48 protein-coding genes and 4 pseudogenes (2 of these 52 running past the window's edge) are annotated in these 56899 nt (G+C 71.9%); 27 read left to right on the top strand and 25 right to left on the bottom strand.

The annotated features are described in order from the left end of the window. Together ABZ567_RS16400 and ABZ567_RS16405 are read left to right on the top strand one after the other, a co-directional pair. On the top strand, window positions 1–194 hold the 3' portion of the coding sequence (locus ABZ567_RS16400) for a YihY/virulence factor BrkB family protein (protein ID WP_360789665.1). It extends 784 nt beyond the left edge of the window; 194 of the gene's 978 nt are visible here — the last part of the coding sequence; its start codon lies off the left edge, out of view; its stop codon occupies window positions 192–194. Window positions 195–542: 348 nt separating this feature from the next. Further along, on the top strand, window positions 543–1109 hold the full coding sequence (locus ABZ567_RS16405; protein WP_360789667.1) for a VanZ family protein: 567 nt from the start codon (window positions 543–545) through the stop codon (window positions 1107–1109). A gap of 255 nt (window positions 1110–1364) precedes the next feature. Here the strand turns inward: ABZ567_RS16405 and ABZ567_RS16410 are convergent, their stop codons facing one another. Continuing rightward, window positions 1365–1778, bottom strand: a complete 414-nt coding sequence (locus ABZ567_RS16410; RefSeq protein ID WP_360789670.1) for a VOC family protein — start codon at window positions 1776–1778, stop codon at window positions 1365–1367. 85 nt (window positions 1779–1863) lie between these two features. Here ABZ567_RS16410 and ABZ567_RS16415 point away from each other — a divergent pair. After that, window positions 1864–2099 (top strand): annotated as a pseudogene (locus tag ABZ567_RS16415) (hypothetical protein); the annotation flags it as partial. Between the two features lie 285 nt (window positions 2100–2384). On the opposite strand, the gene ABZ567_RS16420 reads toward ABZ567_RS16415, so the two are convergent. Then, entirely contained in the window at window positions 2385–6878 is a 4494-nt protein-coding gene (locus ABZ567_RS16420; RefSeq protein ID WP_360789672.1) for a hypothetical protein, read from the bottom strand. A gap of 326 nt (window positions 6879–7204) precedes the next feature. On the opposite strand from ABZ567_RS16420, the pseudogene ABZ567_RS16425 reads away from it, so the two are divergent. The 4 genes and pseudogenes from ABZ567_RS16425 to ABZ567_RS16440 form a co-directional block, all read left to right on the top strand. After that, window positions 7205–7345: pseudogene (locus ABZ567_RS16425) on the top strand (nucleoside/nucleotide kinase family protein); the annotation flags it as partial. Window positions 7346–7437: 92 nt separating this feature from the next. Further along, the gene (locus tag ABZ567_RS16430; protein ID WP_360789675.1) at window positions 7438–7962 is read left to right on the top strand and encodes a tetratricopeptide repeat protein; all 525 of its coding nucleotides are present in this window, start codon (window positions 7438–7440) and stop codon (window positions 7960–7962) included. 103 nt (window positions 7963–8065) lie between these two features. Then, complete coding sequence (locus ABZ567_RS16435; RefSeq protein WP_360789677.1) at window positions 8066–9025, top strand: hypothetical protein; 960 nt, start codon at window positions 8066–8068, stop codon at window positions 9023–9025. Window positions 9026–9130: 105 nt separating this feature from the next. After that, window positions 9131–10273, top strand: a complete 1143-nt coding sequence (locus tag ABZ567_RS16440; protein ID WP_360789680.1) for an aminopeptidase P family protein — start codon at window positions 9131–9133, stop codon at window positions 10271–10273. Window positions 10274–10291: 18 nt separating this feature from the next. Here the strand turns inward: ABZ567_RS16440 and treZ are convergent, their stop codons facing one another. After that, window positions 10292–12043, bottom strand: a complete 1752-nt coding sequence (gene treZ, locus ABZ567_RS16445) for a malto-oligosyltrehalose trehalohydrolase (RefSeq protein ID WP_360789683.1) — start codon at window positions 12041–12043, stop codon at window positions 10292–10294. A gap of 75 nt (window positions 12044–12118) precedes the next feature. Continuing rightward, a pseudogene (locus tag ABZ567_RS16450) lies at window positions 12119–12223 on the bottom strand (GNAT family N-acetyltransferase); the annotation flags it as partial. 68 nt (window positions 12224–12291) lie between these two features. Between ABZ567_RS16450 and ABZ567_RS16455 the strand changes: the two are divergent. The 3 genes from ABZ567_RS16455 to ABZ567_RS16465 all read left to right on the top strand — a co-directional run bounded on the left by ABZ567_RS16455 (window position 12292) and on the right by ABZ567_RS16465 (window position 14750). Beyond that, entirely contained in the window at window positions 12292–12840 is a 549-nt protein-coding gene (locus ABZ567_RS16455; RefSeq protein WP_360789686.1) for a DUF1707 and FHA domain-containing protein, read from the top strand. A gap of 131 nt (window positions 12841–12971) precedes the next feature. After that, window positions 12972–14150 (top strand): cytochrome P450, encoded by a 1179-nt coding sequence (locus ABZ567_RS16460; RefSeq protein WP_360789689.1) that lies wholly within the window; start codon window positions 12972–12974, stop codon window positions 14148–14150. Window positions 14151–14252: 102 nt separating this feature from the next. Continuing rightward, window positions 14253–14750: a hypothetical protein gene (locus ABZ567_RS16465; protein ID WP_360789692.1), complete on the top strand. Its 498-nt coding sequence runs from the start codon at window positions 14253–14255 to the stop codon at window positions 14748–14750. Window positions 14751–14925: 175 nt separating this feature from the next. Here ABZ567_RS16465 and treY read toward each other — a convergent pair whose 3' ends face one another. Continuing rightward, entirely contained in the window at window positions 14926–17271 is a 2346-nt protein-coding gene (gene treY / locus ABZ567_RS16470) for a malto-oligosyltrehalose synthase (protein WP_360789695.1), read from the bottom strand. A gap of 90 nt (window positions 17272–17361) precedes the next feature. On the opposite strand from treY, the gene ABZ567_RS16475 reads away from it, so the two are divergent. Continuing rightward, window positions 17362–18588 carry an MFS transporter gene (locus ABZ567_RS16475; RefSeq protein WP_360789883.1) on the top strand — a complete coding sequence of 409 codons (1227 nt, stop codon included), beginning with the start codon at window positions 17362–17364 and terminating at the stop codon, window positions 18586–18588. Here the strand turns inward: ABZ567_RS16475 and glgX are convergent. Further along, a complete protein-coding gene (gene glgX, locus ABZ567_RS16480; protein WP_360789698.1) occupies window positions 18557–20677 on the bottom strand; it encodes a glycogen debranching protein GlgX in 2121 nt (706 codons plus the stop codon). The genes ABZ567_RS16475 and glgX overlap by 32 nt on opposite strands. A 139-nt stretch (window positions 20678–20816) precedes the next feature. Here glgX and ABZ567_RS16485 point away from each other — a divergent pair, with 139 nt between their 5' ends. From ABZ567_RS16485 to ABZ567_RS16500, 4 genes are all read left to right on the top strand, one after another. Further along, window positions 20817–21689, top strand: coding sequence for a Tat pathway signal sequence domain protein (locus tag ABZ567_RS16485; RefSeq protein ID WP_360789702.1), 873 nt, complete (start codon window positions 20817–20819; stop codon window positions 21687–21689). 55 nt (window positions 21690–21744) lie between these two features. Further along, window positions 21745–23088: a copper amine oxidase gene (locus tag ABZ567_RS16490; protein ID WP_360789705.1), complete on the top strand. Its 1344-nt coding sequence runs from the start codon at window positions 21745–21747 to the stop codon at window positions 23086–23088. 110 nt (window positions 23089–23198) lie between these two features. Further along, on the top strand, window positions 23199–24482 hold the full coding sequence (locus tag ABZ567_RS16495; protein WP_360789708.1) for an SAV2148 family HEPN domain-containing protein: 1284 nt from the start codon (window positions 23199–23201) through the stop codon (window positions 24480–24482). 87 nt (window positions 24483–24569) lie between these two features. Then, a complete protein-coding gene (locus ABZ567_RS16500; RefSeq protein WP_360789711.1) occupies window positions 24570–25295 on the top strand; it encodes a 3'-5' exonuclease in 726 nt (241 codons plus the stop codon). A gap of 63 nt (window positions 25296–25358) precedes the next feature. On the opposite strand, the gene ABZ567_RS16505 is transcribed toward ABZ567_RS16500, so the two are convergent. Further along, window positions 25359–26216: an aminoglycoside phosphotransferase family protein gene (locus ABZ567_RS16505; RefSeq protein ID WP_360789713.1), complete on the bottom strand. Its 858-nt coding sequence runs from the start codon at window positions 26214–26216 to the stop codon at window positions 25359–25361. Window positions 26217–26394: 178 nt separating this feature from the next. On the opposite strand from ABZ567_RS16505, the gene ABZ567_RS16510 reads away from it, so the two are divergent. From ABZ567_RS16510 to ABZ567_RS16525, 4 genes are all read left to right on the top strand, one after another. Further along, window positions 26395–27330 (top strand): sugar ABC transporter permease, encoded by a 936-nt coding sequence (locus tag ABZ567_RS16510; protein WP_360789716.1) that lies wholly within the window; start codon window positions 26395–26397, stop codon window positions 27328–27330. Continuing rightward, window positions 27327–28169, top strand: coding sequence for a carbohydrate ABC transporter permease (locus ABZ567_RS16515; protein ID WP_360789719.1), 843 nt, complete (start codon window positions 27327–27329; stop codon window positions 28167–28169). The genes ABZ567_RS16510 and ABZ567_RS16515 overlap by 4 nt, the downstream gene beginning before the upstream one ends. Continuing rightward, on the top strand, window positions 28166–29458 hold the full coding sequence (locus ABZ567_RS16520) for an extracellular solute-binding protein (protein ID WP_360789722.1): 1293 nt from the start codon (window positions 28166–28168) through the stop codon (window positions 29456–29458). The genes ABZ567_RS16515 and ABZ567_RS16520 overlap by 4 nt, the downstream gene beginning before the upstream one ends. A 141-nt stretch (window positions 29459–29599) precedes the next feature. Further along, window positions 29600–30154: a DUF1697 domain-containing protein gene (locus tag ABZ567_RS16525; RefSeq protein WP_360789725.1), complete on the top strand. Its 555-nt coding sequence runs from the start codon at window positions 29600–29602 to the stop codon at window positions 30152–30154. 52 nt (window positions 30155–30206) lie between these two features. Here the strand turns inward: ABZ567_RS16525 and ABZ567_RS16530 are convergent, their stop codons facing one another. The 15 genes from ABZ567_RS16530 to ABZ567_RS16600 all read right to left on the bottom strand — a co-directional run bounded on the left by ABZ567_RS16530 (window position 30207) and on the right by ABZ567_RS16600 (window position 44906). After that, window positions 30207–31073 (bottom strand): serine hydrolase, encoded by an 867-nt coding sequence (locus tag ABZ567_RS16530; RefSeq protein WP_360789728.1) that lies wholly within the window; start codon window positions 31071–31073, stop codon window positions 30207–30209. Between the two features lie 151 nt (window positions 31074–31224). After that, a complete protein-coding gene (locus ABZ567_RS16535; RefSeq protein WP_360789731.1) occupies window positions 31225–32016 on the bottom strand; it encodes a sirohydrochlorin chelatase in 792 nt (263 codons plus the stop codon). Between the two features lie 8 nt (window positions 32017–32024). Beyond that, window positions 32025–32927, bottom strand: coding sequence for an ABC transporter permease (locus ABZ567_RS16540; RefSeq protein WP_360789734.1), 903 nt, complete (start codon window positions 32925–32927; stop codon window positions 32025–32027). Next, complete coding sequence (locus ABZ567_RS16545) at window positions 32914–33708, bottom strand: ABC transporter ATP-binding protein (protein ID WP_360789736.1); 795 nt, start codon at window positions 33706–33708, stop codon at window positions 32914–32916. Before ABZ567_RS16545 ends, ABZ567_RS16540 begins: the two co-directional genes overlap by 14 nt. A gap of 58 nt (window positions 33709–33766) precedes the next feature. Then, window positions 33767–34876, bottom strand: coding sequence for an aliphatic sulfonate ABC transporter substrate-binding protein (locus tag ABZ567_RS16550; protein ID WP_360789739.1), 1110 nt, complete (start codon window positions 34874–34876; stop codon window positions 33767–33769). A gap of 193 nt (window positions 34877–35069) precedes the next feature. Next, window positions 35070–36443 (bottom strand): GTP-binding protein, encoded by a 1374-nt coding sequence (locus ABZ567_RS16555; RefSeq protein WP_360789742.1) that lies wholly within the window; start codon window positions 36441–36443, stop codon window positions 35070–35072. Window positions 36444–36445: 2 nt separating this feature from the next. Continuing rightward, entirely contained in the window at window positions 36446–37381 is a 936-nt protein-coding gene (gene cysD / locus ABZ567_RS16560; RefSeq protein WP_360789745.1) for a sulfate adenylyltransferase subunit CysD, read from the bottom strand. Further along, window positions 37378–37944: an adenylyl-sulfate kinase gene (cysC, locus tag ABZ567_RS16565; protein WP_360789748.1), complete on the bottom strand. Its 567-nt coding sequence runs from the start codon at window positions 37942–37944 to the stop codon at window positions 37378–37380. The genes cysD and cysC overlap by 4 nt, the downstream gene beginning before the upstream one ends. Continuing rightward, window positions 37941–38666 carry a phosphoadenylyl-sulfate reductase gene (locus tag ABZ567_RS16570; protein ID WP_360789751.1) on the bottom strand — a complete coding sequence of 242 codons (726 nt, stop codon included), beginning with the start codon at window positions 38664–38666 and terminating at the stop codon, window positions 37941–37943. The genes cysC and ABZ567_RS16570 overlap by 4 nt, the downstream gene beginning before the upstream one ends. Next, on the bottom strand, window positions 38663–38842 hold the full coding sequence (locus tag ABZ567_RS16575) for a hypothetical protein (RefSeq protein ID WP_360789754.1): 180 nt from the start codon (window positions 38840–38842) through the stop codon (window positions 38663–38665). Before ABZ567_RS16575 ends, ABZ567_RS16570 begins: the two co-directional genes overlap by 4 nt. Beyond that, entirely contained in the window at window positions 38839–40536 is a 1698-nt protein-coding gene (locus ABZ567_RS16580) for a nitrite/sulfite reductase (RefSeq protein WP_360789757.1), read from the bottom strand. Before ABZ567_RS16580 ends, ABZ567_RS16575 begins: the two co-directional genes overlap by 4 nt. A 136-nt stretch (window positions 40537–40672) precedes the next feature. Then, window positions 40673–40756 (bottom strand): putative leader peptide, encoded by an 84-nt coding sequence (locus tag ABZ567_RS16585; RefSeq protein ID WP_310591794.1) that lies wholly within the window; start codon window positions 40754–40756, stop codon window positions 40673–40675. A gap of 144 nt (window positions 40757–40900) precedes the next feature. Next, a complete protein-coding gene (locus tag ABZ567_RS16590) occupies window positions 40901–41470 on the bottom strand; it encodes a GNAT family N-acetyltransferase (RefSeq protein WP_360789761.1) in 570 nt (189 codons plus the stop codon). Window positions 41471–41649: 179 nt separating this feature from the next. Beyond that, window positions 41650–42954: a GAF domain-containing protein gene (locus ABZ567_RS16595; protein ID WP_360789764.1), complete on the bottom strand. Its 1305-nt coding sequence runs from the start codon at window positions 42952–42954 to the stop codon at window positions 41650–41652. Window positions 42955–43247: 293 nt separating this feature from the next. Beyond that, window positions 43248–44906, bottom strand: coding sequence for an acyl-CoA dehydrogenase family protein (locus ABZ567_RS16600; RefSeq protein WP_360789767.1), 1659 nt, complete (start codon window positions 44904–44906; stop codon window positions 43248–43250). Between the two features lie 17 nt (window positions 44907–44923). On the opposite strand from ABZ567_RS16600, the gene ABZ567_RS16605 reads away from it, so the two are divergent. Both ABZ567_RS16605 and ABZ567_RS16610 read left to right on the top strand, forming a co-directional pair. Beyond that, window positions 44924–46048, top strand: a complete 1125-nt coding sequence (locus ABZ567_RS16605) for a YihY/virulence factor BrkB family protein (RefSeq protein ID WP_360789771.1) — start codon at window positions 44924–44926, stop codon at window positions 46046–46048. A 26-nt stretch (window positions 46049–46074) separates the two neighbouring features. Continuing rightward, the gene (locus ABZ567_RS16610) at window positions 46075–46821 is read left to right on the top strand and encodes a helix-turn-helix domain-containing protein (protein ID WP_360789773.1); all 747 of its coding nucleotides are present in this window, start codon (window positions 46075–46077) and stop codon (window positions 46819–46821) included. On the opposite strand, the gene ABZ567_RS16615 is transcribed toward ABZ567_RS16610, so the two are convergent. Next, the gene (locus ABZ567_RS16615; RefSeq protein WP_360789886.1) at window positions 46749–47153 is read right to left on the bottom strand and encodes a VOC family protein; all 405 of its coding nucleotides are present in this window, start codon (window positions 47151–47153) and stop codon (window positions 46749–46751) included. The two genes, ABZ567_RS16610 and ABZ567_RS16615, sit on opposite strands and share 73 nt — an antisense overlap. 292 nt (window positions 47154–47445) lie before the next feature. On the opposite strand from ABZ567_RS16615, the gene rsgA reads away from it, so the two are divergent. After that, the gene (gene rsgA, locus ABZ567_RS16620; protein ID WP_360789776.1) at window positions 47446–48555 is read left to right on the top strand and encodes a ribosome small subunit-dependent GTPase A; all 1110 of its coding nucleotides are present in this window, start codon (window positions 47446–47448) and stop codon (window positions 48553–48555) included. Between the two features lie 75 nt (window positions 48556–48630). Continuing rightward, a complete protein-coding gene (locus ABZ567_RS16625) occupies window positions 48631–49980 on the top strand; it encodes an AlkA N-terminal domain-containing protein (RefSeq protein ID WP_360789779.1) in 1350 nt (449 codons plus the stop codon). A 212-nt stretch (window positions 49981–50192) separates the two neighbouring features. Here the strand turns inward: ABZ567_RS16625 and ABZ567_RS16630 are convergent, their stop codons facing one another. Next, window positions 50193–50675, bottom strand: coding sequence for a DUF456 domain-containing protein (locus ABZ567_RS16630; protein ID WP_360789782.1), 483 nt, complete (start codon window positions 50673–50675; stop codon window positions 50193–50195). Between the two features lie 88 nt (window positions 50676–50763). Then, window positions 50764–51745 (bottom strand): annotated as a pseudogene (locus ABZ567_RS16635) (helix-turn-helix domain-containing protein). Between the two features lie 232 nt (window positions 51746–51977). On the opposite strand from ABZ567_RS16635, the gene ABZ567_RS16640 reads away from it, so the two are divergent. The 4 genes from ABZ567_RS16640 to ABZ567_RS16655 all read left to right on the top strand — a co-directional run. Then, window positions 51978–52829, top strand: coding sequence for a hypothetical protein (locus tag ABZ567_RS16640; protein ID WP_360789785.1), 852 nt, complete (start codon window positions 51978–51980; stop codon window positions 52827–52829). 122 nt (window positions 52830–52951) lie between these two features. After that, window positions 52952–54628 carry a protein phosphatase 2C domain-containing protein gene (locus ABZ567_RS16645; protein ID WP_360789788.1) on the top strand — a complete coding sequence of 559 codons (1677 nt, stop codon included), beginning with the start codon at window positions 52952–52954 and terminating at the stop codon, window positions 54626–54628. Window positions 54629–54655: 27 nt separating this feature from the next. Continuing rightward, window positions 54656–56398, top strand: coding sequence for a pyruvate dehydrogenase (locus tag ABZ567_RS16650; RefSeq protein ID WP_360789791.1), 1743 nt, complete (start codon window positions 54656–54658; stop codon window positions 56396–56398). 70 nt (window positions 56399–56468) lie between these two features. Beyond that, window positions 56469–56899, top strand: the 5' portion of a protein-coding gene (locus tag ABZ567_RS16655) for an ATP-binding protein (RefSeq protein WP_360789794.1). It continues 19 nt past the right edge of the window; only the first 431 of its 450 coding nucleotides appear in the window; the start codon lies at window positions 56469–56471; its stop codon lies off the right edge, out of view.

The following is a 56899-nucleotide window of genomic DNA, read 5'->3' on the forward strand; positions in this document are numbered from 1 at the left end:
ACGCTCTGGCCATAACCCTGTGGCTCGCCGCCTCCGCCGGCTTCGCCCTCTATGCCTCGCAGGTCGGCACCTACAATCGGCTGTACGGCTCCCTCGCCGGCATCGTCGTCTTCCTGGTGTGGGTCTGGCTGTCCAACCTCGCCCTGCTCATCGGTGCCCAGTTCAACGCCGAACTGGCCAAGCTCCACCGCTGATAAGAACCCGCGCCTGTCCCACGGCCCAGGGAAGCCCAGGCCGGCTGAGGCTCATCGAAGGCGGCAGCGACCTCGCGCCATCCTGACGCGTGCACGAGCCGGTCGTGATCCCGTCTCCACTGGCTGGGTCGTCGGCCGCCGTCGCCCACAGCAACGGTGGTCGATATCCGCCACGGTCGCTGAGGTACCCGACGACGCGCTGTTGCGCCGCATGCTCGCCGACCGTCTCCAGGGCGAGCCGACCTGTACGGACACGTACGGTCCCTGCGTGAACCGCCACGCAGCGCTCCGCTCCACAACGCGGGTATCGGAACGTCCAAGCAAACCAACCCTGGCTGGGAGCTCGTAATGGCGCGGATAGTCCTGCGTGACAAGACCGCGGAGAATCCTGGGGAGCGGATTCCCGGAAAACCTCCCCTGTCTACGCTCGGCCGGGTGCTGGCCATGATGCTGGCCTTCGCGGGGACGGTCGTATTCGCGGTGGTTCTGGCCCGGCTGACTCTGGAACCCTCGACGGCATCCGTGCCGCTGACGCACAACAACCTGCGTCCTGGTGACTCCATCCGTGCGTACCTCGCGCATCCCATGGCCCCTGACACAGTCAAGCAGCTCGGCGGCAACATCGTGATGGGGATACCGTTCGGTGTGCTGCTGCCGGTCCTGGTACCTCGAACGCGAGGACTGGTCCGCGTAGCGGTGGCCACCGCTTTCGTCATGGTCCTCGTCGAACTCGTCCAAGGCGCCCTCATCGTCGGGCGCGCCTTCGACGTCGATGATGTACTGCTCAACACCACGGGTGCCCTCATCGGTTACCTGCTGATCGGCCGCCGGATGGGGCGCGCAGTGCATCCCCGACGCCACCACTGGTGGCACCGGTTCACCCAGCGCCAGGTGACTGCCAAAGACCCGGCATAGGCGCGCCGCGCCCCCGGGCCCTGACAACCGCGCCTGGCCCAGTGCCCACACACGCTTCCTCTCTGTACCTGCCCACGTCCGGCCGGTCTCCTCGCCGCCCCCGGCAACGGACACCGCGAACCGGATAGCGTGCACGCGGAAAGTGCCTTCCACTCGGACCGGCAGAACCCCTCGACAAGGTTCATCGTCCCAGTTCAGAAGGCACTTTCGCGTTCCCGGCCGGCAACCGGTCCCACGCCGGGTGAAACGGCGAGGCTAGGGCAGTTCGGCCGGCTGGAGGAGGTCCCAGCGGTTGCCGTACAGGTCCTCGAAGACGGCCACCGAGCCGTAGGGCTCGTGGCGCGGGTCCTCGAGGAACTTCACCCCCGCCGACGTCATCCGGGCGTGGTCACGGGCGAAGTCCTCGGTGTGGAGGAAGAAGCCGACCCGGCCGCCCGTCTGGTTGCCGACGGCGGCCTCCTCGGCCTCGTTCTTTGCGCGGGCCAGGAGCAGACCGGCGTTGCCGAGGCCGCCGACCCCGGCCGCGCCACGCGGACGGACGACGACCCAGCGGGTGCCGCCACCCCGGTCGGTGTCCTCGATCAGGTCGAATCCGAGGGCGTCGGTGAAGAAGGCGATGGCCTCGTCGTAGTCACGGACGACGAGAGTCACGAGTGCGATGGACGGCATGGGACAAACGTATTACGGATGAATCTACCCGCGTCAACCGAAGCGCCCGATGTGACAATGCCCGCCATGGAGCCGAAACAAGTCCACGGTCGCGAACATGAGCCTCGGCGGCGGCGCCGACGAGGCGCTGGACGCGGTGGTCAACCTGTACGCGCCCGGCTCGGACATCACCTCCGCCTGGAACGACAGCGATACCTGGCGGCCAACCCGCCCGCGACGCCCGCCGACACCGCCGCCGCGCTGACCGGGGCGGCCACCGCGGATGCCATCAAGAACCCCTCCTCCGGCACCGCGAACAAGCTGCTGAAGGTCGCCCCGTAGCGACACCGTCGGTGAACCGACCGGGAGGTGGCCCTCCGCGCCATGGAGGGCCAGCTCCCTCCGTTCTACGAGCGCCCTGCGGCAGTCGCCCCCGGATGCGATCCGGATCCGCGTGCTCAGCCGGCTGCGGGTGCGGCAGGCGGTCCTGGATCACCGACGGAACTCGCCGCCGGGACCCGCTGCTTCTTCCGCGGACGTCAGCGGCTCCCGAAGACCTTCACGCAGGCCTGGCCGTACCCGCCGGGCGGCGGGTACGGCCAGGTCTGCTGGTGCGCTGTCAAGCGGTCAGTTGCTGCCTCGGGGGAGCTGTTCCGGGTCCGGGAGGGACTTCAGGAACGCTGAGTCGCCGTCGTCTTCGTAGGAGTTGTCCACACCGTTTCCGCCGGTATAGATGCGGTTCTCCATCTCGGCCCAGTCGTTGATGGCGACGCCGCCGGCGGCGAGGTGCCTGAACCGGGTGGGGTCGGCCGCGTCGGATCCGAACTGGTAGACCCGCCCGAAGGTCGAGTAGGGCTGGTAGGGGACGTAGGGGCCGGATGCCGCCGTCTGCTTGGACAGCAGGTTGTTGTAGAAGGCGTTCTGAGGGCCGCTGGATCCGGACCACTTGACCGCCTTGTTGCCGGCGCTCCAGTAGATCGGCCACCAGGTTCCCTTGTCGCTGACGCCTCCCTCGCCCCCGCAGTTGACGGTGCAGCTCTTGGAGGCGTGTGCGAAGGGAACGTGGACGACGTTGTTGTCGAAGAGGTTGCGGCGTTCCCATCCGCCGTGCAGGTTGAGGTCGGAGTCGAAGTCGTTCGCGACGGCGACGTTGCCCGAAGAGGACCACTGGAAGGTGAAGTGGCGCAGGTTGCGGGTGGTGTTGAAGGCGTAGAGGGAATCCCAGACGCGTGAGCCGCGCAGGTAGCCGTTGCCGCCCTTGCCCTTGTTCCAGGAGCCGTCGAAGGTGTTGTTCTCGATCTGGAGGTTCTTGGCGACCTCGGTGACGATGGGATGGGAGCCGGTCATTTCGCCTCGGACCCCTCGGACCCAGGAGTTCGCGGCCCATTTGAAGACGATGCCGTGCATCGAGTACTCAGGGGCGAGGTTGCCGTAGTTGTGGACGGGGCAGGTCGGTGCCTGGACCGTGCAGTTCGGATCGGCCTGGTGGGTTCCGCCGCCGAGCTTGGGCATCCCGTCGAGTTGCTGAGTGAAGGTGAAGTCCTCGAAGCCCACGTCCGTGATCATCCTGAGCGGGGTGACCTTGCTGGGGTAGGGATTGAGGTAGCCGTCACGGACAGGCGGTGAGCCGTCGGAGATCGAGTTGACCGGCACGTCGAACTCCAGAGGCTTGTCGATGGTCACGGTGTGACCGTCGGCGTCGACCGAGGAGATGGTGAAGACCTGCTGGCGCATGTGCAGGTTCGACAGGTACTTCTCCTGCGCGGCCTCGATGTCGATCTGCTGGCTTGCGTAGAAGTTCACGCTGTTCGCGGCGCCCACCCACAGGTAGCCGCCTGGCTTGAACAGGGACATCTGCGCGTCCGACTTCAGTTGGATCGTGCGAGATCCCTCGCGGGCGGCGAAGCCGGCGTCGTCAGCCGTGCCGGCGAGCTCCACGCCCGACTCCCAATGCTGGTTGATCGAGCCCTCGAAAATGTCCCGGCGATTCTCCGGGATCTCCGAGATGTTCCCGCACATCCGCTGGTGCTTGGCCGACACCTCACGCGTCTGCACCCGGAACAGGCCTCGGCCAGGCCAGATCCAGCCGCCGGTGCCGATGATCGACCCGAGCTTGCCCGGACACTCGTAGCGCATCGTGTCCTGGTTCCAGCGGCTTCCCTCGTAGAGGGTGTCATAGCGGGTCGCGGTGTCCGGGCTGAAGACGATGCGGGTGCCGTGCGTCGGGTCCGTGCCCTGCCCTCGGATGACGAGGTAGGAAGCGTCGACGGCGAGCTGCTTGGTGACGTTGACGGTTCCCCCGGGCAGTTCGATCGAGGAGAGCCGGGACTGCGAGGCGTTCGGTGTGCACGTCGTGCGGATGTGGTCGATGGCCTTCTGGATGCCCGCGGTGTCGTCTTGGCCGTCGTCGGCCAGCACGCCGTATCGGCCGCTCAGGTCCTGGGGCGTGAGCCGGCAGCGCGGGTCCTGGGAACGCGCCGAGGGGCCCGGCAGTCGCTCCCCGCCGCGGTATCCCGCCTTGCTCCAGTCCGGCAGGTCACCGATCGGGCCGCGACGGTTGCCCTTGGCCAACAACTGGCTCGTGTCGTCCAGGCTGTCCGGGGAGGCGTCGGCCTTACCGACACAGCGCGACGTGACCGGGGTGGTGCCGAGCGCGCCCAGCATCTTGGTCAGGCAGGCTGCGAGGGCCTGCTGTCCGAAGAAATTCGGGTGCACGGCCTCCTGCTGGTGGCCCTGGGCCGTCCAGGGGATGTCCTTGCCCTGTTCACTGAGGTAGGGAATCCAGCGGACCCACTCGGCGTGGGTCGCGTCCAGCGGAGCAGCCGTGGTGTTGGCCGAGGTGGCCTGCTGCGTCGACGAGGAACACAGCTCGTGGCCGGCGAAGGCGTCCTGAACGTCCAGGAAGGAGGCGCCGGCCTGGCCGGCGGCGTCGGCCAGCATCGTGGTGATCCGGGGGATCAACGAATCGCGTGCCCAGTCGGAGTCCTGATCGAGGAACGGGCAACCGCCCTTCGTGTAGCGCCCGTACTTCGCGAACGGGTTGAGGGAGTCCTCCGGGTACCGGTACTGGGTGCTCTTGGGCAGCGGGTTCGGGTAGGACTGGAGCACGATGTGGTAGCTGTCATCGGGCTGTCCGGACGCGCGCAGCGTGGTGCGGATCGCGTTCAGGCTCTGGACGACGTTCGCCTTGACCGTGCCGAGCTGTGCGGCGAACTGCTCCTCCTGGGAGGTTCGGCATCCGTGGTTGTTCACGGACGGGTACAGGTAGGCCTTGGCGCAGTCCGCGAGGATCTCGGCGAACCGCAGGTCGTTGCCGCCGATCGAGAGGACCACGACGGAGACGTCGTGCGTGGAGACGATGTCACGCAGGTCCTCGATCTGCGGGCGTTGCCCCTTGAACGGCTCCGACAGGACACTGGCCGTCGTCGCTCCGGAGCAAGCGACGTTGTACCGGTGCGCGTCGGGCAGATCGGTCAGTTCGACGCCGTGGATCTCAGCGGAGTCCGCCCGGTCGCACGCCTGCCCGGGATTCTTCTCGTACGAGGTCTCGCCGTACACGCGCGTGAGGTCGTGCCCGCAGCTGTTCTCGCCCGCGTCGCAGTTCACCGCAGACCGGTCCGTGCCCCAGGCGGACCCGTCGGCGTAGCTGTCGGCGTTGCCGGCCCACCGGCCGGCCTCACCGGATATGTAGCTGTCGCCCATGGAGACCACGGCCTGCGCGGGTGCGCACCCGGCGGGATGTGGTGGTGGGAACGGAGTCTGGTCCCCGAAGGGGGACGCGGTGGCGACGGTGGCGGCCGCGACACCCGGGACGGAGACGACGGGGCAGCTCCAGGACATCACGTCGACCGGGACCATCGTCCAAGGGTCGGGCTGGGGGGCCGGGGCCCCGGCAGTGAGAGCCGATCCCGGGGCCTGGCCCTTCAAGGTCACGGCAAGGCCGTCCGGGTTGACGAGCTGGTTGAGCGCCGGATCCAATCGCCAGAGCTGGTTGTTGCCGGGAGAATCCTGGCACGTGTTCTGAACGAGGGCGTTCGCCGGTGCCGTGGGCGTGGCAGGCGCCAGGTCGAGGCACTTGTCGGAGGACATGACGACGAGTTCGGAGTAGGTCTTTCCCGCGACCTCCTTCGGCTTGGCCGTCCGCAGGGTCTGCCCCAAGCTGCGGTGCACGGCCTGCGCGGTGATCGGTGCGCCATTGTCCAGGGCCCGATCGGGAGCGACACCGATGGTCCAGCGCGCACTGCCGTCCGCTGACTTCCCCATCAGTCGATACGCTGCCGCGGGATCGGCACCACCGGCCGGTGGCACCCAGAAAGCCACGGAATAGTGATCCGACGGGATCACTGAATTCGTCCGTTGGGCGCGGTAGCCAGGCTGCGCCGGGTGGATGCTGCTCACCATGTAGTCGAGTTCGTTAAGGCCCTGCTGAGTGACCTCCCCGCTCGCCCAGATCGCGGCGCCGAGTTGTGTGGCGACGGGGATGATCGACGCCGGGTCTCGGTTGAAATCGCCGAGGGCCGCCCATTGGAGCTGCACATTGGCAGCCTGAGAAGCGGCGGCGGCGTCAGCAGCGATATTACGGAGGATGGCCTCGGCGTCGTAGCCTGAATCGCCCGAGCTCGCATGCACGGTGTAGTAAATGGTGTCACCTATACGGACTCCGAAAGCCGGCCGCCCGGTGGTGCCGCCCCGCATGGGGCCACCCTGCACGATGCGCACATCGAGTACCGTTCCGGTGGTCGCGATGGCGAGATTGACTTTGTTGGTCGCGCTGAAATCTGTCCGCAGCCAGCTGACCGCTCTCCCCGGAACACCGGTCCATTCATAGCTTCTGACCTGGTAATGTTCGCCGTTCTGGCTCCTCACCGATTGAGGGTGGTTGGGGTCCCGATGCGGCGGAATTCGATGCCCATTCTCGACAGCCAGAAGATTGCCCAGCCCCGCAGGGTCACCCCCGGCTTCCTGTACGGCTATCACGGGAAAGGTTTGAGTCTGGGGAGAAATGGCCCCCCAGTTCCATCCGTTGGAGTTCATGGTGAGAGCGTTGAGGAGAAATCCTGGTACCGCCGCTCTTGCCGGGATCGCGGAGGAACCGGCAAGCAGAACGGCGAGCAGCGTCAAGAGAATGACGCCTCTACGGTTGATCGATCTCAAATTCCCAGGTGGCACAAGGCCCCTCCGTGTTCAGTTTGCAGGCGTTCTGGGTGCGAATGGCGGGCCGAGTATCACAGAGGATCGACGCGTTGATGCTTTGAGCTGGCCGATAAGCATCGAGCCGACTTCTGGATGGCCGGATCACGCCTGCGGAATTAATGATTCCGCATACAAGCTCCGCAGCGATGATCTTAGCTGGCGGGGAGCGTCATTCCAGACACGCGATATTTCTCGGTAACCGAGTCGGCGGGCCAGTGAGCCCCTTTCGCCCCCCCCGCACAGGATGAAAGAGGCTCACGGAGGGCAACTACCTCCTGCACGACGAGGGCCCCTGGGCCGGAGTCCTCCCCCTCCTCGACGAGGCCTGGTACCTGCACCTGGACGACCGCCTCCGGGTGCCCCGGCTCGTCGACCGGCACGTCAGCTTCGGCAAGAACGATGAGCTGACCCGCCGCCGATCCCGTACCGGACACCCCCCAGCAGCCGCGTCGACAACGCTGCGGGTCGATACCCCTAGGCTGCCCGTATGACGAACGATCAGGAGTGGGAGCGCCGCGTCGCCGCCCTCTGGGAGGACCCCGACGCGTACGAGCCCGCCGACTTCCGCGCCCGCGTCGCCGGACTCGCCGCCGAGCGGCCCGCCGACGACGCCGCCGCCCTCTTCGAACAGGCCGCCGCCCACGACTCCACGGGACAGCCCGAGGAAGCCGTCCGCCTCTACCGGCGGGCCCTCGACCAGGGCCTCACCGGGCTCCGCCGCCGCCGGGCCGTCATCCAGCTCGCCAGCAGCCTGCGCAACCTCGGCCGCCCCGACCACAGCGTCGAACTCCTCACCGCCGAGCGGGACGTTCCCGCCGACCGACTTGACCCTGACGAGGCCGCGCTCGCCGGAGCCGTCGACGCCTTCCTCGCCCTCGCCCTCGCCGACACCGGGCGCGACCGCGAGGCCGCCGCGCTCGCCCTCGGCGCCCTCGCCCCCCTGCTGCCCCGCTACAACCGCTCCCTCGCCCACTACGCCCGCGCCCTGCTCACCGCCCCCGACGGGTCCTGAGCGAACGAACCGTTCGGGCCGGTCGCCGAGTTCACCCGGCGGCTGGGGAGCCGCCACCCGCAGTCGCTACGCTGGGCGGAACGGCGACGGAAGGCGGGCTGGCGTGGGGTGGCTGCGACGGGGACCCAGGCGGGACGGCGACGACGCACCGAGGGACCCCGAGTTCGCGTACTTCTCCCAGCGCGAGGCCGCGCTCTTCCGCAGCCGGGTCAGGGAGACCTTCGCCGAACTCGGTCTTGAGGTCACCGTCTACGCCGACCACGTCATCGACGACAAGGGGCGCCGCTTCGGCCTCGGCAACCTGGCCGCCGTCTGCCACCAGGACCGGCGCGGCCCCCGCGTCTGGCCCGGCACGATCGAACGGCACATCAACCTGGTCGTCCGCGCCATGGACGGCCCCTCCGCGCTCGACACCCTGCCGCCCGAGCAGATCCGCTCCCAGCTCTACCCCCGGGTCGTCAGCGGCGACGGCATCGACGCGGCCGCCTTCGGCTACGCCAGGGCCGTCGCCCCCGGCCTCTACGAGATCCTCGCCCTCGACCTGCCGGAGAGCGTCATGATGCTCACCGACGAGGCGCTCGAACGGCTCGGTGACCACGCCCAGCTCCGCGAGCGGGCCCTGCGCAACCTGCGTGGCCTGCCCGTCGAGGAACACGAGACCGTCCGCGACGCCGACGGCATGTGCTTCGAGATCATCCTCGGCGACTCCTTCTACACCGCGAGCCGCGTCCTCGACCTGGACGGCGTCGTCCAGCGCGTGACCGGCCTGCCGCTGGGCGAGCACGGCGCCCTCGTCGCTATGCCCTTCCGGCACCAGCTCGCCTTCCACCCCATCCGCGACACCTCGATCGTCCCCGCCCTCGGCGCGATGGCCTCCTTCGCCGCCTCCGGGTACGAGGACGTGCCCGGCGCCATCAGCCCGTACGTCTTCTGGTGGCGCGGCGGTACGCTCACCCAGCTCAGCGAGCACGACGAGGAACAGGGCGACCTGCGGATCGTCGTCGGCGACGACTTCCAGGAACTCCTGGAACGGCTCATCGCCCAGGGCCCCGACCGCCGCTGAGCGGTAGCGGCGGCCCCCGCCCCCGGGCAGGATGCTGTACGCCGAGCACGTCGAGCACGCACCCGGAAGCGCCCCGCAGGACGACGCCGCCGAGAAGGAGCCCCCATGCCGAGCACCGACGCCGTCGACGAGGTCGTGCCCTTCACCGCCGCCGACTACCGGGCGCGGATGACCCGCGCCGCCGAGTCCGCGGCCGACGCCGGACTCGCGGGCCTCGTCGTCGCCCCCGGCCCCGATCTGGTCTACCTCACCGGCTACCGGCCCACCGCGATCACCGAGCGGCTCACCGTCCTCGTGCTCGCCGCCGGGCGGGAACCGGTCCTCGTCGTCCCCACCCTGGAGGCGCCCGACGCGGAGAAGGCCGCCGGGGCCGCCGCACTCACCCTGCGCGACTGGACCGACGGCAAGGACCCGTACGCCGTCACCGCGCCCCTGCTCGACGCCGACGGACGGTTCGGCGTCAGCGACAACGCCTGGGCCATGCACCTGCTCGGCCTCCAGAAGGCCCTGCCCGGCACCTCGTACGTCTCCCTCACCCAGGCCCTGCCGATGCTCCGGGGCGTCAAGGACGCCCACGAGCTGGCCCGGATCGCGGCCGCCGGGGCCGCCGCCGACCAGGCGTACGGCGAGATCCTCACGGTCCCGTTCGCCGGCCGCAGGGAGACCGACGTCGCCGCCGACCTCGCCGCTCTGCTGCTGCGCTTCGGGCACTCCCAGGTCGACTTCACCGTCGTCGGCTCCGGCCCCAACGGCGCCGACCCGCACCACGAGGCCGGTGACCGGGTCATCGAGCACGGCGACATGGTCGTCCTCGACTTCGGCGGCCTCAAGAACGGCTACGGCTCCGACACCACCCGTACCGTCCACGTCGGCGAACCCACCGACGAGGAGCGGCGCGTCCACGACCTCGTACGCGAGGCCCAGCAGGCCGGCTTCGAGGCGGTACGGCCCGGGGCGGCCTGCCAGGACGTCGACCGGGCGGCCCGCGAGGTCATCACGGACGCCGGCTACGGCGCGCACTTCATCCACCGCACCGGCCACGGCATCGGCGTCACCACCCACGAACCGCCGTACATGATCGAGGGCGAGGAACTCCCGATCGTCCCCGGCATGTGCTTCTCCGTCGAACCGGGCGTCTATCTCCCGGGCCGTTTCGGCGTCCGCATCGAGGACATCGTCACCGCGACCGAGGACGGCGGCGGGCTCCGCTTCAACAACACGCCGCACGAGATGGCGATCGTCGAGTGACCCCGCACCCCGGCGGGCTCAGCCGTCCGTGAGGACGACCGCCGACTCGCCGGGCAGCCGCAGGGCCCCGTCGGCCGCCGGCGTCTCCACCGGCTCCCAGGCCGCCAGGACCCGGTCCCGGCCGTTGGAGCCGAGCGGGATCACCGCCGGTTCCTTGCCCAGGTTGACCGCCACCCGCAGCACCCCGCGCCGGAACACCAGCCAGCGGGCCTGCTCGTCGAAGGCCACCTTCACCCCCGCCAGGTCCGGGTCCGTCAGGTCGGGCAGGGTGCGGCGCAGCGCGATGAGCTCCCGGTGCCAGGCGAGCAGCCGCTTGTGCGGGTCCCGCTCGCGCTCCGTCCGGTCGAGGACCGAGCGGTCCCGGGTCGCCGGGTCCTGCGGGTCGGGCACCTCGTCCTCGTCCCAGCCGTGCTCCGCGAACTCCCGGCGCCTGCCCCGCCGTACCGCCTCCGCGAGCTCCGGATCGGTGTGGTCCGTGAAGTACTGCCAGGGCGTCGTCGCCCCCCACTCCTCGCCCATGAAGAGCATCGGCACCGAGGGTCCGGTGAGGACGAGGGTCGCCGCGCAGGCCAGCAGACCGGGGGAGAGGGAACCCGAGAGCCGGTCGCCCAGGGCGCGGTTGCCGATCTGGTCGTGGGTCTGGGCGTAGCCGAGGAAGCGGTGGGCGGGGGTGCGCTCCCGGTCCACCGGACGCCCGTGGTGGCGGCCCCGGAAGGCCGAGTACGTCCCGTCGTGGAAGAAGACGTGCGTGAGCGTCTTGGCGAGCGCCGCCATCGGGGCGCGCGCGAAGTCCGCGTAGTAGCCCTGGGACTCGCCGGTCAGGGCGGTGTGCAGGGAGTGGTGGAAGTCGTCGTTCCACTGGGCGTGGAGACCCGTCCCGCCGAGCGCCCGCGGCGCGGTCGTGCGCGGGTCGGCGAGATCGGACTCGGCGATCAGGAAGTGCGTACGGCCCTGCTCCCGCGCCAGTTCGTCGACGGCCGCCGACAGCTCCTCCAGGAACGTCAGCGCCCGGGTGTCGGCGAGCGCGTGCACGGCGTCGAGCCGCAGCCCGTCGATCCGGTAGTCCCGCAGCCAGGCCAGCGCGCTGCCCTGGAAGTACGCCCGGACCTCGTCCGAACCCGGCGCGTCCAGGTTCACCGCGGCGCCCCACGGGATGTGGTGGGTGTCCGTGAAGTACGGCCCGAAGGACGGCAGATGGTTTCCCGAGGGCCCCAGGTGGTTGTGCACCACGTCGAGGACCACGCCCATGCCGAGGCCGTGGGCCGTGTCGACGAACCGCTTCAGCGCCTCGGGGCCGCCGTACGGCTCGTGCACCGCCCACGGCGCCACCCCGTCGTACCCCCAGCCCCGCACCCCGGGGAACGGGCACAGCGGCATCAGCTCCACATGGGTGATGCCGAGGCCCGCGAGCTCCCCGAGGCGCGCGGCGGCGGCGTCCAGGGTCCCCTCCGGGGTGAAGGTCCCCACGTGCAGCTCGTACAGGACCGCGCCGCGCAGCCGCAGCCGCGGGGAGTCGTGCCGCCAGGTGTACGCGGAGTGGTCCACGACCGCGCTGAGCCCGTCGGGCCCGTCCGGCAGCCGGCGGGAGCGCGGGTCGGGCAGGACGGGCCCGCCGTCCACGGCGAAGCCGTACCGGTCGCCGTCCCCGGCGGGCACCACGCCCGTCCACCAGCCGTCCCGCTCGGCGTCCCGGTCCAGGTCGTGGCCGGAGCCGTTCAGCTCCAGCGTCACCCGGTCACGGGCGTTCGGCGCCCACACCTCGAAGAGCACGGAAATCCCCTCGTCGACGGTCCAACCACGGTGGGCCCGCGCGTCAGCGCCTGCCCACCGCGTCCATCCTGGCAGTCAGGACCCTTCCACGCCCGGCGCATCCCACACGTAGTTGATCGCACGCTCGAAGGTGACATAGCCCGCGCGGGCGAAGGCCGCCGCCATCGGCACGTTCCCCAGGGTCCGGGCGGGGCCCCACCGGGGGCCCTTCTGGACACTTCGGGCCCGACGGACCGACAATCACGGATGTGACGACCCCTTTCGAGCTTCCGGCGAACTCACCTCGGCTCACCGACGCCGAGCGGGACCGCGCGCTGGTGCTGCTCCGTGAGGGCGCCGCTCAGGGCCGCCTCTCGCACGACACCTTCCTCTTCCGGATGGAGCGCGCGCTCCAGGCCCGGCGGCCGGACGAACTCGACCTCCTCACCGCCGACCTGAGGAGCGAGGGCACCTGGACCCGGCGGGTGGTGGGCGCGGTCGAGCGGATGTCCGCGTTCACGGCGAAGCTCGGGCGCGCCTGGCACGCGGAGCGGCTGCCGAAGCTGCTGCTGCCGCTGCCCGGCCCGCACCCGCTGCGGATAGGCCGCGACCCGGTCAACGGCCTCCGGCTCAGCCACGAGACCGCGTCCCGGCTGCACGCGGAACTGTCGCTGCAGAGCGGGATGTGGGTGCTGCGCGACCTCGGCTCGACGAACGGCACGACCGTCAACGGGCGGCGGGTCACCGGCGCGGTGGTGGTCCGGGCGGGGGACGTCGTCGGCTTTGGACAGATGTCGTTCCGGCTGTCCCACGGCTGAGAATTCGCGCGGGATCGTTCACTCGTTCGGCCGTACGCGGCGGGCGGGGCGCCGCGGGCGGTGATGGGCTGGGGGGACGCGCGCCACGATCTCCGGCCGCGGCACCCACCGCCGACCGACAGGGGCCCGCGATGAGCGACGAGCCGAAGCACGGCATACGCGACGACCGGACGGCGGCGTCGCCGAAACACGGCACAGGCAGTGACCGGACGGCGGCGTCGAAGCAGGGCACAGGCAGTGACCGGACGGGGGCACCACAGCACGGCCTACGGGACGACCGGACGGCGGCGTCGAAGTACGGCTTACGCGGTGACCGGACGGCGGCTTCGGTCGGTGACCCCTGGCGGCGGTTGCCCTCCATGGCGCCGGCGACGCCGGGGCCCTACCGGCCGGGGGCCAGGACCGTCGCACCGAGCCCCCTGGACCCCGGGGCCTCGAGTGACCCGCACGGGATCCACCGCACCCTGCGCGAGGAGTTCCCGCTCACGTACGACCCGCTGCTGCGGGCCTGGGTGCTCTCCCGGTACGCGGACGTGGCCACCGCCCTCACCGACGGCCGCTTCACGCACGGCCACCGGCCCGGCGACCCGCCGTGCGCGCGGGCCCATGTGGACGTCGACGTGGAGGCACTGCGGTCGGTCGCCGAACGGACCGCGTACGTCCTGGCCCGGCGGGTCGCCGAGCGGCCGCAGGCGGACCTGGTCGCCGACTTCTGCCACTGGCTGCCCGCCGGAACCGTCGCCGCCGCCGTCGGCGTCCCCTACCGCGACATGATGCGACTGGTGCGGGGCCGGGCCGCCGGGGCGCTCGCCGGGGAGTGCGGTGCGCAGATCGCGGTACGGGAGAAGGCGCTCGCGTCCTTCCTCGCGAACGTCCTGGTCGACCCCGGCCAGGTCGCCGCCCTGCGTGACGCCCCCGCCGGGCTCGTGGGCCGCGCCTGGACCGAGTCGCTGCGGCGCGACCCGCCGGTGCAGGTCGCCATGCGCCGTACCGGCGCGGAGGTTCCCGTCAGCGGCGGCGTCGTCCCAGCCGGCGCGTCCGTCGCCCTGCTCGTCGGCTCGGCCGGACGGGACCCGGAGCGCTTCCGCGAGCCTGAGCGCTTCGATCCGCTGCGCGACGACCCGGGCCAGCTCACGTACGGCTCCGGCTTCTGCCCGGCGGTCGTCCTCGCCGGCCTCGAAGCCGAGTACGCCCTGCGGGCGTTGTTCGCGGTGATGCCACGGCTCCGTCTCGCCGACGGCTTCCGCCCCATCCCCACCGGGCTCATCACCCGGGCCCCGCGCAGTCTGATCGTCCGACCGTCCGGCTGAACCGGGCTCGGGAAGGGATCGAGCGGCTCCCCCACCGCTGCTAGGGTGACGTGCGCTCGTCAAAGAGCCGTAATAAGTACCACTTTCAACGGGGATTCAAACATGAAGATGCGTCATGTCCGTGCCATCGCCGTCTTCGGTATCGCGGTCGTCGCCCTGACCGGTGCCCGGGGCTCGGGCGGCGGCAGCTGCGACAACAACAGCAGCAGCTCCAGCTCCAGCAGCAGCGGCGGCAACGGCAGCGACAACGACAGCACCTCCGGCGGCACGTCCGGCGGCTCCGTGCCCGGGGGCACCGGCAGCACCGACAAGGCCGCCCGTGACGTGACCATCGACGCGTGCACGTACGACCCGGCCACCAAGAACCTCGTCGCCCGGATCACCGTGAAGAACGACAGCGCGATCGACTACGACTACAACATCACGATGAAGTTCACCGGCGCCGCGGGCGGCAACGTCCTCCCGGCGACCGCGATCAAGACCGGCATCGCGGTCGCGTCGGGCGCGTCCGCGAAGGCCGAGCTGACCACCCCGTACATCGGAACCGGCGACGGCTCCGAGTACACCAAGTGCGAGGTCTCGCGAGCCTCCCGCATCTGACCGGTCGCGGGCCCCGGGGGTGCCCCCGGGGCCTCTGCCTCGGCGGCCGAGCCGGGGTCGCCGGCCCGTGGCGGCCGACCCGTGGTCGCCGAGCCTCAGCGGCTGAGCCTCGGTCGCCGCGGGCGCCGACCCTCGGCGGCCGGCCCGCGGGCGCCGAGCCGAGGGTGCCGACCCTTCAGTCGCCGAGCCGGGCCAGCAGTGCCACCGGCCGGTCCGCGAAGAGCTCCGCGAGCTTGAGCTCCGTCGCCGGCCCGCCGGTGAACTCCCTCACCCCGTCCAGGACATCGGTCCAGCGCCCGTCCGGCAGGACAAGCTCCGTGTCCTGCCAGCCGCCCTCCTCCGAGAGCCGCAGCGAGAGCCGGGTGACGGCGGTGACCACCTCGCCGGAGCGGGCGAAGGCGAGACAGTGCGCGGCGGCCGGACCCTCGGCCGTCAGCGGCGTGTACGTGCCCGTGGCGCCGAAGGCCCCCGGGCGCTCGCGGCGCAGCCGCAGGGCCGCGCGGACCAGGGCCGTACGGTCGTCGTCCGGCCCGACCGCGAACGGGGCCCGGTTGTCCGGGTCGACCAGGGCCCGGTACTCCCGCTCGGTGTTCTGGTACAGCTCCGGCACCCCCGGCATCGTCAGCTGCGCCAGGAGCACGCCGAGCGCGTGCGCCCGGATGTGCGGCTCCAGGGCGAAGGCCGCCTCCGAGGCGCTCCGGAGCGGGATGCGGCCGGGGCCCGCCGCCGCGAAGTCGGCCACCGCCCGCTCGTACTCCGTGTCGGGCTCGGTCCAGCTGGTCCGCAGCCCCGCCTCCCGTACGGACTTGAGGATCGCGGGACCGAGCCGCTCCGCGTCCGGGACCCCGAACCCGAAGGCGGTCTGCCAGGCCGTCCAGGCCACGTGCGCGTCGGGCGCGGGCACCCCCGCCACCTCCGCGAGCAGCTCCGCCCACACCTGGGGGCACTGGGCGAGGACCGCGATCGCCGCCCGGACGTCCGCGCTGCGCTTGGTGTCGTGCGTGGACAGCACGGTGCCGGTGCCCGGCCAGTCCCGGGCGATCCGGAGGCAGTACGCGTGGAACTCCTCCGCCGACACGGCGGGCCTGCCCGCGTCCCCGCCCACCTCGTTCGCCGACAGCAGCGGGGTGTACCGGTAGAAGGCCGTGTCCTCCACCGACTTGGCCCGCAGGGCCGAGGAGGTCTGTGCGAACCGCGCCCGGAACGCCCGGTGGTCGGGGCCCTCGCCGAGCGTGCCGAGCGCGAGGGCGCGGACGACGTCGACGGCCGCGGCCTCCTCCGGCACCGCGAACGCGGCCTTCGCACCGCGCGCCGCCTCCGGGGTCAGGACCTCCTCGCCGCCGGTCCGGTACGCGCGGTAGACGGGGACCCGGACGAGCAGTTCACGGATCGCGGTGCGCAGCGCCCAGGGCGCGTGGTCCCGCAGCGCCGGGTCGGCGGCGCAGATCCGCTCCGCGAGCCGGGTGAGGACAGCGGTCTCGGCGGCCAGGTCGTGCCCCACCACCTCGTACGCGGCCCGCCGCTCGGTCGCCTCCCAGTGACCACCCCTGTCCCCGGCCTTGCCCACGAATTCGCGGTACACGTCCGCCAGTTCCGCGGCTCCCAGCGGGTCGGTGAACACCCCGTCGAGATGGCGCAGGGCGTCGTAACCGGTGGTCCCGGCCACCGGCCAGGCCGTGGGCAGCGTCTCCGGTCCCGTGAGGATCTTCTCGACCACCGTCCAGCAGCGCCCGCCGGTGGCCGCCGCCAGGTCCTCCAGGTAGCCCTGCGGGTCGGCGAGCCCGTCGGGGTGGTCGATGCGCAGCCCTTCCACGACTCCGTCCCCGACCAGCTCGACGATCTTCGCGTGGGTCGCGGCGAACACCTCGGGGTCCTCCACCCGTACCCCGATGAGCTCCGAGATGGTGAAGAACCGGCGGTAGTTGAGCTCGGTGCGGGCGAGGCGCCACCAGCCGAGCCGGTACCACTGGGCGTCGAGCAGCTCGTCGAGCGGCAGCCCCTCCGTGCCGGGCCGCAGCGGGAACTCCTGGCCGTCCAGGTGCAGCGCCCCGCCGGAGACCCGCAGCCGGTCCTTCACCTCCGGCAGCCGCGCGGGCAGCACCGGAAGGAGCAGCCGGCCGTCCCCCGCCGCCCGGTCGATGTCGAACCAGCGGGCGTACGGCGAGTCGGGGCCGTCGCGGAGCACCTCGCGCAGCGGCCGGTTGTGCCGCGGGGAGGCCGCCATGTGGTTGGGCACGAGGTCGACGACGAGTCCGAGACCGTGCGCCCGCGCGGTCGCGGCGAGGGCCCGCAGCCCGGCCTCGCCGCCCAGCTCGGCCCGTACGGATCCGTGGTCGGTGACGTCGTACCCGTGGGTGGAGCCGGGGACGGCCTCCAGGACGGGGGAGAGGTGGAGGTGTGAGACCCCGAGGCCCGCGAGGTGGGGCACGGCCCGCTCGGCGGCGGCGAACGGGAACTCCGGCTGGAGCTGGAGGCGGTAGGTCGCGGTGGGGAGGGCGGAAAGGGCCGGGAGGGAGGTCATGCGAACGTACGTACCCCGCGCGAGGGCTTCTGTGTCATCGCCCGATGCACCCGTTCGTGTGCATCGCATTACGTTCGGTTGATGCTCCGGATGTATCGCGACACCCTGTCGCTGCTCGGTCCCGCTCTGCCGGTCGTCTCCTTCCTCGGCAGGCTGCCCACCGCCATGTGCCAGCTCGGCAGCCTGCTCCTGGTCGCGGAGACGAGCGGCTCCCTCGCCACGGCCGGCCTCACGGGCGGCGCGCTGGCCGCGGGACAGACCGTCGCGGGGCCCGTCATCGGCCGGCTCACCGACCGGCACGGCCAGCGCGGAGTCGTCCTCGCCGCCTCCCTCGCCAACGCGGTCGCCGTCACCGCCCTCGTCCTCGCCGCGCTCGGCCGCGCCCCGACCGGCCCGCTGATGGTCCTCGGGGCGCTCGCCGGAGCCACCGTCCCCCAGGTCGGGCCGCTCGCCAGGACCCGCTCGGTGGCCCTCGCCCGCCGCTCCGGGGCGGACGACCGGACCGTCGGCACCGTCCTCTCCTTCGAGGGCACCCTCGACGAGGTGTCCTTCGTCCTCGGCCCCGCGCTCGTGGGCCTCGCCGCCGCCCTCGCCCACCCCGCCGCCGCCCTTCTGCTCGCGGCGCTGCTGCTCGGCGTCTGCGGGACGGCCTTCGCCCTCCATCCGACGGCGAAGGCCACCGCGCCCGACGCTTCGACATTCACCCGATCGGGCGCCGCCGAACGGACGAGGCTGCCCGGGGCGACGTACGCGCTGCGCGCCACGATGGTCCTCCAGGGCGCCACGTTCGGCGCCTCGCAGGCCGGGATCACCGCGCTCACCGAAGAGCTCGGCGCCCCCGCCCAGGCCGGTCTTGTCTACGCGGCGATGGGGGTGATGAGCGCCGCCGTCGGCCTCTCGATGGCGGCCGTCCCCGCCCGGATCGGGCTCACGACCCGCTGGCGAGCCGCGACCGCGGGGCTCGTCGTCCTTTCCGTACCGCTGCTGTTGGCCGGTTCCCTCGGCGCGCTGTACGCGGTCGTGGTCGTCCTCGGCGCCGCGTACGCCCCGCATCTGATCACGGTCTTCGGCCTCACCGAGCGGACCGTCCCCGCCGTCCGGCTCGCCGAGTCCATGGCGTTCCTGACCAGTGGGATCGTGGGCGGTCAGGCCCTCGCCCTCGCCGTGTCCGGCCGGCTCGCCGAAAGCCACGGCGCCCCCGCCGCCTTCGCGGTGGCGGTGGGGGCGGCCGCGGCCTGCGCGGTCCTGTCCTGGTCGGTCCGGGTGGCGGCTCCCGTACGGGAGCTCAGGCCGGCCGTCGCAGAACGGTCAGGCTGAGCGGCGCGAGGGTCACCCGCTCCCCGGCCGCCAGCTCCGGGCCCTCCAACGGCGGCATGCCCTCCGGGTCGGAGGTGTCCACCACCGTGCGCCAGCAGGCGCCGTGGCTGTCCGGCACCGCGAACTCCAACTCCTTCGACGAGGCGTTGAACATCAGCAGGAAGGAGTCGTCGGCGATCCGCTCCCCCTGGGTGCCGGGCTCCGAGATGGCGTTGCCGTTGAGGAAGACGGTCAGCGCCTGGGCGTGCGCCGCCTGCCAGTCGCGGGACTTCATCTCCTCCCCCTCGGGCGTGAACCAGGCGATGTCCGTCAGCTCGTCGTGGGTGCCCTCCACCGGCCGCCCGTGGAAGAAGCGGCGGCGTCGGAAGACCGGATGGTCCCGGCGCAGCCGCACCATCGCCCGGGTGAAGCGGAGCAGGGTGGTCTCCGCCTCGCTGTCCGCCTTGGGCCAGCGCACCCAGGACACCTCGTTGTCCTGGCAGTACGCGTTGTTGTTGCCGCCCTGCGTCCGCCCGAACTCGTCGCCGTGGCTGAGCATCGGCACGCCCTGCGACAGCATCAGGGTGGCGATGAAGTTGCGCGTCTGGCGGGCGCGCAGCTCCGCGATCCCGACGTCCTCGGTGTCGCCCTCGGCACCGCAGTTCCACGAGCGGTTGTGGTTCTCGCCGTCCTGGTTGTCCTCGCCGTTCGCCTCGTTGTGCTTCTCGTTGTACGAGACGAGGTCCCGCAGCGTGAAGCCGTCGTGGCAGGTGACGAAGTTGACCGAGGCGAGCGGCCGCCGGCCGTCGTCCTGGTAGAGGTCGGAGGAGCCGGTGAGCCGGGAGGCGAACTCGGCGAGGGTGCGCGGTTCGCCCCGCCACAGATCCCGCACGCAGTCCCGGTACATGCCGTTCCACTCGGTCCACAGCGGCGGGAAGTTGCCGACCTGGTAGCCGCCCTCGCCGACGTCCCAGGGCTCGGCGATCAGCTTCACCTGGCTGACCACCGGGTCCTGCTGCACCAGGTCGAAGAACGAGGACAGCCGGTCCACCTCGTGGAACTGGCGGGCCAGGGTGGCCGCCAGGTCGAAGCGGAAGCCGTCCACGTGCATCTCGGTCACCCAGTACCGCAGGCTGTCCATGATCATCTGGAGCACGTGCGGGGACCGCATGAGCAGCGAGTTCCCGGTGCCGGTGGTGTCCATGTAGTACCGGGGGTCGTCGGCGAGCCGGTAGTACGAGGGGTTGTCCAGGCCCCGGAAGGACAGCGTCGGTCCCAGGTGGTTGCCCTCGGCGGTGTGGTTGTAGACCACGTCGAGGATGACCTCGATGCCCGCCTGGTGCAGCGCCCGGACCGCCGACTTGAACTCCAGGACCTGCTGCCCCCGGTCGCCCCAGGAGGCGTAGGCGTTGTGCGGGGCGAAGAAGCCGATCGTGTTGTAGCCCCAGTAGTTGGAGAGCCCCGAGTCCACGAGGCGGTGGTCGTTCACGAACTGGTGCACGGGCATCAGTTCGAGCGCGGTCACCCCCAGCTCCTTCAGGTGCCCGATCACCGACGGGTGCGCCAGGCCCGCGTACGTCCCGCGCAGCTCCTCCGGGAGGTCCGGATGGAGCATCGTCAGGCCCTTCACATGGGCCTCGTAGATCACCGTGTGGTGGTACTCGGTACGCGGCCGCCGGTCGTCGCCCCAGTCGAAGTACGGGTTGACGACGACCGAGGTCATCGTGTGCGGCCCCGAGTCCAGGTCGTTGCGCGCGTCCGGCCGCCCGAAGGGGTAGCCGTACACCGCCTCGCCCCACTCGATCTGCCCCGACACCGCGCGCGCGTACGGGTCGAGGAGCAGCTTCGCCGCGTTGCACCGCAGCCCGCTCTCCGGGGCGTACGGGCCGTGCACCCGGAACCCGTACCGCTGGCCGGGCATCACGCCCGGCAGGTACGCGTGCCGGACGAACGCGTCGGACTCGCGCAGTTCCACCGCCGTCTCCGAGCCGTCGTCATGAAGGAGACACAGCTCGATCCTGTGGGCGGTCTCCGAGAAGACCGCGAAGTTGGTTCCCGCTCCGTCATAGGTGGCGCCCAGGGGGTACGCCTGTCCCGGCCAGACCTGCATGGATACGACTATTCCTCTTCTGTCCGGGTTTGTGGAGATGCTCTTCGGCCAGATCCTGCCCGAAAGTCGGGCAACCTCCTAGGACTTCGCCCCGTCCTACCGGGTGACCGCAGACCTAGAGGGGGAAAGAGGGGGAAGTGTGTACGAAATAGCGCGTCGCCACCTGGGGAAGGTGGTGGCCGGAGCGGCCATGGCGGTGACGGGGACCGCCGTCGCGGTCGCGATCAGCCTGCCGGGTCCGGCAGGGGCGAACGGGGCGGCCGGGTCCGCGGGGTCCGCCGGAACGGCGGGGTCCGCCGCCGCGTCGACAGGGGGCGGCTCGGCCGGAACGGCCGGCTCTTCCGGCACGGCCGGCACGCAGGGCGGCGACGGAACGCAGACCACGGGCACCGCGCCCGCGCCGGCGACCGTGGTGCCCCCGGCGGCCGAGGGGAAGAAGGGCGTGGGCGGCGACCCGCTCACCGACGACGAACTCGTCCGGGCCGAGAGCCTGGCGCTGACCCCGCCCGGCGCCACCGCCCAGCAGGACGTCGACGGCGGCAGGGGGCCGCAGCACCTGGGCACCGACCTCGCCGACCCCCAGCCGGGGGACGCGACACGCCGCGCGGAGGTCCGCTTCTACGACTACGCGCGCGACGAGCTCATCACCCGGACCGTCAACCTCGACACCGGCAAGGTCGAGAGGTCCGGCGCCCAGCGCGGGGTCCAGCCCTCCGCCCATCCCGAGGAACTGCGCGAGGCCCTGGAGCTGATCCTCGCGAGCCCGCTCGGCAAGGGCGTCAAGGAGGACTACAAGGACGCCACCGGCAAGGAGCTCACCTCCACCACGCAGCTGTGGTTCAACGGCGACCTCTACCGCACCTACCGCGAGGCGAACGTGCCCGCGCAGCTCGACCGCTGCGGGGAGCACCGCTGCGTCCGGCTCGTCACCAAGGTCCTCAACGGGGCCTGGATCGACACCCGGAACCTGATCGTCGACCTCTCCGCGAGGACCGTCACCCGCGTCGGCTGACCACCGCCGCCCCGGTCCCCGCCCGCCCGATCACCGTACGAGGGAGTACGTCCGCATGTTCCGCGCGACCACCCGTCGAAACCCACGCACGCGCAGGCGTGCCGCCGTCCTGACCGCGGCAGCCCTGCTCGGCACCGCCACGGCCGCCGCCGGCCCCGTCGGCGGGGCCACCGCCGCCCCCGCTCCGCCACGGCCGCCCGCCCCGACCCGTCCGGCGCCTCCGCTCCCGGTCGACTGCTCCGCCGCGTACCGCATCACCCAGCAGCTCGAAGGCGGCGCGACCTGGCGCATGTGCTGGCGCTACGACACCGACGCCGGGCTGACCCTCGACAAGATCACCTACCAGCCGCCCGGCGCCAGGACCCCCGTGAAGGTCCTCACCAGCGCCCGGCTCGCCCAGATCCACGTGCCCTACGACGACGGCGCCGCCGAGTACGACGACCTCACCGGCGCGGGCTTCGGCTGGGGCCTGCAGAACCTCAAGCCGGCCGAGTGCCCCGGCGGCACCCTCACCACCGTCAAGGTGCCCGAGGTCGGCCAGGTCAAGGGCCTGTGCACCACCACGCGCGCGCGTGGCCACGCGTACCGCATGGCCAGCGACAACGGCGCCAAGGTCTGGCAGGTCCAGTCCAAGGACCTGCTCGTCTACACCGTCAACAAGGTCGGCTGGTACGAGTACATCACCGAGTGGCGGTTCTCCGCCGACGGCACCGTCGGGGCCAACGTCGGAGCCACCGGCAGCCTCTCGCCCGTCGACTACAACGCCACGGACGGCCGCGGCTGGCCCATCGGCAAGGGCGCCCGCGGCTACGCCACCAGCCACGCCCACAACGTGTTCTGGAAGCTCGACTTCGGTCTCGACGGCTCCACCAAGGACCGGATCGAGCAGTTCGACTCCACCGTCACCGCACCCGTGGGCGGCGGCGGGCCGACCGTGAAGACCAAGCGCACCACCGTCACCAAGGAGCTCGCCGGCGACGCGAAGAACATGCGGTGGTGGCGGGTGGTCAGCGGCACCGGCAAGAACGCCGACGGCCACGCCCGCTCCTACGAGATCGTGCCCGGCCACACCGACACCCACGCGGGGCGCGGCTTCACCAAGCACGACGTGTACTTCACGCAGGCGCGTGCCTGCGAGCAGTTCGCGAGCAACAACATCGGCAACTGCGCGCCGGGCGCCGGTGACAGCGTGGACAAGTGGGTCAACGGCGAGACGCTGACCAAGCCTTCCGTGTGGGTCAACATCGGGTTCCACCACATCGCCCGGGACGAGGACCAGCAGCCGATGCCGGTCCACTGGCAGGGCTTCCAGCTCGCGCCCAGGGACGTAACCGCTATGAATCCGCTCACTCCGGCCGATCTCGCCTCCCAGAACGGACAGCCCGATCTGGGGAGTTGAGCGGGCAGCCTGACGATCCTGCTGCACCGCCTCCCGCTCCCGGAGTACCCTTCCTTGATCGTTGTCGGACCGGTCGACACGGGCGTCCAGGAGCAGAAGGCGGTGCGCGGGTGAGCTCGGGAGGTCGTGAGCTGCCCCCAGGTGACGCGGGTCACGAGGGGGCTCCGGCCGATCCCGCCGAGGCGCCGCCCGGCGCGGTCGCGCCGCCGGGTGCCGTGCCGCCCGGGACGGTCACCGTCGCCCGGCCGGTGGAGATCGGGGCGGAGATCGACTGGGACGCCGAGGCCTGGAGCGAGGTGCGCACCCGCGCCCAGCGCGCCGGGCGGGCGTACATCTGGCTGAATCTCGTCGAACAGCGGCTCCGTGCCGTCGTCGCCGCCGTCCTGCGGCCCGTGTACGAACCGGTGCACGGTGAGGAGTGGGTGGTGGCGGCGGCCGGTCCCGCGGGCCAGGAGTGGGTGCAGCGGGCCGTCGCGGTGCGCGAGGTCTCGCGGCGCAAGGGCTATCTCCTGGACCCGGCCGACGACAACGTGCTGAGCTTCCTCACCCTTCCGCAGCTGCGGGAGCTGATGGTCCAGCACTGGCCCTGCTTCGAGCCCTACTTCGACGACCGGCGCGAGGTCGAGCTCGCCCTCGACGAGCTGGAGGTCACGCGCAACGTGGTCTCCCGCAACCGGGCCCTCTCGCTGACCGTGCTCGCCCAGTCCGAGCGGGCCTCCGCCCGCATCCTGGAGATCCTCGGCAGCGGCGCCGGGGTGCCGTCCGCCGACCGGCTGCCCGTGGACGCGGTCGAGGACCTCGTCGGGGACCGGTACGCGGACGTGGTCTCCGTCCACCCCGACCGGGTGCGGCTCCAGCGGCAGCTGCCGGCCGAGGACCTCTTCGGCGGGGCCCGCCGCCTCGACGCGACCGGCATAGGCCTCAACCTGCTCGTGCAGAACTTCTCCGGCCGCCGCATGGTCCGGCTCGCCGAGTCCGGCTGCCGGACCCGGCTCCTCTTCCTCAACCCCGCGAGCAGCGCGGTCAAGCGGCGTGAGCGGGAACTCGGCCTCAGGAAGGGCGAGCTGAGCCGCTCCGTCGAGATGAACATCCTGCACATGCGCCGGGTCCGCTCCAAGCTCCGCGACCCGGGCGCCTTCCAGATCCACGTCTTCGACGAGACCCCCCGCTTCACCGCCTACCTGGTGGACGGCGACGGCCCGGACGGGGTCGGCGTCGTGCAGTCCTACCTCCGGCGGGCCCGGGGCATGGAGGCGCCGGTTCTCGTGCTGCGCGGCGGCGGCCGGAACGTGGTGCGCCACGGGCAAGGCCTTCGTGACGGCGATCACGGACTTTTCGAGACATACCGGGAGGAGTTCGAGTCCATCTGGCTCGACTCACGGCCCGTCTCCTGACGCCCCGACGGGGGACCCCGGGGGCGTTGTCAGTGGTGCGTGCGAGGGTGGTCAGCACCACGGGGGAGATCACGTAAGGAGGACCCGATGGCTTGGCACGGCGAGACGCTGGTCGGCTTCGACCTGGAGACGACCGGCACCGAACCACTTGAGGCCCGTATCGTGACGGCCTCGATCGTCGAGGTCGACGGCGGGGGACACATCACGCGGCGGCGGGACTGGCTCGCCGACCCGGGGATCCGCATCCCGGAGCAGGCCTCCGCGATCCACGGCATCAGCACCGAGCGCGCCGCCGCGGAAGGCAGGCCGGTGCGCGAGGTGGCCGACGAGATCGCGAAGACCCTCGCCGAGTACTGGGAGGACGGCGTCCCCGTCGTCGCGTACAACGCCTCGTTCGACCTGACGCTCCTCTCCGCGGAGCTGCGCCGCCACGGACTGCCCTCGCTGAGCGAGCGCCTGGGCGGCGTCGGCATCGGACCCGTCGTCGACCCGTACACCATCGACCGGGCCGTCGACCGCTACCGGCGCGGCAAGAGGACCCTGGAAGCCGTCTGCGGGGAGTACGGCGTGGTGCTCGAAGCCGCCCACCAGGCTGCCGCCGACGCGCTCGCCGCCGTCCGGGTCGCCGTCGCGATAGCCGAGCGGCACCGCGAGGTCGCCGAACTCGACCCGGCTCAACTGCACGAGCGGCAGATCGGCTGGTACCGCCTCTGGGCGGAGAACTTCCAGGAGTTCCTGCGCCGCAAGGGCGACCCGGACGCGGTCGTCGACCCGGTCTGGCCCCTGCGCCACGCCGTCACGGCGACCGTCTGACAGCGCCTCAGGCCACCGCCCCGGTCAGGGAGCGGTCGCCGGTGGGCCCGACGGAGCACCAGGTCAGAACGGGTACCAGCGCACCTCGGGGTCGCCGTCCCGCAGCGAGGCCACCCGCCGCTCGAACTCGGCGAGCGCCTTCGGGTTCGTCGGCGCGTGCTGCGCCACCCACGCGCAGCTCGCCGTCTCCCGCGCCCCCCGCAGCACCGCGCACCCCTCCCACTCCCGGACGTCCCAGCCGTACGCCAGCGTGAACGCCTCGTACGCCGCCGGATCGAGGCCGTACCGGTCCCGGGACAGAGCCAGCACCACGAGATCGTGCTCGCGCAGGTCGCAGGAGAAGGTCTCCAGGTCCATCAGGACCGGGCCGTCCGGGCCGACGAGCACGTTCCGGGGGAGGGCGTCACCGTGGATCGGACCCGGCGGCAGGTGCGGGGTCAGGGCCGCGGCCGCCGGCGCGAAGGCGTCCCGCCGCTCCCGCAGGAAGGCCGCGTCCGCCGGGTCGATCGCGTCCCCCGCGAGCCGCAGCCACCGCTCCACCCCGCCGAGCAGCTCGCGGCGCGGCAGTGTGAGGCCCACCGGCTCCGGCAGGGCGTGGACCGCCCGCAGCAGCGGCGCCAGGTCACGGGGCTCCGCGGGCCGCACCGGCTCGGGCAGCCGATGCCACAAGGTCACCGGGTGCTCGTCGACGAGGAGCGGCTTCTCCTCGGCGGCCCGCACCGTGGGGATCCCCGCCCCGGCGAGCCAGCCGGCGAGCGCCACCTCCCGCTCGGCACGCTCGAACACCTCCGCGTCGCGGCCCACCTTCACGACCAGCGCGCCCACGGCGAAGACCGCGTTCTCCCCGAGGGCCAGCAGCCGCGCCTCCGCCACCGGCAGCCCCGCCACGGCCAGGATCTCCCGCGCCCGCGCCTCGTCCATCGACCTCTCCCTCACCTGTGCGTTTGCGTCAAAGTCTCGCACCCGCCCAGCTCACCGCGCAGGCCGCCTTGACGCCCCCACGGGCCGTCAGGACCATGGCGGGATTCCCACGGCCGCGACGGGGTAACCCGTACGGAGCCAGGGGGACGGCGGACGGGAGGGCTTATCGGTGGGCTCGATGACCGTGACGAAGCGGCCGGGCGGGACGCGGGCACCACGTGCCGACCAGGGGGCACGCCCCCGCGGCCCCGACTTCGGCGCCTGGTTCCTGGTGCTCCCGGCGCTCCTGCCCATCCTGGTCCTCAGCGTCGGCCCGCTGCTCTACGGCATCGCGCTCGCCTTCACCGACGCCCAGTCGGGCCGTACCCAGGCCACCCGATGGGTGGGCACCCTCAACTTCCAGGACCTGCTGCACGACACCCTCTTCTGGGACTCCTTCCGCATCGGCGTGGTCTGGGCCGTCGGCGTCACCGTCCCCCAGTTCCTGCTCGCCCTCGGCCTCGCCCTCCTCCTCAACCAGAACCTCCGCTTCCGCTGGCTGGCGCGGGCCCTCGCCATCGTGCCCTGGGCGATGCCGGAGGTCGTCGTCGGCATCATGTGGCGACTCGTCTACAACCCCGACGCCGGCATCCTCAACGAGACCCTCCGGAGCCTCGGCGTCGGCGAGGGCCACGACTGGCTCTCGGGGCTCGCCACTGCCCTGCCCGCCGTCATCGTCGTCGGCGTCTGGGCGGGCATGCCGCAGACCACCGTCGCCCTCCTCGCCGGACTCCAGAACACCCCGAAGGAACTCCACGAGGCAGCCGCGCTCGACGGCGCCGGAGCCTGGCGCCGCTTCCGCGCCGTCACCTGGCCCGCGCTCCGACCCGTCGCGCTCGCCATCACCGCCCTCAACCTCATCTGGAACTTCAACTCCTTCGCCCTGGTCTACGTGCTCACCAACGGCGGACCGGGCGGCCGGACCCGGCTCCCCATGCTCTTCGCCTACGAAGAGGCCTTCCGTTACGGACAGTTCGGCTACGCCGCCGCGATGGGCTGCGTGATGGTCGCCGCGGTCTCGGTGCTCATCGCCCTCTCCCTCGTACGCCGGCTGAAAGGGGACCAGGACCGGTGAGCGCACTGCGGACGAGCGGACCCGCGCGGTTCGGCCAGTACCTGGCCCTCCTCGCGTACCTGGTCTTCCTCGCCTTCCCCTTCCTCTGGCTGGTCTCCACCGCTTTCAAGCCCGCCCCCGAACTGGCCTCGCTCCACCCCACCTGGATCCCGAAGGACCCCACGCTCGCCAACTTCCGGCAGGCCTTCGACGAACAGCCGCTGCTCAGGGCCGCCGCGAACAGCCTGGTCGCCGCCGTCTCCGCCGCCGTGATCGCGGTCGGCGTCGCGACCCCGCTCGCCTACGTGACCGCCCGGCACCGGGGCAGGCTCGCCTCGGCGGCCTCGGCCTGGGTGGTGATCAGCCAGGCCTTCCCGTTCGTCCTGGTGATCATCCCGCTCTTCCTGATCCTCAAGAACCTGCACCTGATCAACAGCGTCCTCGGCCTGGTCATGGTCTACGTCGTCTGGTCGCTGCCCTTCGCCCTCTGGATGCTGATGGGGTACGTCCGCGCGGTCCCCGCCGAACTGGAGGAGGCCGCCGCCGTCGACGGCGCAGGCCGGCTGCGTACCCTCGTCTCCGTCACCGCCCCGCTGCTCGTCCCCGGCATCGTCGCCACCGCCCTCTTCGCCTTCGTCACCGCGTGGAACGAGTTCTTCTTCGCGCTCGTCCTGCTCAAGACCCCGGAGAAACAGACCCTGCCGGTCGTCCTCACCCACTTCCTCGGCGCCGAGGGCGTCGCCGACCTCGGCCCCCTCGCCGCCGCGGCCTTCCTCGCCACCCTCCCCTCCCTCGTCGTCTTCGCCCTCCTCCAACGACGGATCACCGGCGGCATGCTGGCAGGGGCGGTGAAGTCATGAGACGAATCCTCACCGCCGCCGCCGCGCTCGTCCTGCTCCTCACCGGCTGCACCGCGGGGGACGAGGGGCACGACGACGGGGTCGTACGGCTCCGCTTCCAGTCCCTCGCCTGGCAGAAGGAGTCCGTCGACGCCAACCGGCAACTGGTGCAGGAGTGGAACGCCGCCCACCCCGACGTCCAGATCGACTACGTCCAGGGCAGCTGGGACTCCGTCCACGACCAGCTCCTCACCTCCTTCGAGGGCGGCGAGGCCCCCGACATCATCCACGACGCCTCCGACGACCTGGCCGACTTCGCCTACGGCGGCCACCTCGCCGACCTGCGCACCCTGCTGCCCGCACGGCTCCGCGCCGACATCCCCGCCCGCAGCTGGGAGACCACCACCTTCGGCGAGGGGATCTACGGCGTGCCGTTCCTCCAGGAACCGCGCGTGATCATCGCCAACCGGAAGATCCTCGAATCCTCCGGCGTCCGCGTCCCCACCCCGGAGAAGCCCTGGACCTGGACCGAGTTCCGGCAGATCGCCCAGGACCTCACCCGGAGCATGGGCCCCGGCAGGTACGCCGTCGCCTGGCCGCTCAAGGAGCCGGTCTCCGTCAGCCTCAACCTCGGGCTCTCCGCGGGCGGCCGGCTCTTCCACCGGGAGACCGACGGGCGGGTCACCGTCCGCTTCACCGACGCCGACGCCGTCGTCCCGGGAACGATCCACGACCAGGTCGTCACCGACCGCACCGCCCCGCGCACCACGCTCGGCAGCGGCGGCTCCGACACCCTGCCCGGCTTCTTCGCCGGCAAGTACGCCATGGTCCCGCTGGGGTTCGCCTACCGGCAGCAGATCGCCCAGCAGGCCCCCGACGGCTTCGAGTGGACCGTGCTGCCCGCACCCGCCGGGAGCGCCGGACCCACCCAGGGCGTCTCCCCGCAGACCCTCTCGATCGCCGAGGACAGCCCGTACAAGAAGGAGGCCGTGGAGTTCCTCGACTTCTTCCTCCGCCCGGCGAACATGGTGCGGCTCGCGCGCGGCGACTGGATGCTGCCCACCGGCACGGCCGCGCTCGCCGACCCCTCCCTGCGCACCGCCGAGGCCGGCTGGGCGACCGGGGCGGCGATGGCCGCACATCTGCGGCCCGCCCCGGCGCAGTCGGTGCGGGGCTATCCGGAGTGGAAGGACAAGGTGGCGACCCCCGCCTTCCAGGAGTACTACAGCGGGGCCATCGACGGGGCCGAGCTGCGCAGTCGGCTGGCCGAGGACGGCAACCGCGTCCTCGCCCGCTATCAGCGCAAATGATGGATTCGTTATTACGAAACCTTGTTGAATAAGTCACAGATGGGTGAAGGGTCTTCTCCCGGATCCCCTCCATCGGCGAGTGTTCGAACCGGCCACCGTGCCGCCCCCCACGAGGCGCGGTGGCCGCCCTAAGGTGAACCCATGGCGACGACATACGCGGCCCTGCTCCGCGGCATCAACGTGAGCGGTCACCGCAAGGTCCCCATGCCGGAGCTGCGCGCCGTCCTGGAAGGTCTCGGCCACCGGAACGTCCGCACGTACCTCCAGAGCGGGAACGCCGTCTTCACGACCGACTCCACCGCGGGCGAGGACGAACTCACGGTTACGGTCGAGGACGCGATCGAGAGCCACTTCGGCTTCCGCGTCGACTGCCTCGTCCGCGACGGCGACTACCTCAGGGCCGTCGCCGACGCCTGCCCCTTCCCCACCGCCGGCATCGAGGGCAGGCAGCTCCACGCCTTCTACCTCTCCGGCCCGGCCGACCCCGCGCGCTTCGCCGCCGTCGACCAGGCCCCGTACCACCCCCAGGCCTTCGCGCTCGGCGACCGCGTCCTCTACCTCTCCGTCCCCGAAGGCCTGGGCAGGTCCAAGCTGGCCGAGGTGGTCACCCGGCCGTCCCTCGTCAAGGGCCTGGTGGTCACCGCCCGCAACTGGAACACCGTCGTCAAACTGGTGGAGATGACCCGGGAGGGCTGACGCCGGCACACACCCGCGGCTGCCTCCCGCGGAACGGGAGGCAGCCGGGGCATCACCGTGCGAAGCCGTAGTCCAGCAGCTTCTTGACGTCGGCCGCCCTGTTCGTCTCACTCGACGAGCCGAGCACCGTGCCGATGACCGTCTTGTTGCCGCGGGTGGCCGCGAAGACGAGGCAGTACTTGGCCTGCGGACCCGAACCGGTCTTCACACCGATCGCGCCGCTGTACGTGCTCAGCAGCTTGTTGGTGTTGCTCCACGACATGTACCGGTAGCCACCGGTCCTGGTCGTCACCTTCTGCTTCGTGGACTTCGTGCCCACCACGGTGCGGAACGTGGAGTTCTTCATCGCCGTGCTCGCGAGCTTCGTCAGATCGCGCGGAGTCGAGTAGTTGCTCCCGTTGCTTATGCCGTCGAACGAGTCGAAGTGGGTGTTCCTCAGGCCGAGCCGCCTGGCCTCCTCGTTCATCTTCCCGATGAACGACTTGACCCGCGCCGCCTGCGTCGTACCGGTGCCGAACTTGTCGGCGAGGGCGTAGGCCGCGTCACACCCCGACGGCAGCATGAGGCCGTAGAGGAGCTGCCGGACGGTCACCTTGTCCCCGACGATGAGCCGGGCCGAGGAGGCGTTCTTCGAGACGATGTAGTCGCTGTAGGCCTTCTGGATCGTGACCTTGGCGTCGAGGTTGAGGTTCCGCTGGGACAGCACCACCCTCGCGGTCATGATCTTCGTGGTGGAACCGGTCGACCGGCGGGTGTCCGCGGCCTTCCCGAACAGCGTCGTGCCCGTCCCGTTGTTCATGACGAAGCCGCCCGGGGCGGTGATCGACGGGGTGGGCGGCGCGGCGTGCGCCTGACCGGCGAAGAGGCCCCCGGCCAGGACGGCCGAGACCGTGAGCGAGACGGTCACGGCGCTGCGCACACCGAGTGTGGAAGTGATCAAAGTCCCCTGCCCTCGATAGGAGTCGAAGTCTCCCGGGTCCGCACGGACCCGGCGAACAGAGGACGAGTGAAAGGGCGTCAAGGATGTACGCCCGAGGTGTGATTTTCTTCTCGCACCCGCCGCAGGGGGATCAGCCGGCGACCGCCACGAGGTCTTCCGCCCGCGCCGCCCCGTCGTACCGCTCCACGAGCAGCGCGGCCAGCTCGGGGGAGGGGCCGAGGACGTCCGCCAGGAAGTCCGCCGCGCCCGCGCCCGCCGCGATCCGGTCCGGCAGGCGGCCCGGCGCGATGACGTACGGGGCGACGGCCACCCGCCGGACACCCGGATCCGCACGGAGGGCCTGGACGGCGTCCTCCGTACGGGGAAGGGATGCGGAGGCGAACGCGGGCCGCACGGAGCACCAACCGGTGCGCCGCAGCTCCCGCGCCGTTTCTGCGATCACCGCGATCGCCTCCGGGTCGGTGGAGCCCGCCGAGGCCAGGACGACCCCGGTCGTGCTCTTGTCGCCGGGGGTGACCCCGGCCTCGTGCAGACGCCGTTCCACCGCCGCGACCAGCAGCGGCGAGGGCCCGAGGACCTCCCCCTGGCGCACGCGCAGGGACGGCGGCGCCTGCCGCAGTACGGCGGGGATGTCGGCCTTCGCGTGGAAGGCACGGGTGAGCAGCAGGGGCAGCGCCACCACGTCCCGTACCCCTTCGGCGGCGAGCCGGTCGAGCACCCCCGTCACCGAGGGCAGGGTGAAGTCCAGGAACGCCGTCTCCACCCGCAGCCCCGGCCGCAGCGCACCGGCCCGGCGCACGAGCGCCTGGACGGTCGCCGCGTGCCGCGGGTCGCGGCTGCCGTGGGCGATGACGAAAAGGACAGGCGCGGAGCGCTTCCCTGCAAGGGCGGTGGTGGGCGACGGGAGGGCAGGGCGGTTCACGGTCCGGTTCAGCCCTTCACGAGCAGGCCGCGGCGGCGCAGCACCGCGCGCTCCAGCGGGCTGAAGATCAGCAGGTCGATGGCGATGCCGACGACCAGGATCAGGATGATCGCCAGGAAGATGCCCGCCATGTCGATGTTGTTGCGGCCGTTCTCCAGGAGCTGCCCGAGGCCGAGGCCCAGGTCGGGGGAGGACGCGATGATCTCCGCGGCCATCAGCGAACGCCACGAGAACGCCCAGCCCTGCTTCAGGCCCGCGAGGTAGCCCGGCAGCGCGGCGGGCATCACGATGAACCAGGCGCCCTTGAGGCCGTTCGCGCCGAGCGTCTGCCCCGCACGCAGGTAGAGCGGCGGGACCTGGTCGACACCGGCGACGAGGCCGTTGGCGATCGACGGGACGGCGCCGAGCAGGATCACCGCGTACATCATGCTGTCGTTGAGGCCGAGCCACAGGACGGCGGGCGCCACCCAGGCCACGGAGGGCAGCGACTGGAGGCCGGCGAGGATCGGGCCGATCGCCGCCCGCACGAACTTCACCCGGGAGACGAGGAGTCCGAGGGGGGTGCCGATGGCGAGGGCCAGGAGGAAGCCGAACAGGGCCCGGGACACGCTGGTCCACAGGACGTCGAGGAGCGTGCCCTCCAGCCACATCGTGGTCAGGCTGTCCCACACCGCGGACGGCGCGGGCAGCTTGTACTCGTCGGTGACCTTCAGCGTGACGAGCAGCTGCCAGACCACCAGGACGAGCACGACGGCGACGATCGGCGGCAGCACCTTCTTGAGCAGCACCTCACGGACCGGGGTCCGCCGGATCTGCACGCTGTCGAGGGCGTCCAGACCGGCTTCGAGCCCGGCGAGGTCGTCGCTCTTCTGTGTCCTTGGCGCCTTCGGGCTCGTATCAGTGCTGGCCATGACGGCGGATCTCCCCACGCAGGTGCTCGGTGATCTCGAGGGACAGCTCCGCGACGTCGGAGTCCTCGATGCGGCGCGGCTGAGGGATGTCGATGGTCCACTCGTGCGCGATCCGGCCGGGCCGGGACGAGAGGAGGACGACGCGCTCGGCCAGCCGCACGGCCTCGCGCACGTTGTGGGTGACGAAGAGCACCGAGAGGTTCGTCTCCCGCCAGATCCGGGTCAGTTCGTCGTGCAGTACGTCCCGGGTGATGGCGTCGAGCGCGGCGAACGGCTCGTCCATCAGGAGCAGGTCGCTGTCCTGGGCGAGCGCGCGGGCCAGCGCGACCCGCTGGCGCATGCCGCCGGACAGCTCGTGGACCCGCTTGCCGTAGGAGCCGCGCAGCCGGACCAGGTCGAGCAGCCGCTCGGCCTCGGGCTGCCGTTCGTTCTTGGGCACCCCGCGCAGCCGCAGGGCCAGTTCGATGTTCTTGCCCGCGGTGAGCCACGGGAACAGGGCGTGCTCCTGGAACATCAGGGCCGGCCGGCCGCCGGGGGTCTCGATGGACCCCGCGGACGGCCGGTCGAGCCCCGCGACCAGGTTGAGCAGCGTGGACTTGCCGCAGCCCGAGGCGCCCAGGAGGGTGACGAACTCGCCCGGGGCGACATCGAGCGTGATGTCGTCGAGGACGAGCTGCCCGCCGGCGGGTCCGCCGAAGGACTTGGAGACATGCTGGATACGGGCGGCATGGGTCACCGCCGCACGGTCCTCGGCCTTGGCGATCGTCGCGGTCGTGGCCATGGTCGTCACCTCCTGGTGAAGCTGAACTAGGGCTGCTGCACGGGTGTCTGACGCCCGGTTACTTCACGCCGAGCCCGGCGTCGGAGACCTCGGGCCGACCCGCGGCCTTCAGGACCCTGTTGAGCGGCTTCAGGTCGTAGATGCCGCCCAGCTCGGGCTTCTCCAGGAGACCGGCGTTCACCGCGTGGTCTGCCTGCGCCTGGAGCGTGGCCGCCAGCGGGTCGTCGGTGAACCGGATGGACGGCCACGCGGCGTCGATCACCTTCGCGCCCAGCGCCTTGCCCGAGAGGTCCTTCAGCTTGGCGTTGGCCGAGGCCTTCGCCTTGTCCGGGTTGGCGTTGATCCACTCGTTGGTCTTCACCGCGCCGCGCAGGAACGCCTCGACGACGTCCGGGTGCGCCTTCAGGAACTTCTGCGACACGATGATGTTCGTGATCACGAACTTCTTGTCCGGCCACAGGTCGGACTCGTCGAGCAGCACCTTCGCCCCGTCGCTGACCAGCTTCGACGCGGTCGGCTCCGGCACCCAGGCCCCGTCGACGGCGCCGGAGGCGTAGGCGTTCGGGGTGACCTTGTTGTCCGTGCGGATCACGGACACGTCGCCCTTGCCGCTCTCGGCGTCGACCTTCCAGCCCTTCTCGGAGATCCAGTGGAGGAAGGCCACGTCCTGCGTGTTGCCGTGCTGCGGAGTGGCGATCCTCTTGCCCTTGACGTCGTCCAGGGTCTTGATCTTCGCCGGGTTCACGACGAGCTTCACACCGCCGGAGGCGGAGCCGCCGATGATCCGCAGGTTCGTGCCCTTGGTCTTGACGTAGCCGTTGATCGACGGCGAGGGACCGATGAAGCCGATGTCGATCGAGCCGGCGTTGAGCGCCTCGATCTCGGAGGGGCCGGCGTTGAAGGTGGTGGGAACCAGCCTGGTGCCGCCCAGCTCCTTCTGGAGGATCCCCTCCTGGTCGCCCACGAGCGCGGTCGCGTGGGTGAGGTTGGGGAAGTACCCGAGCCGTACGGTGTCGGCGGAGAGCTTCTCGCCCTCGGCGGCCACCTTCTTCTCGTCGTTCTTGGCCTGGGAGCCGTAGCCGCAGGAGGCGAGTGCGCCGATCAGCAGCGGCAGAGCGACGGCGGCGGCGAGGCCGCGGCGCAGGGTGGTACGGGTCGTGGCAGGCACGGGAGGTGTCCCCTCGATTCAGCGTTTTCGAAGTCTTCGTCTATGTCGTTCGGGGTGGAGCGGGGTCGCGCCGCGCATGCGGCGCGTCGAGGTCAGCACGCACATCGCGCCACACCTCCCGTGCCCGCGCCGAGGGCACCGGAGCCCACCCGGCCGCCCTCCTTGGCGAAGGTGGCGTACATGTCCTGACCCATCAGAAGTCCCACCCTTCCTCGTCCTCGACGACGGCGACGGTCTTGGTGGTGGCGAAGGACTCGCCCGCCATGCCCGCCGCGAGCGTGGTGCCGTCCGCCGGGTCGATCAGCAGGAACGAACCGGTACGGCGCGAGTCCGCGTACGCGTCGAGCGCGAGCGGCTCGGCCGTGCGCACCACGACCCGGCCGATGTCGTTGGCGACCAGCTGCCCCGGGTTCGGGTGCTGGGAGAGGTCGTCCAGGGTCAGCCGCGAGGGGATCTCCTTGACGATCGCCTTGACCGTGCGGGTGGTGTGCTTGAGCAGCACCCGCTGGCCGACGGCGAGCGACTGGTCCGCCACGTGGCAGACGGTCGCCTCGATGTCCTGCGTGGTCGCCGGGGCGTCACCGCTCGGGGCGAGCAGGTCGCCGCGCGAGATGTCGATGTCGTCGGCGAGCCGGATCGTGACCGACTGCGGCGCCCAGGCGATGTCCACGGACTCGCCCAGCGCGTCGATCCCGGTGATCGTGGAGGTCTTCCCCGACGGCAGGACGGTGATCTTCTCACCGACCCGGAACGCGCCGGCCGCGATCTGTCCCGCGTACCCCCGGTAGTCGGGGTGCTCGGCGGTCTGCGGGCGGATCACGTACTGCACCGGGAAACGCGCGTGACAGGCCGTCAGGTCGTGGCTGACCGGCACGGTCTCCAGGTGTTCGAGCACCGTCGGGCCGCCGTACCAGTCCATGTTCGCGGACGGCTCCACGACGTTGTCGCCGGCGAGCGCCGAGATCGGGATCGCGGTGCACCAATTCTCCTGGGGGTTCCCCCCAGACCCCCAGCCCGGGACGCCGAGCTCGGAGGCGTACGTCGTGAACTCCTCGGCGATCGCGGCGAAGACGGGCTCCCGGTAGTCGACCAGGTCCATCTTGTTCACGGCCAGGACCACGTGCGGGACGCGGAGCAGCGCGGCGACGGCGGCGTGCCGGCGGGTCTGCTCGACCACGCCGTTGCGGGCGTCGACCAGGACCACGGCCAGCTCGGCGGTGGAGGCGCCCGTCACCATGTTCCGGGTGTACTGCACGTGCCCGGGGGTGTCGGCGAGGATGAAGCGGCGGCGGGGCGTGGCGAAGTAGCGGTAGGCCACGTCGATGGTGATGCCCTGCTCGCGCTCGGCCCGCAGACCGTCGGTGAGGAGCGCCAGGTCGGGCGCCTCCTGACCGCGCTTGAGGGACGCCGCCTCGACGGCCTCCAGCTGGTCGGTGAGGACCGACTTGGAGTCGTGCAGGAGGCGGCCCACCAGGGTGGACTTCCCGTCGTCGACGGACCCGGCGGTGGCGAAGCGCAGCAGGGTGGTGGCCGCCACGTCGGCGAACTGCTCGGTGGTGCTCGTCATGGCTAGAAGTACCCTTCGCGCTTGCGGTCTTCCATCGCGGCCTCGGACATCTTGTCGTCGGCGCGGGTGGCGCCCCGCTCGGTCAGTCGGGAGGCGGCGATCTCGGCGATGACGGCGTCCAGCGTGGTGGCGTCGGAGTCGACGGCGCCGGTGCAGGACATGTCGCCGACGGTCCGGTAGCGGATCAGCCGCGTCTCGACCGTCTCGGTCTCCTTGGGACCGCCCCACTCGCCGGCCGTCAGCCACATGCCGGAGCGGGCGAACACCTCGCGCTCGTGCGCGAAGTAGATCTGCGGGAGCTCGATCTTCTCGCGCTGGATGTACTGCCAGACGTCCAGCTCGGTCCAGTTGGACAGCGGGAAGACACGGACGTGCTCACCGGGGGCGTGCCGGCCGTTGTAGAGCTGCCACAGCTCGGGGCGCTGGCGGCGCGGGTCCCACTGCGAGAACTCGTCACGCAGCGAGAACACCCGCTCCTTGGCGCGGGCCTTCTCCTCGTCGCGGCGGCCGCCGCCGAAGACGGCGTCGAAGCGGTGGTGCTGGATCGCCTCCGTCAGCGGGACGGTCTGCAGCGGGTTGCGGGTGCCGTCGGGGCGCTCGCGCAGCTTGCCCGCGTCGATGTACTCCTGCACGGAGGCCACGTGCAGCCGCAGTCCGTGCTGGGCGACGACGCGGTCGCGGTACTCCAGGACCTCGGGGAAGTTGTGCCCGGTGTCGACGTGCAGCAGCGTGAACGGCACCGGCGCCGGCGCGAACGCCTTGAGCGCCAGGTGCAGCATGACGATGGAGTCCTTGCCGCCGGAGAAGAGGATCACCGGCCGCTCGAACTCGCCCGCCACCTCACGGAAGATGTGGACGGCCTCGGACTCCAGGGAGTCGAGGTGCGACAGCGCGAACGGGCTGCCGGTGGTGTCGTGGACATGAGCGACAGTGGTCACAGCAGACCCCTCTCGGTGAGCAGCGCGTGGAGCTGCGCCGCGGACTCCTGCACGGTCTGGTTCTGGGACTCGATCCGCAGATCGGGCGTCTCGGGTGCCTCGTACGGGTCGTCGACGCCGGTGAGTCCGCTGATCTCGCCCGCGGCCTGCTTGGCGTAGAGGCCCTTCACGTCGCGGACGGAGCAGACCTCCACGGGGGTGGCCACGTGCACCTCGACGAAGGGCGTGCCCTCGGCCGCGTGCCGCTTGCGGACCGCCTCACGGCTGTCGGCGTACGGGGCGATGACGGGGACCAGGACCTGCACGCCCTGCGAGGCGAGGAGTTCGGCGACGAAGCCGATCCGCTGCACGTTGGTGTGCCGGTCCTCGCGGCTGAAGCCGAGGCCCGCGGAGAGGAACTCGCGGATCTCGTCGCCGTCGAGGACCTCGACGCGGTGGCCCTCGCCGCGCAGTCGGCCGGCCAGCTCGTACGCGATGGTGGTCTTGCCGGCGCTGGGCAGGCCGGTGAGCCAGATGGTGGCGCCGGTCACGTGATTCTCCTGGGTTTCCTGAGGGTCCGTCATCCGTGCAGTCCGCATTCGGTCTTGGCCCGCCCGGCCCAGCGGCCGGCCCGGGCGTCCTCGCCCTCCAGGACGCGGCGGGTGCAGGGCGCGCAGCCGACGGAGGCGTAACCGTCCATGAGGAGCGGGTTGGTGAGGACGCCGTGCTCCGCGACGTAGGCGTCGACGTCGTCCTGCGTCCAGCGGGCGATGGGGGAGACCTTGACCTTGCGCCGCTTCTCGTCCCATCCGACGACCGGGGTGTTCGCCCGGGTCGGGGACTCCTCGCGGCGCAGGCCCGTCGCCCACGCGCGGTACCGGGTCAGGCCCTCTTCGAGGGGCTTGACCTTGCGCAGCGCGCAGCACAGGTCGGGGTCGCGGTCGTGCAGCTTCGGGCCGTACTCGGCGTCCTGCTCGGCCACCGTCTGACGCGGGGTCAGGGTGATGACATCGACGTCCATGACGGCGGCCACGGCGTCGCGGGTGCCGATGGTCTCCTCGAAGTGATAGCCCGTGTCGAGGAAGACGACGTCCACGCCGGGCCTGACCCGCGAGGCGAGGTGGGCGACGACGGCGTCCTCCATGGAGGAGGTGACGCAGAAGGCGTCGCCGAAGGTGTCGACCGCCCACCGGAGGATCTCGGTGGCGGAGGCGTCCTCCAGCTCACGGCCGGCCCGCTCGGCGAGTGCCTTGAGGTCGGCCGCGGTGACGTCCTTGCTGCCTTCGCTGTGCTGAGTTGCCGTCATATCTCTTCCCTCCCAGGGGTGTTGCCCGAAGTCACCGGGGCGAGCAGCCCCAGGAACTTCAACTGGAAGGCTCGGCTGCACGCTGCGCATTCCCAGGCGCCGTGACCCTGATCGTTCGGACGCAGGTCCTCGTCGCCGCAGTAGGGGCAGTGGAACGGTGCGGCACGCTCGCTCACGACAGCGCTTCTTCCGACGCGCGGGCCGCCCAGGTCGCGAAGCGCTCGCCGGTCTCGCGCTCCGCCTGGAAGCGCGTGAGGACCCGCTCGACGTAGTCGGGGAGCTCGGCCGCCGTCACCTTGAGACCGCGGACCTTGCGGCCGAAGCCGGCCTCCAGGCCCAGGGCGCCGCCCAGGTGCACCTGGTAGCCCTCGACGCGGTTGCCCTCGTCGTCGAGGACCAGCTGGCCCTTGAGGCCGATGTCCGCGACCTGGATACGGGCGCAGGCGTTCGGGCAGCCGTTGATGTTGATCGTCAGCGGCTCGTCGAACTCCGGGATCCGGCGCTCCAGTTCGTCGATGAGCGAGGAACCACGTCCCTTGGTCTCGACGATCGCGAGCTTGCAGAACTCGATGCCGGTGCAGGCCATCGTGCCCCGCCGGAAGGGCGAGGGGGTGACCCGCAGGTCGAGCGCCTCCAGGGCGGCGACGATCGACTCGACCTGCGCCTCCTCGACGTCGAGGACGAGCATCTTCTGCTCCGCGGTGGTGCGGACCCGGCCGGAGCCGTGGGCCTCGGCGACCGCGGCGATCTTCGTCAGGGTGGCGCCGTCGACCCGGCCGACACGCGGCGCGAAACCGACGTAGAACTTGCCGTCCTGCTGCCGGTGCACACCGACGTGGTCGCGCCAGCGGCCCGCGGGCTGCTCGGGGGCGGGGCCGTCCGTCAGCTTGCGCTTCAGGTACTCGTCCTCCAGGACCTGGCGGAACTTCTCCGGGCCCCAGTCGGCGACGAGGAACTTCAGCCGGGCGCGGTTGCGCAGCCGGCGGTAGCCGTAGTCGCGGAAGATCGAGATGACGCCCTCGTAGACGTCGGGGACCTCGTCGAGGGAGACCCAGGTGCCGAGGCGGACGCCGAGCTTGGGGTTGGTGGAGAGACCGCCGCCGACCCAGACGTCGAAGCCGGGGCCGTGCTCCGGGTGGTGCACGCCGACGAAGGCGATGTCGTTGATCTCGTGCGCCACGTCGAGCAGCGGCGAGCCGGAGATCGCGGACTTGAACTTGCGGGGCAGGTTGGAGAAGTCCTTGTTGCCGACGATCCGCCGGTAGATCTCGTCGATGGCGGGGGTGCCGTCGATGATCTCGTCGGCGGCGATGCCGGCCACCGGGGAGCCGAGGATGACACGCGGGGTGTCGCCGCAGGCCTCCGTGGTGGACAGGCCCACCGCTTCGAGGCGGTTCCAGATCTCGGGGACGTCCTCGATGCGGATCCAGTGGTACTGGACGTTCTGCCGGTCGGTGATGTCCGCCGTGCCCCGGGCGAACTCCTCGGAGATCTCGCCGATCACCCGCAGCTGCTCGGTGGTCAGCCGGCCGCCGTCGATCCGGACGCGGAGCATGAAGTACTCGTCGTCCAGCTCCTCCGGCTCCAGGACGCCCGTCTTGGTGCCGTCCAGACCCTGCTTGCGCTGGGTGTAGAGGCCCCACCAGCGCATGCGCCCGCGCAGGTCGTTGGGGTCGATGGAGTCGAAGCCGCGCTTCGAGTACACCGTCTCAATACGTGTCCGTACGTTGAGACCGTCGTCGTCCTTCTTGAACTGCTCATTGCCGTTCAGAGGGGTGAAATGCCCCACGGCCCACTGACCCTCGCCACGGTGACGCCCGGCCTTGCGGCGGGCGGCGGGGGGTGTGGGGTTTTCCGGGGTGGCGGCCATGGCGTCTTGTCCTTCGGGACTGCGAGAGGGCGGCTCTGACCTGCACACTGGCGCTCAGGTCAGAGGGTGGCGCATCAGTGCGCAGCAGGGTGGGGCAGAGTCGGGCAGAAAAGAGATCGCGGCGGTGCTGGTTCTCTCAGCGCGCCGGACAGATGGCGCTGGACATGCGGCCTAGGTCGACGTGCCGCCGACTCACCAAGGCAATTCCAGTTCCAGACATGACGGAAGCGTGTCACGGGACTTTGGACTCAGTCCAGCATCGTCCAGAATGCGGACATAGTCGTCTCGCTTGTCGAGATGATGTGGTGCGGGTCACGCGCGAGGGGCCCTGATCAGGGCCCCTTCAGGCCTCTTCGGCGCGGTCTCAGGCGTGGGCGCCGGGCCACGGCCCGGGGGCCTCGGTCTCCTCGACCTGTTCGACCTTGGTGTCGAACAGCCGGAAGCCGCGCCGCTCGTAGTTGGCCATCGCGTGCGGGCCGTCGAGCGAGCAGGTGTGCAGCCAGACCCGTTTCGTCGCCTCCCGCTCCGGCCAGCGCTCGGCCAGGTCCCAGGCCCTGGCCGCCCCGTACGAGAGGAGATGACCGCCCATCCGGCGCCCCCGGAAGGCCGGGATCAGTCCGAAGTAGACGATCTCCACCGCGCCGTCGTCCTGCGGGTCGAGCTCCACGTACCCGGCGGGTGTCCCCCTGTCGTACGCCACCCAGATCTCGGCACCCGGCTTCTCCACGATCTCCTGCCACTGCTTGTAGGTCAGTGACAACCGGTCGGACCAGCGGATGTCGCCGCCGACCGCCGTATAGAGGAAGCGGCTGAACTCCGCCGAGGGCACCTCGGCGCGCAGGACCGTCACGTCGTCGCCCTCCGGCGGGGCGGCGGGTCGCAGGTCGGAGGGGGAGGTCTGTTCGAGGGACCAGGTGGTGAGAGTGATGCTCATGAGGTCATCGCATCATGCGGAGCGGCGGATTCCCAGAGCGGTCCGGCTCCGCCCGATCCGTCGGAAGACGCATGTCCGCATGCTGGACACCGCGACGTCGTCCGGTTCCTCCGGGCCGCCCGGTGTCGTGGGTCGCCCAGGGCCTCTCGTGGGGATCGGACCCCGCGAGCCCGGCCTGATCACCGGGAGGTCCAGGTCGCCGCCCCGGTCCGCACCGCCGGGGCCAGCGAGTGGGGCAGCAGGTCCGCGGGGCGCTCCGGACGCAGGACCTCCACCGCCACCTCCTCACGGAAGCGGTACGGGCGGTGCGCCAGGACCCCCGCCAGGTTCCGGCGCACCCGGGACATCTCCGCCCGGACGGTCACCGTGCGCGTACGGTCCCCGAACACGTCGCCCGCCAGCTCCGCCGCCGTCCGCCCGTCCCGGTGCACCGCCAGTACATAGAGGAGCTCCGCGTGCCGGGGACTCAGCTCCTGCTGCCAGCTGCCCGCCACCCCCGAGACGGCCACCGTCCAGCGGCGCGGCCGGCGCAGATCGAGGACCACCCGGCTCACCGCCTCCGCGCCCGGCGCCTGCGCCGCCGTCTCCTCCTCGACCCGCAGCAGCCAACCGCCGGGCAGCGGCTCCACCGAACACACGCCGAGCGAGGGGATCCACCGCCGGCCGGACCGGAACGACTTCGGGAGCGGGATCCGGTCCATCGGCGCGATCCCCGTCACCGCCGCCGTCCAGCCGTGGGTGTCCACCGCGACGGCCCGGCCGCCCACCCGGCACAGGATGGGCGCCGCCACCGCCCGCAACCGCTCGACCGACCGCCGGTGCCGCTCCCGCATCTCGGCCTCGGCGAGCTGGGCCACCGAGTCGACCAGGGCCAGCATCGCCGGATGGAAGGTGGACGCCGGGCCGCTCACGTCCAGGATGCCGAGGAGCCGCCGGTCGCGCGGGTCGTGCACGGGGGCTGCGGCGCAGGTCCAGTTGTGGAGGGTGTGCACATAGTGCTCGGCCGAGTGCACCTGCACCGCCCGGCCCATGGCGAGGGCCGTGCCGACCGCGTTGGTGCCCGCGGTGTGCTCGGCCCAGGCCGCGCCCTCCTCCAGACAGATCCCGTTCGCCTGCCGCATCACCGCCAGGTTCCCCTGGCGCCACAGCACCCGGCCGTGCTCGTCGGTGACCACCATGATCTGGAGCGAGGTGTCGGCGATCCCGGCGAGCCCGCCGCTCAGCGTCTGCATGACCTCCGAGAGGAGGGTGGACCTCCGGCGCTCCTCCAGCTCGTCCCGCTGGAGCAGCACGCTGCTCGTCCCCTGGTCGGGGTCGAGCCCGAGCCGGGCCATCCGCTGCCAGGAGGCGTCGATCACCGGGCGGGGCGCGATGGGAGGCGTACGGCCCGCGAGGGTCTCCTCGCGCACCCGGTGGAGCAGGCGGCTGGCCTGGGTGGCGTCCATGCCGGCGAGGCGCTTCATGTCCAGCTGCGTGTTCTGCATCGGTCTCTCCCAGCCACCCGGGTGCTGTATCGGTTCTGCACGGGGCAGATGTCCGGAGTGTCGGTGCCCATCGTGCCGTCCCTGACCACCCGGCGAGGCCCGGTTCGGGTAATCCTGCAACCCTTTGCAACTCTGGCCGCCGACCGGCCCCCCGGGCGAAGCTGAGGCAAGCGGCGGGTGGTGCCGTGTCGGCGCAGCACCACCCCCGCTTCCTCGCCGGTGCCGGCGCCGGTGTCTGCTCAGCACCCTCCCGCTTGTCCGCGCACGCCGGCCGGGCCCCGTCGCCCGGCCCCTCAGACCTCCACCCGCGCCCGCTCCACCACCGCCCGCAGGTCCAGGGTGTGCGGCAGCGTCCCGAAGGCCGAGCCGCCGTCCCCGCCCAGCCGCCCCGCGCAGAACGCGTCCGCGACCTCCGGGGGCGCCCAGCGCACGAGCAGCGCGCCCTGGAGGACCAGCGCGAGCCGCTCCGTGAGCCGCCGCGCCCGCGCGTCGATCCCGTCCAGATCCGCCAGCTCCGTCAGCACGCCCCGGATCGCCCGGTCCAGACGGGGATCCGCGCCCCGCGCCGCCCCGACCTCCCGCAGAAACGCGTCGAGGGACGCCGGCTCGGTCCGCAGCACCCGGACGACGTCGAGCGCCTGGACGTTCCCCGAGCCCTCCCACACCGAGTTGAGCGGCGACTCCCGCAGCAGCCGGGGCATCCCCGACTCCTCCACGTACCCGTTGCCGCCGAGGCACTCCAGCGCCTCCGCCACCATCGGCGTACACCGCTTCGTCACCCAGTACTTCGCCGCCGGTACGGCGATACGGAGCAGGGCCCGCTCCTGCTCGGCGCTGCTCCCGCCGTCGGCATCGCAGGCGTCGTAGGCCGCCGCGAGACGCATGGCCAGGGCCGTGGCCGCCTCCGACTCCAGGGCCAGATCGGCCAGCACGTTCCGCATCAGCGGCTTGTCGACGAGGAGCCCGCCGAAGGCGCTGCGGTACGCGCAGTGGTGCACCGCCTGCGCCACCGCCTGCCGCATCAGCGCGGCCGAGCCGAGGACGCAGTCGAGCCGGGTCGCCGCCACCATCCCCATGATCGTGCGCAGTCCGCGACCCTCCTCGCCGACCCGGCGCGCCCAGGTCGTCCCGTCGAACTCCACCTCGGCGGAGGCGTTCGAACGGTTGCCCAGCTTGTCCTTGAGCCGCTGGAGCGAGAAGGCGTTCCGCGAGCCGTCCGCGAGCACCCGCGGCACCAGGAAGCACGTCAGCCCCGCCGGGGCCTGCGCCAGGACCAGGAAGGCGTCCGACATCGGCGCCGAACAGAACCACTTGTGCCCCGTCAGGACGTACTCGCCGTCGGCCGTCAGCGGACGCGCCTCCGTCGTGTTCGACCGGACGTCGCTGCCGCCCTGCTTCTCCGTCATGCCCATCCCGAGCAGCGCCCCGGCCTTCTCCGCCACCGGACGGAGCCCCCACTCGTACACGTGCGAGGTGGCGGCGGGCTCCCAGACCTCCGCGAGCTCCGGCTCGGCGCGCAGCGCGGGCACCGCCGCGTGCGTCATCGACAGCGGGCAGCCGTGCCCCGCCTCCACCTGGGACACCACCAGGAACCCGGCGGCCCGCCGGACATGACCACCCGGACGGCCCCACGCGTCGGTCAGACCGGCCCCCACCGACTTGCCGAGGAGCCGGTGCCAGGCCGGATCGAACACGACCTCGTCGATCCGGTGGCCGTACCGGTCGTGCGTCAGCAGCCGGGGCGGGTTCTCGTTCGCCCGCTCGCCCCAGACCCGCATCTGGGCCGAACCGGCCGCCTTCCCCAGGACTTCGAGGTCGGCGCGGGCCGCGTCGACGAGCTCCGGCGCGAGGTGCCGTTCGACCGCTTCCGCGAGCGCCCGATCGCTGCCGTAGACGTCATGTCCCACCAGGGGCGGAGCCTGGTTGGTCACGGTGTGGGTGGTCGCTGTCATGCCGATACGGTAAGCAGGTGCAGGCAGCAAGCGAAACACCCGATCGGCCCGAGCGTCGGCCCTGGAGCAGGCTCCACCGCGCGCGCGTCCTCTACCGCAACGTCTCGAAGCGGAAGATGGTCTGGCTGCTCCTCAAGGACACGGTCAACTCGTGCATCGAGTACCGGATCCTCGGCCTCGCCGCCGAGGCCGCCTTCTTCACCCTGCTGTCCCTGCCGCCGCTGCTCCTCGGCCTGATCGCCCTCCTCGGCTACGCCGACGACTGGACCAACACGGACACCGTGGCGAGCATCCAGGAGAACATCCTCCGCGCCGCCGGAACGGTCCTGTCCGACCGGGGCGTCGACGACATCGCCAAACCGATCCTGGACGACGTGACGCAGGGCAACCGGGCCGACCTCATCTCCCTCGGCTTCGCCATCGCCCTCTGGTCCGGCTCGCGCGCGGTGAACGTCTTCATCGACACCATCACCGTCATGTACGGGCTCGACGGCCACCGCGGCATCGTCAAGACCCGCCTCCTGGCCTTCCTGCTCTACCTGGTGGCCCTGGTCATCGGGGCCGTCGTGCTGCCCCTCGCGGTCGTCGGCCCCGACCGGGTCGTCGAACTCGTCCCCTTCGGCACGGAAGTCGTCGCCGTCCTCTACTGGCCGGCCGTCATCCTGCTGTCCATCGCCTTCCTCACCACGCTCTACCACGTGTCCGTACCCGTCAGATCGCCGTGGATCGAGGACATCTTCGGCGCCCTGGTCGCGCTCGGGATGTGGGTCCTCGGCAGTTTCCTGCTGCGCATCTACCTCACCAGCCAGGTCGAGGGCCCCACGATCTACGGCTCCCTCGCCGCCCCCATCGCCGTCCTCCTCTGGATCGGCATCTCCGCCTTCGCCGTCCTCGTCGGCGCCGCCGTGAACGCCGCCATCGACCGCGTCTGGCCCTCCGTCGCCACGGCCGCGGCCCGCGAGGCCAACGAGCGGGCCCGCGCCTTCCAGGCGGCCGAACTCGTCGCCCGGGTCCGTGCAGAGGCCGAGGACGTCGACGAGGACGACCCCGACATGCCCTCGGAGTTCCCCGAACGCTGGTCGAGGTTCCTGCCCCCGGACGACGTGAAGTCCCGCCTCCACTCGGGCTGGGAGAAGGACTGACGGCGCGGCCGGGCGGTCTTCGCCCCGTGTACGAGGAGCGCCCCGCCCAGCTCGACGGAGCCGTCCTGTGGACCAGGACCGCCGGCCCCGCCGCGGAGAGCCCCCGCCCGGTCCTGCCCGACGGCTGCATGGACCTGATCTGGGCGGACGGCCACCTCCTCGTCGCCGGACCCGACACACGCGCGTACGTACCGACGGAGACCGCCGCACGGTACGCGGGAATCCGCTTCGCCCCCGGTGACGCGCCCGCCTTCCTCGGCGTACCGGCCCATGAACTCCGCGACCGGCGGGTCGCCCTCGGAGAGCTGTGGGGCGGGGCGCGGGCGCGTCGCCTAGGAGAGCGGATCACGGAGGCCCCCGACCCGGCGGCCGCCCTGGACGCGCTCGTACGGCGGCGGGCCGCCGCCGTGCCCGCACCCGATCCGCTGCTCCGGGCCGTCGCCGCCCGGCTCGCCGCGGGCCGGACGGTCGCGGAGACGGCCGAGGCGGTCGGGCTCGGCGCCCGGCAGCTGCACCGGCGGTCCCTGACCGCCTTCGGCTACGGCCCCAAGACCCTCGCGCGCGTCCTCCGGCTCCAGCGGGCCCTCGCCCTCGTCCTGTGCGACACGCCGTACGCGGAGGCCGCCCTCCGCGCGGGCTACGCCGACCAGGGCCACCTCGCCCGTGAGACCCGGGCCCTCGCGGGCACGACGCTGGGCGCCTACACGCGCGGGGCGGCGGTGTCGGCGAAGAGCGACACGCCCGAACCGTCCGGGTCGAGCACCACCGCGTAACGCTGCCCCCAGACGGCGTCCCAGGGCTTCAGATACCCCTGGTACCCGGCGGCGAGCAGCTCCTCGTACACCGCGTCCACCGCCGCCGCCGAACCGCACCGGAAAGCGAGCTCCACCCGGTGGCCGCCCTCGGGCCGCCTCCACCCGGGGTCGAAGGAACGCACGACGTCCTCGGTGTCCCACGCGATCCGCACCCCACCGGGCAGCACCACCTCCACGTGCGGCTCGGACCCGGCCCCCTCGGGGACCTGGAGTCCGAGCCGACGGTAGAAGGCGAGCGAGGCGGCCATGTCGGAGACGACGAGACCGATCAGATCGAGACGGGGTGTCATACCGGGTGCTGTGTCCATGCCCCGCACGCTAGGCGCCGCGCCCCGCCGAGGTCTTGGACGAATCGGACGTGCGCGGGGCGTCCGGAAAAACCTGTGGCGCGTGCCGGGCCGTTCCGGCTACGGTGAAGCCCGTACAAGATCGCGAAAGACACAGGAGGTGTGACCGATGGCTGTCGTCGTCACGACGGGCATGGCCCGTACGCCGAAGTTCGTCCACTCCACCTCCGTGGCCACCGGCTGACCTCACCGTTCCTCACGCGCCGGCCGGGGCCATCCCTGTGAAGGGTCCCCCTTGTCTTTCCCGCTCTCCCTCGATTCCTCCTCTTCTCTCCTCGACGCCCACGGCTGGGACTCCGGCTGGGCCGCCGCCTTCGCGCCCTACGCCGCCCAGGGACTCGTCCCGGGACGGGTCATCCGCGTCGACCGGGGCCAGTGCGACGTCGCCACCGAGGAAGGGGTCGTCCGCGCCGACACGGCGTTCGTGACCCCGCACGACCCGCTCCGGGTCGTCTGCACCGGCGACTGGGCCGCCGTCGACCCGGCGGGCGTCCGCGACCCCCGGTACGTACGGGCCTGCCTGCCGCGCCGTACCGCCTTCGCGCGGTCCACCTCGTCCAAGCGGTCCGAGGGGCAGATCCTCGCCGCGAACGTCGACCACGCCGTCATCACCGTCTCCCTCGCCGTGGAGCTCGACCTCGGCCGGATCGAACGCTTCCTCGCCCTGGCCTGGGAGTCCGGCGCCCAGCCGACCGTCGTCCTCAGCAAGGCCGACCTCGTGCCCGACCCGGTCGGACTCTCCTACCTCGTCGAGGACGTGGAGACGGTCGCCCCCGGCGTGCAGGTGCTGCCCCTCAGCTCCACCACCGGCGAAGGCCTCGACGTGCTCGCCGCGACCGTCGCCGGCGGCACGACCGTGCTCCTCGGCGTCTCCGGCGCCGGGAAGTCGACCCTGGCCAACGTGCTCGTCGGCGAGGACGTCATGACCGTCCAGGCCGCCCGCGACATCGACGGCAAGGGCCGCCACACCACCACCACCCGCAACCTCTTCGTGCTGCCGGGCGGGGGAGTTCTCATCGACACCCCCGGGCTGCGCGGGGTCGGACTCTGGGACGCCGAGACCGGCGTCGGCCAGGTCTTCGCGGAGATCCAGGAACTGGCCGGGAACTGCCGTTTCCACGACTGCGGCCACGAGTCGGAGCCGGGCTGCGCGGTCGCCGCGGCGATCGAGGACGGCACGCTGTCGGTACGCCGTCTGGAGAGCTACCGCAAGCTGCTCCGCGAGAACCAGCGGATCGTCGCCAAGACCGACGCCCGGCTGCGCACCGAGATGCTCAAGGACTGGAAGCGTCGGCACGCGGCGGGCCGCAAGGCCCTGGAGATGAAGCGCGGGCACAGCCGGTAACCGGACCGGGGTCGTCCCGGGCGCTCTGTCCGAAAAGTGCCAGCCGTCTGGTGTACGAGCTCGCACACTGGAGCCATGAGGGACGACGACACCCGCTACGAGGCGGTCAGCAGCAGGGACGCGCGGTTCGACGGAGAGTTCTTCTTCGCCGTCCGGACCACCGGGATCTACTGCCGTCCCAGCTGCCCCGCCGTCACCCCCAAGCGGCAGAACGTCGCGTTCTTCCCCACTGCCGCCGCCGCCCAGGGGCACGGCTTCCGCGCCTGCCGCCGCTGCCGGCCGGACGCCGTGCCCGGCTCCGCCGAGTGGAACGTACGGGCCGATGTCGTCGGGCGCGCCATGCGGATGATCGGCGACGGCGTCGTCGACCGCGAGGGCGTGCCCGGCCTCGCCGGACGCCTCGGCTACAGCACCCGGCAGGTGCAGCGCCAGCTCACCGCCGAGCTCGGCGCCGGACCCGTCGCGCTCGCCCGCGCCCAGCGGGCCCACACCGCGCGGCTGCTGCTCCAGACCACCGGGCTGCCCGTCACCGAGATCGCCTTCGCGGCCGGCTTCGCCAGCGTCCGCCAGTTCAACGAGACGATCCGCGCCGTCTACGCCAGGACCCCCTCCGCCCTGCGCGCGGAGGCGGGCAGCGGCGCCGGAGCCCGTACCGCCCTCGCCGCCGGAGTCCCGCTGCGGCTCGCCCACCGGGGGCCGTACGCGGCCGGCGAGGTCTTCGACCTGCTCGCCGCCGAGGCCCTGCCCCGCCTGGAAGAGGTCGTCGGCACCCCCGGCGCGCGCACCTACCGGCGTACGCTCCGCCTCCCGTACGGCACCGGCGTCGTCTCCGTCGACGAGCGCTCCGCCGGGCGCTGGCTGGACGCCCGCATCCACCTCACCGAGCTGCGCGACCTCACCACCGCCGTGCACCGGCTGCGCCGGCTGTTCGACCTGGACGCCGACCCGTACGCGGTCGCCGAGCGCCTCGGGGCGGCACCCGGGCTCGCCGCCGAGGTGGCCGCCCGGCCCGGCGTACGCTCCCCGGGCACGGCCGACCCCGAGGAGTTCGCGCTGCGGACGGTGCTCGGCGCCGAGGAGTCGGCGCGGCTCGTCGAGCGGTACGGCACCCCCCTGGCCACGGCCTGCGGCACCCTCACCCACGTCTTCCCGCGACCGGCCGCCTTGACCGGCCACCCCGTCGGCGGCCCGCTGGCCCGCGCCCTCGCCGACGGAGCCGTACGCCTCGACCCCGGCGCGGACCGCGACGACGCCGAGCGCGCCCTGCTCGCCGTCCCCGGGGTGACCGCGCGGGCGGCGGCCCTGATCCGCATGAGGTCCCTCGGCGACCCGGACGTCGCACCGACGGACGGCCCGGACGCGGAGGAGTGGCGGCCCTGGCGCTCGTACGCGGCGCGGTATCTGGCCTCGACCACGACGGCCTGAGCGGCCGACCCTCGGGTGGCGTTCGGTTTCTGGCTGACGCTCGGCCCTGGGTGGTGCTCGCCCCTGGGTCGTGCTCGCCCCCGGCTGGCGCTCGGCCCTGGCTGGCCTTCGCCTCCGGCTGGCGTTCGCCCCCGCCGATACCGCTCCGCCCCCGGCTCCCGCTCGCCCCCGCCCATGCCGCTCCGCCCCGGCCCTCCGGCTCTCCCGCCCCCTCAGCCCCAGAGCACCGCGCCCGTCCAAGCCCCCACGATCAGCAGGCAGGCGAAGAGTTCGACGAGTACGCTCCTGCCGGCCGCCCTCATCACCGTCCGCGTCGCCGCCCAGGCCTGGCCGTGACCGCCGAGCCGAAGCCGCTCCGCGAGGTAGATCCCGCCGACGAAGCCGGGGACCGCGCCGACCACCGGGACCAGGACGAAGCCCAGGAGCGCCCCCACCCCGGCGTACGTCACCATCTGCCGGTTGATGCCGACACCCCGGAACCGGCGTGGCGGCAGCTGCCAGACGACGACCTGGGTGAGGAGCAGCAGCCCGGTCGCGGAGGCCAGCAGGATCCAGGCGAGGTCCGTCCGCTCGTGGAGCGACCACCACAGCATCGCCGCCCACACCAGCCACGTCCCCGGCACACCGGGAGCCAGTACCCCGGACAGTCCGAGCAGCATCACCGTCGCGACCATCAGGAGCTGCCACACACCCACGCTGACCAGCGTCCCCCACATTCCACGAACCCGCAGGTCGCGGACGCCATCCGGGGGCGCGAGCCCGTCGGCGCCACGGCGCGCGCCCTCAGCCGCGCGCCACCCAGCCCTTCTCGTACGCGTGCCAGCCCAGCTGCAACCGGGTCGTCACCCCGGTCAGCTCCATCAGCCCCTTCACCCGTCGCTGCACGGTCCGCAGCCCCAGGTCCAGCTGCTTGGCCACGCTCGCGTCCGTCATCCCGGCCAGGAGCAGCGAAAGGATCTCCAGATCCATGACGTCCGGACCCGGCGCCTCGTCCTCGGTGATCTGCGCGCCCGCCCCCAGCCGCAACGGCAGCGCGTCACGCCACACCGACTCGAACAGGCCCATCAGCGACTCGAGGAGCCCGCTCGCGTGCACGACGATCGCCGCGGGCTCCGAGCCCCGGCCGGTCAGCGGCACCATCGCCAGGTTGCCGTCGGCGATCACCAGCTTCGTGGGGACCCGGTCCGCGACCCGGATCCGCTCCTCGCGGCCGAGCGCCGCCGACAGTTCGAGGAGCCCGGTCGGGAGGGTGAGCACCTCGCGCTCGATCACCACCCGGTAGCGCACACCCCGCCCTGCGGCCTGTTCCTCCGCGTCGTTCTCCATCCCGGAGACCGCGACCGGCTTGCCCGTCACCAGGGCGCAGACCTCCTCCTGCGCGCCCAGCTGGAGCTGGAGGAAGCGGTGGGTGACGGCGCTCGCTCCGGTGACCACCTCCACCAGGTCGTGCACGGCCGCCTCCGCCGCCTCCGCCCGGTACTCCTCGGCGAGCAGCTTCGCCGTCAGCTCCGCCTGCTCCAGCTCGTGCCGCTGCTGGGTCAGCAGGGCGCCGAGCGCCACTCCCGGCGGCCGCCACCCACCGGCCGACCCCGGCCGAGGACTGCGCGGCGAGCCCCTGCGACTCTAGGCGGCGCAGCGCCCGCTCCGTGTCCCGCTCGGGCAGTGCGAGCCGGTGCGCGAGGTCCGTCACCTCGGCCGCGCCGAGGGCGACCAGCGCCCGGTACGCGGACTCCTGGCGTTCGTCGAGTCCTATCGCTCCCAGCATGGATGCCCCGCCCCTCGCCCCACCGCCGGTGGGAGACCCGGACCTTCCCAGGACATGCACCGGAGGCATTCGTTCCGTTGGTGACCTGGCGGAAAACGGCCACGGCGCATTTCCGCCGTCCCCATCATCCCCGCACCGCCCTCACCTCTGCCAATGTGGCGCCACCGCGGTATCAACAGCCACCGGAGACGGGTGTTCTGTACCTGTTTCCCGGAATCAGACGGGGAGAGCGATGCGCCCGATTTCGCGTACGGCCCTGGGGGCGGCGATCGCCGCCGTCCTCGCCGTCACCGCGGTCGGGCCGTCCGCGGTGAACGAACCGCGAGACGAGGTCACCCTCCCCCGGCGGGCCACCGCGAAGACCCCGTACGTCTACAACCTGGCCTTCACCGAGACCCGTCCGGTTCGCGCCGACAGGAACTACCGCATGCGGGCTGCCCAGTTGGGCCGTACGGACTCCACCTACGGCTCGGCCGGCATCGCCACCGGCTTCGCCGACGCCATGGGGGGCGACGCCACCCACCACGCCGAGCCCGGTTCCCCCAGAGACATCGGCAACGTCCGGTTCGGCCACGACGGCGAGCTCCTGGGCGAGAACTCCTGGCCGTTCGGTGTCTTCGAAGTACCGGCCGAAGCCGGGACGTACACCCTCGAACAGAACACCATGAAGATCGGCAGCGAGGTGTGGGCCCGCTCCACATCCGTCAACTCGATGTGGGAATTCACCTCCAAGGTTGACGAGAGCGTCTATTCTCAGGGCATCCCGATTCTCTTCCCCCGGTACGATCTTCCGGAGGACGGACTCAAGACCCTCGCCGCGACCGACGGCCAACACATCGGCCTCACCGCGACGGGTCACGCGGGCTACATCCCCGCAGCGCTCACCTCGGCGAAGCTTTCGTACTCCTACGACGGGGGCACGACCTGGACCGAAGCGCGGGTCTTCCAGCAGGGCGGTCACTGGACCGCGGCCGTGAACCACGCGGGCGCGACCGGCGAGCCCGTCACCCTGCAGACCCGACTGACGGACGCCAACGGCAACTCCGTCACCCAGACCGTGGTCCGCGCCTACGACGTGCGCTGACCACGCGGTCCGCCGGGCGTCCTTCCCGTGGGGGGTGGGGCCGCCCGGCGGACCACCCATTCGCAGCAACGGTTTTCCCGATGTCCCGTTTTCCGGCGCCGTGCGCGGTGGAAAATAGGGGCATGACTCAGCAGGGGGACAGCGACTGGTGGGACAAGCTCTACGGCGAGTCGGCGCCGGACACGGCCCCGACGGTCTCGGGTGACACCCTCGACGACCACTTCGCCGCGGCGACCCGCGCCACGACGGGCCCGCCCCCACCCCACCCGCCGGACCGTACCCCGGAGCCGGCCGCGGCGACGAAACCCTCCCGGGCGACGGCGCCCGCCCCGGTGCCGCCCCGCCCGGACCTGGCACCCGGTCAGGCCCCGGCGACCGGGCAGGCCCTGTCACCCGGTCAGGATCCGGCGCCAGGGCAGGCCGCGCCGGCCGGGCAAGCCCCGGCGCAAGGGCAGGTCGCGCCTACCGGGCAAGCCCCCGCGACCGCGCAAGCCCCCGCGACCGGGCAAGCCCCGGTCCTCGCGCCGTCGGTGGCGGCCGAGGCTGTGGACGGGCGGGCCCCGTGGGAGGCGCCCGCTGGCGGGCCGCGGACCTTCCCCTCCCCGCCGCCTCCCCCGCTCCCCGTGGAGGCGCCCACCGTCCACGTGCCGGTGCCGCCGCCACCCGGCGCCGCCCCCGGGAAGCCCGAGCAGGACGCCGAGTCCGGTGCCGAAGCGGACGCCGCCCTCACCGTCGACGGCTCCGTGCCCCGGCCCCGTACCGGACACGTCGGCAGCCGCCCGCCCACCTACGAGCCGGAGCCGACCGCCCTGCCCGTCGCCAGGCCGGGTGAGCTCGGCGAGCTGGTCCCGGACACCGTCCTGGACGGCGCCCGCTACGGCACCTGCACGGTGCGGGCCGCCGCCGTACGGGGCGACTCCGCCCGCTACCGGGGCGAGCCCCGCCGCGACGCCCTGCTCACCGCCCGCTTCGGCCACGACGAGACCGCGCTCGTCCTCGTCGCCGTCGCCGCCGGGTCCCGTGCCGCCGAGGACGCCCACCTCGCCGCCGCCGACGCCTGCCGGTGGATCGCCGAGGCCGTCTGCCGCAGCCACGCCCGGCTCTCCGACGACATCAGGTCCGGCCGCCGCGGCGACCTCAAGTCGGGACTGCACCGGCTCACCGACCGTACGTACGGCAAGCTGCGGGCGCGCGCCGCGGAGCGGGGTCTCGCCCCCGACGAGTACACCGCGACCCTCCGCTGTCTGCTCCTCCCCGCCGACCCCGCCTGCCGCACCCGGGTCTTCTTCGGCATCGGCGGCGGCGGTCTCCTCCGGCTCCGCGACGGCGCCTGGCAGGACATCGAACCGCTCCTGCCCGAACCGGCCGCCGTCACCGGCGCCCCCGTCGTCGGCTTCGGCTCGCCGCCCCCGAGCCCGAGCCCGACCCCGTATCCGACCCCGGGCCGGCCCCCGGGGCCGCCCGCGGCGGCCGTGGCCTCCGAGACCGAGGAGGGCGACCGGCTCACCATGGACCTCGGCATCACCACCGCCCCCGCGCCGCTCGTCGAGGAACCCGTGCCGGCGCCCGCCGAGCCGTTCCGCTTCCGTGCCTCCGTCGCCCGTCCCGGTGACACCCTGCTCCTCGCCTCGCCCGGCCTCGCCGAGCCGATGCGCGGCGAACCCGCGCTCGCCCGCGAGCTGGCCGGCCGCTGGGCCGGCACCGAGGCCCCCGGACTCGCCGCCTTCCTCGCCGACACCCAGCTGAGGGTGACCGGTTACGCCGACGACCGTACGGCGGTGGGTGTCTGGGAGGCGTAACCCGCCCGGTCATGTGTTGATGGAGCCATGGCCAAACAGAACGTGGCGGAACAGTTCGTCGACATCCTCGTGCGCGCGGGCGTGCGACGCCTGTACGGCGTCGTCGGTGACAGCCTCAACCCGGTCGTCGACGCGATCCGCCGCACCCGGGGAATCGACTGGATCCAGGTGCGGCACGAGGAGACCGCGGCCTTCGCCGCCGGCGCCGAGGCGCAGATCACCGGCGGACTCGCCGCCTGCGCCGGCTCCTGCGGGCCGGGCAATCTGCACCTGATCAACGGGCTGTACGACGCCCACCGCTCGATGGCCCCCGTCCTGGCCCTCGCCTCACAGATCCCGTCCAGTGAGATCGGCCTCGGCTACTTCCAGGAGACCCACCCGGACCAGCTGTTCCGCGAGTGCAGCCACTACAGCGAACTCATCTCCACTCCCCAGCAGATGCCCCGGCTGCTCCACACGGCGATCCAGCACGCCGTCGGCCGACGGGGCGTCAGCGTGGTCTCCCTGCCCGGTGACGTCGCCTCCCAGCCGGCCCCGGAGAAGTCGGTGGAGACTGCCCTCGTCACCACCCGGCCCACCGTCCGGCCGGGGGACACCGAGATCGACGCCCTCGTACGGATGATCGACGAGGCCGACCGCGTGACGCTCTTCTGCGGCAGCGGCACGGCCGGGGCGCACGCCGAGGTGATGCAGTTCGCCGAACGGGTCAAGGCCCCGGTCGGCCACGCCCTGCGCGGCAAGGAGTGGATCCAGTACGACAATCCGTACGACGTGGGCATGAGTGGCCTCCTCGGGTACGGCGCCGCCTACGAGGCCACCCACGAGTGCGATCTGCTGATCCTGCTCGGCACCGACTTCCCGTACAGCGCTTTCCTCCCCGACGACGTGAAGATCGTGCAGGTGGACATCCGGCCCGAGCACCTCGGCCGTCGCTCCCGGCTCGATCTCGCCGTCTGGGGCGACGTCCGCGAGACCCTGCGCTGTGTGATCCCGCGCGTCCGTGCCAAGAAGGACCGCCGCTTCCTCGACAAGATGCTGAAGAAGCACGCCGGCGCCCTCGAAGGCGTCGTCAAGGCCTACACCCGCAAGGTCGAGAAACACGTGCCCGTCCACCCCGAGTACGTGGCGTCCGTGATCGACGAACTGGCGGACGGCGACGCCGTGTTCACGGTCGACACGGGAATGTGCAACGTCTGGGCGGCCCGCTACCTCAGCCCCAACGGGCGGCGCAGGATCATCGGCTCCTTCAGCCACGGTTCGATGGCGAACGCCCTGCCCCAGGCCATCGGCGCCCAGTTCACCGACCGGAACCGCCAGGTCGTCACGCTCTCCGGCGACGGCGGCTTCTCCATGCTGATGGGCGACTTCCTCACCCTCGTGCAGTACGACCTGCCCGTGAAGGTGATCGTCTTCAACAACTCCTCGCTCGGCATGGTCGAACTGGAGATGCTGGTCGCCGGACTCCCTTCGTACGGAACGACGAACAAGAACCCGGACTTCGCGGCGATCGCCCGCGCCGCCGGTGCCTACGGCGTCCGCGTCGAGAAGCCCAAGCAGTTGACGAGCGCACTCAAGGATGCCTTCGCGCACAAGGGCCCGGCCCTGGTGGACGTCGTCACCGACCCCAACGCGCTCTCCATCCCCCCGAAGATCAAGGCCGACATGGTGACCGGCTTCGCCCTCTCCGCCAGCAAGATCGTCCTGGACGGGGGAGTGGGCCGGATGGTCCAGATGGCGCGCTCTAACCTGCGCAACGTGCCCCGGCCCTGAGGGAGTGCGGGCGTCGTGGTGGGGCATGCATCCCGGGAGCCTGTTCGACGCGATCTGTGGGTGGGGGGATATGGCCGGGGAGCCGCGACAGCCGACTCGACTGCTCAGAAAGGTGGGAGGCGAGGATCTCACCGCGGTGCCGGAGGTACGCCACGCACTGCGTGACCTGCTGCGGAGGTGGGGCGGACCGGGCGCCTCCGACGTGGCGGAACTCCTCACCAGCGAACTGGTGACCAACGCGCTGATCCACACCGAGCACGGAGCCGTCGTCACCGCGACGGTCGTACCCGAGCAACTGAGGGTCGAGGTACGTGACTTCGTCCCCGGAATCACCCCACCGCACGTACCGCCCGCCGACGACGGTACGCACGGCAGGGGGCTCGTCCTCGTCGAGGCCCTCGCCGACTCCTGGGGGGTGGAGGACCAGGAGGTGGGCAAGGTGGTGTGGTTCGAACTGAACGGCGGGGCCGCCCGGGAGGCGACCCCGCCGATGCGCGCGGT

This window comes from Streptomyces sp. NPDC016459 (assembly GCF_040632845.1).
Classification (GTDB): Bacteria; Actinomycetota; Actinomycetes; order Streptomycetales; family Streptomycetaceae; genus Streptomyces.

Excerpts from the sequence above, each read along its gene's own strand:
- ABZ567_RS16570 (WP_360789751.1), bottom strand. The coding sequence starts at position 38,666 with ATGACGGCAACTCAGCACAGCGAAGGCAGCAAGGACGTCACCGCGGCC.
- ABZ567_RS16600 (WP_360789767.1), bottom strand. The coding sequence starts at position 44,906 with ATGACAGCGACCACCCACACCGTGACCAACCAGGCTCCGCCCCTGGTG.
- ABZ567_RS16465 (WP_360789692.1), top strand. The coding sequence starts at position 14,253 with ATGAAGATGCGTCATGTCCGTGCCATCGCCGTCTTCGGTATCGCGGTC.
- ABZ567_RS16590 (WP_360789761.1), bottom strand. The coding sequence starts at position 41,470 with ATGAGCATCACTCTCACCACCTGGTCCCTCGAACAGACCTCCCCCTCC.
- ABZ567_RS16410 (WP_360789670.1), bottom strand. The coding sequence starts at position 1,778 with ATGCCGTCCATCGCACTCGTGACTCTCGTCGTCCGTGACTACGACGAG.
- ABZ567_RS16625 (WP_360789779.1), top strand. The coding sequence starts at position 48,631 with ATGAGGGACGACGACACCCGCTACGAGGCGGTCAGCAGCAGGGACGCG.
- cysC (WP_360789748.1), bottom strand. The coding sequence starts at position 37,944 with ATGACGGACCCTCAGGAAACCCAGGAGAATCACGTGACCGGCGCCACC.
- ABZ567_RS16460 (WP_360789689.1), top strand. The coding sequence starts at position 12,972 with ATGAGCGACGAGCCGAAGCACGGCATACGCGACGACCGGACGGCGGCG.
- ABZ567_RS16615 (WP_360789886.1), bottom strand. The coding sequence starts at position 47,153 with ATGACACCCCGTCTCGATCTGATCGGTCTCGTCGTCTCCGACATGGCC.
- ABZ567_RS16430 (WP_360789675.1), top strand. The coding sequence starts at position 7,438 with ATGACGAACGATCAGGAGTGGGAGCGCCGCGTCGCCGCCCTCTGGGAG.
- ABZ567_RS16500 (WP_360789711.1), top strand. The coding sequence starts at position 24,570 with ATGGCTTGGCACGGCGAGACGCTGGTCGGCTTCGACCTGGAGACGACC.
- ABZ567_RS16525 (WP_360789725.1), top strand. The coding sequence starts at position 29,600 with ATGGCGACGACATACGCGGCCCTGCTCCGCGGCATCAACGTGAGCGGT.
- ABZ567_RS16595 (WP_360789764.1), bottom strand. The coding sequence starts at position 42,954 with ATGCAGAACACGCAGCTGGACATGAAGCGCCTCGCCGGCATGGACGCC.
- ABZ567_RS16440 (WP_360789680.1), top strand. The coding sequence starts at position 9,131 with ATGCCGAGCACCGACGCCGTCGACGAGGTCGTGCCCTTCACCGCCGCC.
- ABZ567_RS16580 (WP_360789757.1), bottom strand. The coding sequence starts at position 40,536 with ATGGCCGCCACCCCGGAAAACCCCACACCCCCCGCCGCCCGCCGCAAG.
- ABZ567_RS16505 (WP_360789713.1), bottom strand. The coding sequence starts at position 26,216 with ATGGACGAGGCGCGGGCGCGGGAGATCCTGGCCGTGGCGGGGCTGCCG.
- ABZ567_RS16540 (WP_360789734.1), bottom strand. The coding sequence starts at position 32,927 with ATGGCCAGCACTGATACGAGCCCGAAGGCGCCAAGGACACAGAAGAGC.
- ABZ567_RS16555 (WP_360789742.1), bottom strand. The coding sequence starts at position 36,443 with ATGACGAGCACCACCGAGCAGTTCGCCGACGTGGCGGCCACCACCCTG.
- glgX (WP_360789698.1), bottom strand. The coding sequence starts at position 20,677 with ATGCAGGTCTGGCCGGGACAGGCGTACCCCCTGGGCGCCACCTATGAC.
- ABZ567_RS16475 (WP_360789883.1), top strand. The coding sequence starts at position 17,362 with ATGTATCGCGACACCCTGTCGCTGCTCGGTCCCGCTCTGCCGGTCGTC.
- ABZ567_RS16585 (WP_310591794.1), bottom strand. The coding sequence starts at position 40,756 with ATGTCTGGAACTGGAATTGCCTTGGTGAGTCGGCGGCACGTCGACCTA.
- ABZ567_RS16510 (WP_360789716.1), top strand. The coding sequence starts at position 26,395 with ATGACCGTGACGAAGCGGCCGGGCGGGACGCGGGCACCACGTGCCGAC.
- ABZ567_RS16650 (WP_360789791.1), top strand. The coding sequence starts at position 54,656 with ATGGCCAAACAGAACGTGGCGGAACAGTTCGTCGACATCCTCGTGCGC.
- ABZ567_RS16545 (WP_360789736.1), bottom strand. The coding sequence starts at position 33,708 with ATGGCCACGACCGCGACGATCGCCAAGGCCGAGGACCGTGCGGCGGTG.
- treY (WP_360789695.1), bottom strand. The coding sequence starts at position 17,271 with ATGACCTCCCTCCCGGCCCTTTCCGCCCTCCCCACCGCGACCTACCGC.
- ABZ567_RS16645 (WP_360789788.1), top strand. The coding sequence starts at position 52,952 with ATGACTCAGCAGGGGGACAGCGACTGGTGGGACAAGCTCTACGGCGAG.
- ABZ567_RS16405 (WP_360789667.1), top strand. The coding sequence starts at position 543 with ATGGCGCGGATAGTCCTGCGTGACAAGACCGCGGAGAATCCTGGGGAG.
- ABZ567_RS16640 (WP_360789785.1), top strand. The coding sequence starts at position 51,978 with ATGCGCCCGATTTCGCGTACGGCCCTGGGGGCGGCGATCGCCGCCGTC.
- ABZ567_RS16520 (WP_360789722.1), top strand. The coding sequence starts at position 28,166 with ATGAGACGAATCCTCACCGCCGCCGCCGCGCTCGTCCTGCTCCTCACC.
- ABZ567_RS16490 (WP_360789705.1), top strand. The coding sequence starts at position 21,745 with ATGTTCCGCGCGACCACCCGTCGAAACCCACGCACGCGCAGGCGTGCC.